This is a genomic window from Corynebacterium sp. (assembly GCF_030532715.1).
Classification (GTDB): Bacteria; Actinomycetota; Actinomycetes; order Mycobacteriales; family Mycobacteriaceae; genus Corynebacterium.
In genome coordinates this window covers 430,427-476,863 of record NZ_JAUNKO010000002.1, presented here as the reverse complement: position 1 = coordinate 476,863, position 46,437 = coordinate 430,427, and the positions used below count along the sequence as shown (strand labels likewise).

The following is a 46,437-nucleotide window of genomic DNA, read 5'->3' as shown; positions in this document are numbered from 1 at the left end:
TAGGGCGGAACATGCAGCCTGTAAGTTTGGTGTACTTAGTACCCCGTACGGGATTCGAACCCGTGCTACCGGCGTGAAAGGCCGGCGTCCTAGGCCGCTAGACGAACGGGGCTTGCGGCTGCTTGAATCAATTTACACGAATACCCGTAGACCAAGAAATCCCCAGTTCAAAGCACGTTCCCCGGCCCCACGCAACGGGTACCGCAGTGACTTCCAAAATAGTGAAATCCCTACACACTGTAGTGTGCAGGGATCACTTCATGTACCCCGTACGGGATTCGAACCCGTGCTACCGGCGTGAAAGGCCGGCGTCCTAGGCCGCTAGACGAACGGGGCTTGTTTAAGCTTGAACAGCTCAAACGCGATTCGCTTATGGACCCGAACAGTGAGTATAACAGGTGGAACTTTGTGCTCAAAGTCGTAGCTAACCTCGCGGAATACACACCACGAGTTTGCCTAGTTCCTGCGGGTTTTCAGCCTGGATGTTTACCGCCAGCAAACCGTTAAGGACATAGATATCGGTAATCCGTTGCCCGATAAAACTCAGGACGTCTTCCTGCTTCCTTACATCGTAGAGCTGGTACTGCCCCATCCCTGGGTGTGCTGAGTTATATAAGCTCAGCAATAGCATGTGCCCATCTTCAGAAACCGTATGCAGGTTGGAATTAAACTTACTGAATTGAAATGCCACCTTGCGCTCACCGACTCGAGCGAAATCATCTGGACCCTGAGGGTGCGGAGTGTACATCTGCTGGTACACCACCTCACCTTTGGCATTCACCACAACCGTGCCGTTTTCCGCAACTTCTCGGAACGCCTCATATGGGTACAGGGTGGTGTTGCCGCCCCAACCGTACGGATGGATGGTGTACCGTCCGGCCTTTTCGCGGTGTTCAATTTCCGTACCGTCGGCTCTGTACGCCGTTAGCTCCGCGGGTGGGTCGTCCGCTTTGGATTCCGGAACCGAACTGAGGTGGCGAATAAACCAGCCGTCGCTCATGAGGTGCACCCAGCCAGAGTCGCGACTTTGAGCGAGCAATGAACCATCGTTGGTGTCAATGGATGATATTTCGTTCACCACGCGGGTGTTTGTGCCAGACCATTCCGGATCGGCCGCAATCTCTTCGGACGTCAGTTCGCGTTGGCAAAAAGCTACGGCACCGTCGGAGATAAGCTGGCACGAGGTCTGATCTGGGAGGTCGTGATGCCAAACAGTGGCACCGTCGTGAACTCCAACAAGCTGATTCATTGACGCCTCAGCAACGCTAGAGTGCCCTATGTGCAGGATTGTGGTGTCGCCATGTTTTCCTAGGTAGCGCACCTGAGCTCGCGAGGCATGCATCGGCAACGATTGCACCTCCTCGCCGGTGCGCACATCAAGCCCTCGAATCACGGAATCTTTGTCAGACGAGCAGTACACGATGCCGTCTTCGGAGACGTCAGCACAATCGAACGCATCCACCTCATAGATTTTCGTTTTTGTTTTCGCATCGTAGCCGGCGAGGGTAAATCGTTCCGAGCCCGTCTGGCCATCATCAACGGTGAGGTTCACCGCCAGCACTGTGCGCGCGGCGTCGCTACCCAAAAACCGGCCGCTGCGTGCCGGTATTTCCAGCATGTCCGCGCCGTTGCTATAGCGATTGTCCAAAAAATTGCTGGTGGAGTTGGGTTTGGCCACGAAATTGCTGTAATCGTGGGTCAGGTCCGACCGTCCACCGTGTTTCAGGGTGAAATATAGTGCCGCCGCGATCCCCAAAACGCTAGCTATCGCCATGATAAGTACAACCACCCCAATTGCTATCCCATCCCGCCAAGTACGGTCTTTTGCCATGGCAGCCTGCCCTTCCACCAATAATATTTACACTCAAAATACTAGTGGGTGCCGTGGCCATATTCGCACAAAAAGCCGCCTCGGGGCATCCATGAACATGATGCTCCGAGGCGGCACGTAGTACCCCGTACGGGATTTGAACCCGTGCTACCGGCGTGAGAGGCCGGCGTCCTAGGCCGCTAGACGAACGGGGCTTGTGTGAGCGAATACGAAACTCGCCGCTGGCCTACCTGGACTCGAACCAAGAATGACGGTACCAGAAACCGTAGTGTTGCCAATTACACCATAGGCCATTGTTGCTTGCGGGTACCCCGCTGTGCAACGTGACATACTATAGCCGCGCCGGAGTGCTGGGCACAAATCCGCAGCTCAACGCGGCGTCGATAGGCGGTTAGGCGTAGGGGGTTGCAGCGCGGGCGGCGCGTAACCTCGTGAGGGTGGATTCTTTGCCCAGCAATTCCATGGATTCAAACAGGGGTGGCGAGATTGCTTGCCCGGTGACACCGACACGGAGGGCGCCGAAGGCCTTGCGGGGTTTGAGCTGGAGGTCTTCGATGAGCGCTTTGTGGAGCGCGGCCTCAATGCTCGCCGTTGTCCATTCGTCAACGTTTTCGAGCGCAGCGATGCCCGCTTCGAGCGGCTCAATCGCATCTTCTTTCAGGTTCTTGCGTGCGGACTTTTCGTCCAGCTCAAGGTCGGCGTCGGCGGTGATGAGGAAGCGCACCAAATCCCAGGCGTCGGCAAGTTTTTTAATGCGGGTTTGCACGAGTTCGGCAACCACGGCGAAATCAGTTGCCGGGTAATCGGCGGGGAACCCTTTGTATTCCTCGAGGTACGCCCGCAGCCGCGCACTGAAATCGGCCGGCTCGAGCAAGCGAATATGGTCGGCGTTAATGGCTTCCAGTTTCTTCTGATCGAAGCGCGCCGGGTTGCTGAGCACGTCGGCGATTTCAAAGTTCGAAACTAGTTCCGAAACGCTGAAAATGTCCTGATCCGCAGCCAGCGACCATCCCAGCAACGCCAGGTAATTCAGCATGCCCTCCGGGAGGATGCCGGCGTCGCGGTGATGGAACAGGTTCGACTGCGGGTCGCGCTTGGAAAGCTTCTTGTTCCCCTCCCCCATGACGAACGGTAAGTGCCCAAAAACGGGGGTTTGCTTTGCGACGCCGATCCGCTTCAGCGCCTCGTACAGGGCAAGCTGTCGGGGGGTCGACGGCAACAGATCCTCGCCGCGGAGCACGTGGGTAATGCCCATGAGCGCATCGTCAACCGGGTTGACCAGTGTGTAGAGCGGGGAACCGTCGGAACGGGCGACGACAAAGTCCGGTTGCGTCTGGGCCTTGAAGGAAATGTCGCCGCGTACCAGGTCGTGCCAACCGAAATCCTGATCGGGCATGCGCAACCGCCACACGGGCTTGCGCCCCTGCGCCTCAAATTCAGCGATTTGTTCGGCGCTCAGGTTGCGATCGTAGTTATCGTACCCGAGTTTCGGATCTCTACCTGCGGCTTTATGGCGCTGCTCAACTTCCTCGGCGGTGGAATACGCGGGGTACACCTCGCCGGCGGCCTTGAGCTTTTCCAGCACCTCGCGGTAAATGTCCATTCGCTGGCTCTGGCGATACGGTTCGTGCGGGCCGCCTGTGACCACCCCTTCGTCCCAATCCAAGCCGAGCCAGTTCAGCGAATCGATGATCGCCTGGTAGGACTCTTCGGAGTCGCGCGCGGCGTCAGTATCTTCGATGCGAAACACAAAAGTGCCCCCGGTGTGGCGGGCGTATGCCCAGTTAAACAGGGCGGTACGCACGAGGCCGACGTGGGGGGTACCCGTTGGCGATGGGCAGAAACGAACACGAACTTCAGACATGGTTTTTGAGTTTACCTTTTGGCTCCCCCGGCGGCCTGTTGCAGGGTAGGGGCTGGTGCCGCGCATGGCGTAGGATGGTCACTCATGTGTTCTCGCCCGTCGACTGCGCCTGATTTTTTGCTCTCGCGAGCACATGGCTCTGTTCGTACCCAAGGCAGCCTCGCCACGTTTACGGACCCCTGGGAGGCTGCGGACGCGTTGCGGCGCGGCACACACACCATGATCGTCGGCGCAATTCCGTTCGATTTAGAGGAGCGGTCGGCGCTGCACGTGCCCGCCCATATTGTGCGCACGAAGGGGCCACTAGAGCCGCCGGCGCATTATCGTTTGGAGCGTCGCATCCACGCCGAAGTGCTAAACGACGACCCGGTGCGCATCGTACACCGGGACCGCGTGCGCGCCGCGGTGGAAACGATTCGGCGCACGAGGCTGGACAAGGTGGTGTTGGCCCGGGCGGTGGATATTTCGTTTGTGGAGCCGGTGGATCCGCTGCTGATTGCGGCGCGACTTATTGATTACTCCCCGGACCGCAATGGGTTTTTCGCCGATCTTTCCCCCGCTGGGGGTCGTTTTTTGGGCCGGAGCTTGGTGGGTAGTTCACCGGAGGTGTTGATTCGTCGCACAGGCGACCGGGTGAGCACGTATCCCCTGGCCGGCTCCGCGCCACGCAGTACAGTGCGCGCGGATGATCGTGCGATTGCGAAGCAGCTGCAGGCCAGCGCCAAGGATCTCCACGAACACCAGTTCGTAGTGAAGCATATTGCGTCGGCGTTGCAACCGCTGTGCTCGGAACTATCCGTGCCGAAAAGCCCAGAGATCACCTCCACCGCCGAAATGTGGCACCTAGCCACTCCAATTTGTGGCACGCTGCGCGACCCGCACACCAGCGCGCTGGATATCGCGTTGCGTGTGCACCCCACGCCGGCAATCTGCGGAACACCCACCCCGATTGCCAAGGATTTGATCCTGCAAGTGGAATCTGATCGGGGATTCTATTCCGGCGCGGTCGGCTGGTGTGACGCCAACGGCAACGGCGAGTTCATGGTGGCCATCCGGTGCGCCGAAACTGACGGTGTACACGCCCGGGCGTGGGCTGGCGGCGGCCTTGTGGACAATTCAAACCCGGATACCGAACTCCGCGAGACCGACGCGAAGCTACGCACCATGATGCGCGCCCTCGGGCTCTAACGGCCTAGGAGACAAGGCCACAGACCGGACTCGGGGCTACACCCGGTATTTGGCGGCGAGCTTGGCAAATCCCGCATAGTACGCTTCCACCGCTGCGGCGTCGTCGCCAGCGCGCAACAACTCGTTGGTGGGCACCACCAACGTGCGATAAATGTTCAAGTACTCTTCGCGCGCGGTTGGTTGAGCGTTGATCCGTTCCACAATGAGCGGGGCCTTGCGGTAGTACTCCGTTACCTTGTCGCGCAGCTCAAGGTGCTCCGCTGCGAGGCGGTCACGGTGTGCGCGCAAGGTGGCCAGCTCGATGCCATCGTCTTGAAATTGTTCGCCGAGTGCAACCTCGCAAGCGGTGGTGAGGAAACAGCCCTTGCGCACCGGCTCTGGCTCCGGTTCGGGTTCCGGTTCGGGGTCCAATTTGCCGCTGCTAATAAATAACGCCCGGCTTTCCGCTTCTTTTCGGTCATTGTATACTTCCGGCTGGCCACCATCGGCTAATAAAACATACATTCGGCCGTTTTCTTCAGCGGTGATGACCCAAGGTCCACGATTATCGCCCGCCTGGGATTTCACTCCGATTAGCATCACGCTGTTCCTCCAAAGCCATACTCAAGCCGCGCCAATTGCAACAAATATGATTTGAGGGTACTTTTTTCCCACGCCCTTAGCAAGCATGTTTTCTGCCCGGCACAGGCGATGAACTGGGCTGGTCAAGACTAGGTTTCCGGCGACAAAGCCCCACAACCGCCGCACCACAAAACCCCCGAGACTTCAGACCTTTCAATAGTTATTACTATTTTCTTAGCTGAGCGTTTTCGGGGATTTCAACTGGGTGGGCGGGTTTTCCGCGGCGTCGATAAGGTTATGGTTCGACCAAACTCCGCACTACTTCTTTTAGGAAAATCTTCCCCATTTCTGTTACTGACAACACTTTTTTCTTTTTGCCAGTGCGCGCGGCAGCAACCTCCGCGGCGACCAAAAAACCATCGTGCTCCAAGCGACGAATGGTGCGGTACAAGCCACGCTCGGTGACGGTCCACCCGATGCGCCCGTTGAGCTCCGCGGCGACCTCCGCCACCGTGACCTGGCTACGTGCGGCCACGATCCCGAGGATCACCGGCGTGAGCATCGACTTTTTGTAGGTTTCCACCCACTGCTCGATTTTCGCCACCAGCCATTCCTCGGTTTCGTTCGGCCGTACATGTGTCACACTAATCCTCCCATCCGCGCCCGAGGATCGTGCCGATGATGTGTATCATCAACCCAATTCCCCAGAGCGCACCTATCTGCAATGTGAACCCAAACCACGGGGTCCCCAACAAGAGATTCGCCATGTCCATCGCGGTGCCGTTCGCGCCGGCACGCACGCCCTGCACAAGGGCGTGTATTTGGAACGAGCTCACCACCGCTACATAGCTGAAGGCGTGCGCGACCACCGTACCGAAGCGAATTCGGGCCAGTGCCCTGCGCTGCCAAATGAACCACGCCGCCATGCCGAGCGCAAGCACCACCATGAGAACCTGTACCAGCGGGCCAATACGGCCGCCGCCAAACGCAATAACCAGGTGAATGACCAGAAGGGAGCCGAGGACTCCCAGCACGTAGGGCACGAGCACCTTCCTGGCGTTCACCGTCTCCGGAATCGTTGTGTATGTGCTCATGCCTTAAGTGTACCAGTAGTACAGTACCTTTGGGAAGGATCTTTTTTGGACGTACGCTTGCCTTGACGCTACGGAAAGGTTTTACGGTCTCAACCATGGAACGGACAATCGGCGAAGTTGGAAAGCTATTCAACATCACAATGCGCACGCTGCGCTATTGGGATGAACTTGGGCTCGCCTGCCCCAGCTTCCGAGACTGGAATGACTACCGCCTCTACACCGAGGAAGACATCGAACGTATTGGCCAGGTCATTGCCTACCGCGCGGTGGGCTTCTCGCTCAGCGAAATTCAAACGCTTCTCGACGACCCCGATGCCGACTCCATCACGCACCTCCGCCGCCAGCGTGAGGTGCTGATCAACCGAAAAACGGGCCTGGAATCCATGATCCGAGCCCTCGACACACTGTTGGAGGACAGCATGCCAAAGAAACTCACCAACGAAGAAAAAGCCGAGATCTTGGGCGAGCTGTGGAACCCCAAGTGGGAGGAAGAAGCCTTCCAGCGTTGGGGCGACAGCCCAGAGTGGAAACAATCCGAGCAGATCAAAGCCCAAATGACCAAAGCCGACTGGGAACGAGTCAGCGCGGAAACCAACGCCCTTGAACAACGCTTAGCCGACGCGCTTGAACTCGGCGTAGAACCCGGATCCAAAGAAGCCAACGCACTTGCCGAGGAACACTTCGCCAGCATCGCTCAATGGTTCGAAATGAGCCATGACAAGCACGTGGTTCTCGCCCGCGGCTACACCGAGAATCCAAGCATGAAAGCACACTACGATAACCGCGCGGACGGCCTTGCCGAGTGGCTACGTGCCATTATCGAGGCGAACGCGCAAGCCAATGGCGTAGACGTGCACAACGCACAATGGATGTAATTGCGCACTAAGCCCAAAACGGTTGGGCTACCGCGCCGCGGCGAATAATCACCCGCACCAGCCATACGACAATCGCGGTACTGAGCACCACGGCGACCGCACTAGCCTCCACTCCGAGTGCGCCGCCGCTAAGTATCGCATTGCCGGATGGTTCGGACACCAGCCAACTTTCATAACCCATGATATTGGTGGTGCCACTACCAAACACCGGCCCACGTACAAAGTTCCACGCTACGTGCGCAGCAATAACCAGCCATAACGAGCGGAACAACACGTACAAAGCCCCAAACAAAAAGCCCGCCTCAAGAGTGATGGCCAGAAACTCCCACACCCCCACCCGCGGATTAGCTAGGTGCGCCACCCCAAACATAATTGAGCTCACCACCAACGCCGGCCAGGTGCCGAAAATCTGCTCAAGATAGCGGAACATCACGCCCCTGTTGAGGATCTCGTCGGCCACAGCTGGCGCCACGCTCACCACCATCAGCATGGCCCACGGCAAGCCCTGCCGCGCCCCCGTAAACTCGATGCCGCCGAAGAGATACACCAAACCGATGATGGCGCACATCAGCGCCGCGCCGATAGACGATCCGAACAATGTCATCACAATGGGCCGCCGCAATTCAAAGGGGCGTCTACGCTCCAGCCAGACGATCAACCCGTACCCCACGATCGCGGCAATGCGCACGCCCGCAACCATGAGCAACATCACCGGCACGTCCTCGGAGACAAAATACGTGGCCAAACCGAGCCCGGCGGTTGCCAACGCCGTGCAAACATAGATCAGCATCAAGGCTGGCAACCAGATGACTGCGGGATGGGTGATGTGCCACCGCCACGTTCGCATCCCGGCAAGTGTTTCGGGAGTGCGTTCTACTGAGTCCATGGGCCGACCGTCAGTAGCGCGCAACGTGGGGAGGGTAGACGATTTCATGCCCTCATAGTAGGGAACAACGAGGGCACGAACATAACGCTCAAAACCTAGCCCCACCTGGGATTATGCGTTGTGTGCAACCAGCCGGGACTGTGCGGGGACTTTGCGTCATTGATCAACAATGAGACGCAGTCCCCAAAGAGGGGGAACCGCCACCCGGTGATGCACAATCCGTACGCCCGCGGCGAGCAGCCTGACTCAATGCTGCTTCCGGCAATCGGCACCGCGGGAATGAACGAAGTTTCAGCCGCACTAGACGGGGCGCGGCTGGGCACGGCATTCGAAAAACTAGGCGCGTTCCACGGGGTTGCCAAGACGGCCGATGCCGGGAATCTCCACCTCAATAAAGTCACCCGGGTGCATCGCCTCGGTGCCAGCGGGCGAACCGGTAGACACCACATCACCCGGCATCAGCGTCATGGATGCAGTGATGAATTCGATAATCTCACCGATGTTCATGATCATCTGATTCGAATTGGAGTCCTGCTTGGTTTCCGTCACCCCGTTGTGGGTCAGGTGCGCCTTGATAGGCAGGTTCGTCGTATCAATGCAATCCAGGTCTGTTTCAATCCACGGGCCAAGCGGAGCGAAGGTATCAATGCCTTTCGCACGGGCCCACTGACCATCCGAAAATTGCAGGTCGCGGGAGGAAACGTCGTTAATAATGGTGTACCCGAGCACCACGGACTTCCAATCACTAGCCTTGACGTTTTTGCACGGCTTCGCAATCACCAAGGCGAGCTCGCCTTCGAACTCCACATTTGTGGCGAATTCCGGAATCTTAATGGCGGCGCCAGGGCCGATGACCGCCGTGGGCGGCTTCAAAAACAGGGTTGGGGGCAGCGATTCGGCGCTCTTTTTAAACACCTCCGCAACGTGGTCGGCGTAATTGCGTCCAATCGCCACAATTTTGCCGGGAAGCATCGGAGCAAGCAGGCGGACCTCATCCAGCGGCCATTCGCGTCCCGTGTATTCGGGTGCAGTAAATGGCGTCTCTGCAATTTCTCGGCATTTCAACGCTGCGTCATCGCCTTCGATGACGCAGAAACACATTCCTTCGGGGTGGGCAATTCGACCAAAACGCATGTGGCATATCCTACACACAGGTTAGGTAACGGTTTGCATTACACCTGCAAGGATTTGAGGGTGGTCCCCCGGAATGAGGCAGCCAGCGCGAGATAGAGTTCGGCGCAGGCAAGCGCATCAATCAGTGCATTGTGGCTGCGGTACGTTGGCAACCCGTAACGCTGCCTAATACGCGGCAAACGCAAGTCCTCCCCGCGCGGGTATGTGCCCATACGTTCCATATGGCGGCGCTCGATAGCAAAGGTATCCACCACCGGAACCACCAACTCCGCGCCGAAATGCCGCTGACAGGCGGCCGACAAAAACCCCGTCTCCATCGCCGCCCAATGCACCAGCATCACACGCCCTTGAAGCGCCTGTAATAAATCCGACACCGCTTCCTTGGCGTCAATCCCCTGTTCAATGTCGTCGTCGGTAAGGCGGTGAATCACTGCGGAATCCCCCACCTCACTGCCGCGCAACACGCGGTGTCCCGCGCCGCCAAGCTGAATCTCCCCGTGATCGATTGGCACCCAGCCAATAGACAATAGATCGTGCTCGCGCGGTTTCAAACCAGTCGTCTCTACATCCACGGCGAGCAGCGGCAATTCCGTAATCTTTGTCGCAGGTTTCGGCGGCGCCACCGCGTAAAACTCCTGCAACGCTCCCTGCGCCTTGCGGCTAGCCCGATCGCGGGCGGAAAACCCAAACACTAGATGTTCCTCACTGGGTACTTTGTGGCCAACGCGCTCTGCATACTCTTGATGATCTGGAACGCATCGCGCAAATGCTCGCGATCAAGCTTGCCGAGCTCCTTGGGGTCGATGTGATAGTTCGGCCGTTCGCCCTTACGCACCTGATTCGCCTGCTGCTGCAACGCGATCGTGTTGAGAAAATCGAACGCATCCCGCAAATCCTCGGCGCCGCGAGCGGAAACCGCACCGTGCCCGGCAGCCTGGGAAAGGCGCTCCCGTGTGCCCACTGCATGCACCCCGGACGCAAGCGCGAACAGCCGCGCCATTTGGACGATCGCCGCGGTGCCGCCCTTTTTCACGTCGAGTGTGTTTGCGTACTCGCCGCTGCGATCTACGACCAAACCACGGAAAAAGCCTAGCGGTGGTTCGCGGCGAGCCGCGAGGGTGGCTAGGTGTGCGTGCAACCTACCGGCATTGCGGGCTGTTTGCACCGCATTTCGAACCACCTGATCCGCAAGCTGCTTGTCACCGTAGATTCCCCGCATGTCAAAGAAGACTTGCGCATGCAGCAGTGCCTCCGGTTCGGGGGCGGTAATCCAGGTATGGAACGCGTTGTTCCACTGCGACACCGTCATCCGCCATTCCGGGTTGCTCGCCATCATGTCACCTGGGCACAGGACTTGGCCGGCGGCGTCGAGACCAGTGCACACACGTTTGGAAAGCTCGGCGAAATAGGAGCCGTGTTCGGCTTCGACGTAGGCGTCGGAAAGCACGAGCGCGTTGTCTTGGTCGGAGGCCAAGCCCATGCCGCGCCGCCCCTGGGAACCCAACACCACAAACGCATACGGTACGGGCGGCGGGCCGAGCTCAGCCTCGGCGAGGGTGATCAGCCGGCGGGCGAGGGCGTCGGCAGCCACGGTGAGCAAGTTGGTTACTTCCTCAGGGGAAGCGCCGCGCTCAATAAACCGCACCGCAACATCGTGCGCGGAATCGTACACCTGTTTAAGCTCTTCGGTGGTAGTACGGCGCGCCAAATCCGCAGTGAGGTAAATAGGATCGTGGCGCAATAGGCGCATAATGTCCGCCGAGGCGACGATACCCACAAGTTTGTCCGAATCCACCACGGGCAAATGATGAATCCCCATTTCGGCCATGATCAGCATCGCTTCGAACGCGAGCGTTTCGCTTTCCACCACCCGCGGCTGCGCCGTCATGATCTCAGTAACGGGCAGGGTAACGTCCATGGCGCCGGCAACCACGCGGCCGCGCATGTCACGGTCCGTAACAATGCCCTCTACGGAGTCGTTCGGCCCGGTAATCAGCAACGAGGACACATTATTGTCCTTCATAAACTGCGCCGCCTGCTGGATCGTTGCCGCCGGGGAGACGGTCGCCGGGGTGGTGATCATAAACTCCTTCAGCCGGGTGCGCAGCACGTCCGACGAAGACTGTTGGCGCAAACTGCTCGCCGCAGCGCTCATACGTGCGGATTGCCCCGAGAAGAATCGGGCGAGTTCTGGATGCTCCTGCGCCAGCGGCACGAACGCCTCCCGCGGCAATAACAACGCGAGGGTATCCTCCACCGCAACCATGGTGTAGTGGCAGGTTTCGTCCCCAATCAGCGTGGAGTAGCCAAACGAACGGCCCGCGTCGCGGCGATCCAACAGCACGCCCTCGGAATCGAGCACGTCCACCGCCCCGGAGCGAATGATGTAGGTGTAGTCATTCGTATCCCCAGCGGCGATAATCGTCTCCCCCCGGCGAATGTACTTCATGGTCATTTGCGCAGGCAGGCGATCAAGCACGTCAGATGGCAGTTGCGCGTACGGTGCGCTGGCCGCAAGAAAATCGCGGACCTCATCCAGTTCAACACTCATACCGCAAAACCCTACAGGGTGACTCGCCCCACATGAAGCGCTTTGTTGTTATTCGAGGCACGTACCCCACAACAAGATAGTAAGCCCTTACTACTAAACTATTTGCTTCAAATATCGAGGTTAGCTTAGGCTCCTAACATTAAGATCGATCAGTTCGCTACAACTTTTGGAGGAGCACGAACCCGATGCGCCGAACCGTCCGTTTATCACTTGCCGCCACGGCCGCCACACTGTTGCTGGCCCTACCCGCTTGTTCCACCGAGCAACCCACCACTGCCAGCCAGAGCTCCGGCGCCGCAAGTTCCGCTGACAGCAACGCCCAATTCCCAATCACAATCAAACATGCGTTGGGGGAAACGACGATCAAACAAAAACCGGAGCGAGTCGCTACCGTGGGCTGGTCCAACCACGAAGTGCCGCTCGCGTTCGGTGTGGTACCCGTGGGGATCTCCAAAGTGACGTGGGGAGACGACAACGGCGATGGCATCCTTCCGTGGGACGAGGAAAGAATCAAGGAGCTCGGCGGGGAAACGCCCGTGCTCTTCGACGAAACCGATGCCATCCCCTTCGAGCAAATTGCCGATACGAAGCCGGACGTGATCCTCGCCGCTTACTCCGGGTTAAGCCAAGAAGACTACGACCAGCTCTCGAAGATCGCGCCCGTGGTGGCCTACCCGAACAAACCATGGACCACCACAACCAGCGAACTCATTTCGCTCAATGCCACCGGTTTGGGCATGCAAGACAAGGCGGAAGAGTTCCAACAGGAGGTCGACGCTGCCGTCACTGCAGCGTTTGAGAAGCACCCCAACCTCAAGGGCAAAAAAGTACTGTTTTCCTCCTTCGGTTCGCAAAACGATAAGTCCAAGGTCGGCTTTTACACGCTCGAAGACCCGCGCGCGGGCGTGCTGAAAACGATCGGCTTCGGCGTGCCCAAGATTGTGGAAGAGGAAACTCCAAAGGCCGAAAACTTCTGGGTGGAGCGCTCCGCCGAAGAACCGGAAGCGTTCGAAGACGTAGACATTATTATTTCCTACGGTTCCAATGACGCCGCCACCAACGAACAAACCTTGAAGGAGCTACAGGCGGATCCGCTGCTGAGCAAGATTCCAGCGATTCGGGACGGCCACGTGGCGTTCCTCGGCGAAGGCCCCGTAGCCGCAGCGGCAGGCGGTTCGCCCGCGGGCCTCATCTGGGGTGCGGACAAGTACTTCGAAATCGTGAGCAAAGCAGCCGAGTAAGTCGCACCGATGCAGGCTTTCGTTCCCCAACGCCTCGCCGCCGTGGCCGCATTGCTTGGCGTCTTGGCACTTGCCATCGTCGCTTCCATAGCGTTCGGCGTTCGCTCGGTCCCGTTCGAGGATGCGGTGCTGGCGGTGCTCGGACATATGAGCAATAACGATCAGTCCGCGGCGGCTGCCCGCATTCCCCGCACCGTACTTGCCATTATTATTGGTGCCGCCTTAGCCGTCGCCGGCACCACGATGCAAGCAATCACCAGAAACCCGCTTGCGGATCCCGGAATTTTCGGCGTGCTGTCAGGTGCTTCGCTCGCCGTAGTCATTGGCCTGGCGTTTTTCGGACTCACGCACCCAATTCCCACGATGATCGTAGCAATCTGCGGTTCGGCGGTAGCGGCGGCGACGGTCTATTTGATTGGTTCGCTGGGCCGTGGCGGCGCTACCCCATTGAAGCTCGCCCTCGCTGGCGCAGCCACATCGGCCGCCATGAGTTCGCTCATCAGCGCGATTGTCCTGCCGAGGGCGCGCGTGATGGACACCTACCGCTTCTGGCAAATTGGCGGCGTCGGCGGCGCAGAATGGACCCCGATCGCTCTCGCGGGACCCTTCCTCATCGTCGGCGGCGCAACCTGCCTGCTCAGCGCCAGCAAGTTGAACACGCTTGCGCTTGGCGACGACGTTGCCACCGGCCTCGGCACAAACGTCGCCGTCGCCCGCCTCGTGTCCTCCTTTGGCGCCGTCGTTTTGTGCGGCACCGCCACCGCCCTCGCCGGACCGATTGCGTTTGTCGGCCTCATCGTCCCGCACGTTTGCCGGCTCGTGGTAGGAACAGATCATCGGTGGCTCCTACCAATCAGCGCACTGTCCGGAGCCAGCCTTCTCCTCATCGCGGACACGCTCGGCCGCGTAATAACCCGCCCCAGCGAGATTGCGGTAGGCATCATCATGCCGCTCATTGGGGCACCAGTGTTCATTTGGATTGTTCGCCGATACAAGGTGCGTGACTTGTGACCACCAACCTCATTGCTTTTCGACGCCGCCGCCGCAACCGCCTCACCATCATCACCGCACTCCTCGCGGCGCTGCTCACAAGTATGTTTTTCTTCGCCCTTATAGTGGGGGAAACCTGGTACAGCTTTGGCGAAGTCATGGCAGTGATAGCCGGGGACACAGTACCCGGGGCATCGTTTAGCGTCGGCGAAATTAGGCTACCTCGAGCAAGTTTGGCGATCGTTGCGGGCGCGGCATTCGGAGTTTCCGGCATCACGTTTCAAACAATGTTGCGGAATCAATTGGCGTCGCCGGATATCATCGGAATCTCGTCCGGCGCCAGCGCTGCGGGCGTGGTCGCGGTGGTGTTTTTCCACTACTCCCAGACCGCGACGTCGATAGCCTCACTGGTGGCGTCACTTGTGGTAGCGGGCGTGGTGTATCTGCTATCGCTGCACGGCGGGTTCACCGGGACACGGCTCATCCTCATCGGCATCGGGGTGGCGGCGATGCTCAACGCGGTGGTCACATACTCGCTCTCGCGCGCAGCCGCATGGGATTTGCCGACGGCCACCCGATGGCTCAGCGGCTCACTCAACAGTGCGACCTGGGAGCGGGCGGTGCCAACGAGTGTCGTGGTCTTGGTGCTGGTGCCGCTGATGGTGCTCCTCAGCCACCAGCTCAACCTGCTGCGCCTCGGCGACGAACTGGCCACCGGGCTCGGATTGCGGGTACCGCGCGTCCGCATCACCGCAATCATTACAGCCGTAGCACTCATTGCCGTAGCCACGGCTGCGTGCGGGCCAATCGCGTTCGTGGCGTTTATGGCTGGGCCGATCACCATGCGGATCGTCGGCCCAAGCGCGCCACTGATCCTGCCGACGGCGCTCGTGGGCGCGCTCCTCACCCTTACCGCGGACCTGCTTGGCCAATACCTGTTCGGTACGCGCTACCCCGTGGGCGTGATCACCGGCGCACTTGGCGCCCCCTACTTGATATTCCTGTTGATTCGGACCAGCCGTTAGGAAGAACTCCCCACCGTGACACTCACACACCAACTTCGCGCCGAAAACGTCACCCTTGGGTACGGCGAACGCACCATCGCTTCAAACCTTTCCGTGCGCATCACCCCAGGCGCGATCACCTCCATCGTCGGACCCAATGGGTGCGGCAAATCCACCCTCCTCCGAGCGCTTTCCCGCCTACTCGCCCCACAGACTGGGCAGGTGCTGCTCGACGATAAACCCCTCACTGGCTATCCCGCGAAACAACTCGCCCGAACGCTCGGACTGCTTCCGCAAAGCCCGGTGGCGCCCGACGGCATTGCGGTTGCGGATCTCGTCGGGCGGGGTCGCACTCCACATCAAGGGCTGTTCGGCAGGTGGTCGCAACAGGATTATGAAATTGTCAACGAATCCCTGGCCGCCACTGGCACCCTCGAACTGGCCGAACGCAGCATCGATGAGCTGTCGGGCGGGCAGCGGCAACGCGTGTGGATCGCCATGGCACTCGCACAACGCACCGACATCCTCCTGTTGGACGAACCCACCACCTTCCTGGACGTGGCAAATCAACTGGAAGTGCTCGACCTGCTTACGGAAATCAACGCTGAACGAGGCACCACCATCGTGATGGTGCTGCACGACCTCAACCTCGCCGCACGCTACTCGCAGCAATTGATCGCCATGGTCTCGGGTTCCATCTACACCACCGGCACGCCCGCCGAGGTGATTACCCCCGCCACCATGAACGACGTATTTGGCATCGAAGCGCACATCATGCCGGACCCCGTATCGGGCGCGCCGATGGTAATGCCGAAAGGCCGCCATCACGTTATCTGAGAAACCTTGGCAGTAACGTTGAATGAACGTGCAGTCAGGCTGAATCCATGATGTAAATTCTCAGCAATTCCGGCCCGCTGAAAGGATAATCGAACTCACGTCCAAAGCTGCCAAGAGTGCAGTGTAGCTTCAAAAATTACTTCGAATACCAGGCGGCACCAAAAACCATTCTCGGCGCGAAACTGCCACAATACAGCAATGTAACGCTTGGATAAAGGTATGGAATCAATGGTCCTTTGAGCAGCGTTTTTAAAGGAGCTTTCAAGGGAAAAACTCTTTCACCAAACACGGTTGCGGACTACAATTCGAGGGTATCAGCCTCACGTTTTGTTGCAGCCTTTTGAGGAGGAGACGTGAAAATTGTCGATCTTTCCCCGACCCAGGAAATCGTAGAATATACCAACTGGTCCGGAATCTTCCATGCATACGGGGCTGCAACGGACACCCCCGAGCATTTGCAAGCGCTTCTCGGCACGGACGAACGAGCCATTGCGGTCGCCATCGACCACCTGTTCACCGCTACCACGCACCAGGGCGACTACTACCCCGCCGCCGAACCCGCGGTATCGTTCGTAATCGCCGCACTTGACGAGCTCAACCCCGAAGAAATCTTCTACGAGCAGCTGCGCAGCGACCTCCTTGGCTGGCTAAAGTTCGCGGGCGATAGTTTTTACGGCCCCGCCCACGTCGCGGAGGACGTAATCACCCAATTGTTGGGCCTGAGCTACACATCCCCCACCGACTACGTGGAATTGACGGAAGTATATGTGGCATGGGCGACCACGCCCCATACGAAACAATTTCGCCGTAAAATTCGCAACCGATTGGTCGCCGAGCTCGACACCTGGTTGGGCAGCATTATCCGCTGGCCACTCATCCACGGGCTAGGCAGGTTAGGGCACAGCGTGACCCGCTATCTCAACGACCCCGACCCGATCGTACAAGCATTCGCCGCGATGCATACCCGCAACAAGAAGGGGACGCGAAAGCTCAACCGCGCGTTGACAAGTATTACTACCTGGGATCCGCACTATCCCGCCGAGGTGCTGCGCCCCCTCGTGTGCGAATTGCTCAACCGCGCGAAAAGCATCGATGAGATTTTGCCCGCCGCGGTCGCGGTAATGCGCCACGGCAATTTCCGCGACCAGGAGTACTTGGAATTACTGGCGTTTGCGCTCAAGCACCAGCAGCCGATCGGCAGTTCACAGCGGGTGCTGTTGAAAGCACTTGTGGAAAACGATACTGCGTGGCGCCGCACCACCAGCGACGCACTAACCTACCGCCTCGAATCATTGGCGCTGCCGAGCACTCGTGAGCAATTGCGCGAGTATCTCGCTGCGGAGCCACAACGAAAAACGCTTACCAGTACTGCCTAACGCAGCGCGGCGGCGATGCGGTCCCCCACTTCGGCAGTGCGAACGGGACCGGCCGTCCGTGCGGCCACGTCGGCGGCGACCACTTCTTCAATTCGCACCGCGTTGTGCTCGTCGCCCACATGGCGAAGCATCATCGCCGCCGACAGAATCGCAGCCGTGGGGTCGGCAATGCCCTGGCCCGCAATGTCCGGCGCCGATCCGTGCACCGGCTCGAACATGGACGGATTGGTGCCGGTGGCATCGATATTGCCGGATGCCGCCAGCCCGATTCCCCCGGTAATCGCGCCCGCAAGGTCGGTCAAAATATCGCCGAACAGGTTATCCGTAACGATTACGTCGTACCGGCCGGGGTCGGTCACCATATAGATCGTGGCGGCGTCGATATGGTTGTATTCCACGGTCACGTCAGGATATTCACGCGCCACATCTGCGACCGTACGTTCCCACAGCCCGCCGGCATTGACCAGTACGTTCGTTTTGTGCACAAGGGTAAGTTTGCGGCGACGCTGCTGCGCACGCTCGAACGCGTCGCGGACTACACGCTCCACCCCATACCGAGTGTTTTGGCTGACCTCGGAGGCAACTTCGTGCGGGGTGCCTTGGCGCAGAGTGCCGCCGTTACCGCAGTAAAGGCCTTCGGTGCCCTCCCGCACCACCACAAAGTCGATCTCGCCCGGATTCGCTAGCGGCGAGGTGGCGGTGGGATAAAGCCTGGCGGGGCGCAGATTCACGTGATGATCCAATGCGAACCGCATTTTAAGGAGCAGGCCGCGTTCCAGCACGCCGGGGGGCACCTCGCCCGGCGCCCCAATCGCACCCAACAAGATCGCATCATGTTCGCGCAAGGATTCCAGGTCTGCGTCGGTGAGCAATTCGCCGTTGCGGAGGTAGCGTCGGGCGCCGAGATCGTATTCGGTGGTTTCGATGTCGTCACGCACGGCGTGCAAAACTTTGAGCGCCTCGACGGTTACCTCGGGGCCGATGCCGTCGCCACCAATCACAGCCAGTTTCATAATGTGGGAATCCTCTCTCACTACACGGATTTAGCCAGTGTATCACCCCCGGTGAAGACGCAACAGATCGCGCACCTGTGCGCCCGCACCCGTTACCCCTTTACGGATGGCTTCGTCCAACTGGGCATCACTCAATCCAGCACGCGCTTCGACCGAATACTTGGAAACCGCCCACCATTGCTCCTCGAGCATCACCACACACACCGCCGGAAAACCAACCCGGTTGAGCTGATTGCAATAGTGCAGCAGGCTCGCGGGATCGGCATCGGGAACCCGCGCAGACACCTGCACGGAAAACATCTCCCCCACCTCAATATCCACGGGCGTACCATCCATGGCCAGGCACAACGCCCCGGTTTCCTCATCTTCCGGCAACTCCGGCTGGCCCTTGCCCGCAAACCAGCGCTTAATCCGGTCATAGGTAACGGGATCCGCATCCGCCTCCCAGTCCACGCCAGCACCATCGGTGTCCACGCCCATCGCGCGGGAAAACTCCGCAATACCCCGCGTCAGCGTATCGACGGCCGCCCGCGCCTGACCCGCCGTCATCTCACCCGCATCAGGAAAATACCAGTGTGCGAACAAAGAATCGTTTTTGGTGTAAAACACTGGGGCGGGGTGCTGGGCGTGAAATCCGGTCGCTTGGGCGAGCACCCGAAGCTGCTCCGCCTCGGAAAGCGCCTCCGGCCATTGATAGCCAAACGTTCCGCCGCTATACGTCAGCGGCACTCCCGCAGCCGCGAGCGCACTTTGCACAATCTGATCACTCACCTCTACCAAACTACCGGTAGAGCTCGTTCAATCGACCGCGATGGTACAACAAAGGTTGTTTGCCCAAGTCACGGCCGCAATCCTCCACCGCGATGGTGATGATCCGATGGTCGCCGCCACCGTGCACGGCATAGACGATGCCGGCGAACCAGGCGGCCGCGGCGTCGATAAACGCAAGGTTAAACATGCCGCGGCGCACCGCCACATCGGCGAACCTATCCACCCCGTGCCGAGCGAACTGAACTGCGATCTGCAATTGGTCGCGGGCAAGCACGCTCACCCCCACGGGTCGCCCCGGACGCAGGTGCGGAATGCTCTGCGAGCGGTTATCAATGCACACCATGACCAGCGCAGGATCCAGCGAGAGCGAGGCAAACGAGCTCACTGTCAACCCTAAATCCTGCCCGGCCACTCGGGTGGTTACCACCGTCACCCCAGACGGAAACGAACCCACGCTATCGCGCAGTTGTTCACCTGAAATCGTCATTGTTTGCTCCGTCTGGGAAACCGGACCGAATACTAGTCGAGGTCAAGCTGGAACGCGGTTGCTTGAATCGAATCGGCAATCTGAGCAACCAGCGGCTCCGGAACCTCGGAATCCACCCGTAGGATCAACGTCGCACCCTCACCCTCGAAATCTTGGGAAAGTGCCGCAGCCACAATGTTGATGCCAGCGGAGCCAAGCATGGTGCCCACCTTGCCCAACGCGCCGGGGGCATCTTGGTACTGCAGGAACAGGTTGCGGCCTTCCGCACGCATGTCCAAACCGCGACCATTGATGCGAACGATCTTATCAACGCGATCCAAGCCGGTCAGGGCGCCCACCACGCTGGCGGAACTCCCGTCACCCGAAATCACCTTCACCTCCACCACGGAGCGGTGGCTCACGGATTGCGGGGCGGTGGAAGTCTTCACCGTCACCCCGCGCTCCTCGGCGATGCGAGGCGCATTCACAAACGTCACAGTCTCATCCAGCACTGCAGAGAACAGCCCGCGCATCGCGGACAAGCCGAGCGCGCTCACGTCTTCGGTGGACAGTTCGCCGCGCGCCTCCACCTCGATGCGGGCCGGGAAGCCATCGAGCAAATGACCAGCAACCAAGCCGAGTTTGCGCACCAGTTCGAGCCAGAGCGCAACTTCTTCACCAATGGAACCGCCGGAAACATTCACGGCGTCCGCAACGAACTCGCCAGCCAATGCCTTCAGCACGGAATCCGCAACATCGGTGCCGGCGCGGTCCTGAGCCTCTACGGTGGACGCACCCAAGTGCGGGGTCACCACGACCTCCGGGCGGCCAAACAGCGGAGAGTCAATGCACGGCTCGGTAGCGTACACGTCAAAACCCGCGCCTCGGATATGGCCCGCATCGATGGCATCGGCAAGCGCCTGCTCATCGACTAGCCCACCACGCGCGGCGTTGATAATGATCTGCCCTCGCTTCGCCTTGGCAAGCAACTCCGCATCGAACATGCCGGCGGTTTCCTTGGTTTTTGGCAGGTGGATGGTGACGAAGTCGGAGCGCTGCATCAGCTCCTCCAAATCCACCAACTCCACGCCAAGCTGCGCCGCCCGCGCCGGGTTTGCATACGGGTCATACGCCAAGATCGTGGTTTCAAACGCCGCAAGCCGCTGGGCGAACAATTGGCCGATGTGGCCGAAGCCCACAACGCCGACGGTCTTGCCGAAGATTTCCACACCGCTGAAAGAGGAGCGTTTCCACTCGCCTTCGCGCAAGGTTTGATCAGCCGCTGGGATCTGACGGGCCGTTGCCAGCAGCAACGAAATCGCATGCTCGCAAGCCGAGTGAATGTTCGATGTCGGGGCGTTGGCCACCATGACGCCGCGGGCCGTCGCCGTAGCGATATCAACGTTGTCCAAGCCGACGCCTGCGCGCCCGACGATCTTCAGGTTGGGCGCCGCCTCGAGCACTTCCGCGTCAACGGTGGTGGCGGATCGAACAAGGAGAGCATCTGCTTCTGCAACGGCGGCAAGCAGTTCGGGGCGGTTGGGGCCGTCCACCCAACGCACCTCCACGGAATCTCCGAGCGCATCCACGGTGGATTGCGCGAGCTTATCTGCGATGAGGACTACCGGTCGAGCGTTTTTGCTCACGGATCTGGGCTCCTTCAAGGAAGTGATGTCCGCCCAGGTGTGCGGCACGACCGCGTCGAACACCCGAGCAGGTCCACGCCGGCTCATTGGCGTGCGACTGCGAATAGTCTAAGGCTTTGGTAACACCGCACCGCCAATCGGGGGTGCGGCGCCGCGACCCGTCAGTTCCCTTTCGCGAACGCGTCGGGGCCTTCCTCGCCGCCTGCCAAATCTGATTCATCCACATCGCGCTCCGCCTGCACCCCCATGGCTTCCTCCACCATGGCCAACAGCCTGCGCCGGCGGTCCGTCAAAAACTCCGTGGCACGGGCCTGGTGCAGCAACTCCGAATCCAGCAAGTGCGAGGCAAGCATGGCATCAAACTCCGCGTCCTCCATCAGGGACTTATTCTGCACCCGCCCGAGGTAACGCGCCGGCGAGGCCTCGCTGAGCATCACCTCGGTACGGCGGCCCATCGGCGTATGGTTCAGCACGCTTTCGGCCAGCACGGGGTCAACGTCCCAGCCGCGCGGGAAGATCCGGCCGAAACTCGCGCCCAGCTCCTCAAAACTCTCCTGATCGAAAGTTTGTCCAGTACGCCAGTCGCGGGCCCCGCGGCCCATGATCAGAGCGTAAATGCCGCGGTACACGCCCGCATTTGGCGCGGCGCTGAGCAGGCGAGATTCCATAAACCGCGCCTTATCCACCGTGGCGGGCAACGGAGCGTGCTCGTCCCGCACCCACGCGGTGACCTGGTCCACGTCGCGGGCGGCACGCACGTCCACCGCCGGCGAGCCGTACAACTCGCCAAACACACCCGACCAGAACCAGCGGTTCAACCGGTCACCCGCACCATGTTCACTAAGCTCCACGTCTTGTAGAAGCGCCAAAATCACCGCCAGCGGGACTATTTGCGCCCCGTACGGCACCAAGTCCGGGGATAAAATACACCGCTGGTACAAGAACTGCGCGGCCAGCTCGAACGCGTCGCGCATGATTTCGGCGGCCGGGATATACGCGTCCAAATCGAGATCAAGGATGTCCTCACGCTGGCCGTGGGCGCGCCCACGATGATGCGTGACATACAAGGCCACCGCGGTGAGAAACTCGGTCGGCCCGATCTGAGCCAATACCGGATGCTTGCTCAGCGTCTGCTGGATCTTCCCCCAGTGCTCGCCGAGCTTAAAGTCCGAATCCTGGGTAGCAAACACCGCGGTCAAAAGTTCGAATACATCCATTTGCACGCCGGCGGAATTCGCCTTGGCAAAAATGGAACCCACGCCACCACGGGCGGTTTCCCGATCCAAACGGATAACCGGAACGGAGTAACCGCTCAGCGGTTTCATCACGCGGTTATAGAACCGCTTCACGGTCTCTCGATCCCCGCCAGGCGCATCCACAAGATCGAACAGCATGTCGGTGCCTTCATTGAACAGCAACACGGACACCGGCACCACCCCGGCAGCCACTGCCGAGGCGTGATCGTAAATACCGTCCGGGATGTGCGGGCCAAAGTGAGACCGCACCTTACCGGTCTCATCCACCGAAAAGACGGCCTCATCAGGCATGATGTCGGCGCTGACGGCACGAGCGACGTCGACAAAAAACTTGCGGCGAATACGTTTTTGACGGGGATCTTTCGTGCGCACCTCGCCATCGCCCGCGAGCGATTGATACAGCGTGGTCAGGCGCTGCTGCCCATCCAGCAGCAGCAACCCGGGATCCACCCCGCGATCGGGCGCCCCGGCAAGCGGCTGCGGGCGGAAACGCATCGGCTCGTTGCGGGTATCCAGGGCCATGAAACAGCCCACCGGATAACCTCGCAACACCGTAACAAGAAGCGAACGAATCCGATCCACGTCCCACGAGTAATCCCGCTGAAAGTCCGGGAGTTGCAGGTCACCGCGATCAATTCGACCAAACAAGTCAATCAAGTCATAGCTTGGGGTGCTGAACGACATATGCCAAAGCCTACCCGCTAGTGCCGAATCACTTCGTGGTCGAAGTGCGCAGCCGACTCCAGTTGAATCGTGGAGTGCCCGACCCCCAAGTCACCCAGCACCGCACTCGCCGCGTCCAACAGGGCACATTGCTGCTCCGCCGGCACTTCCGTGACCACGTGGCAGGTCACCAACACGTCCTGACCTGTGACACTCCACACATGCAGATCATGGACGTCCACCACCCCCTCCAGCGCCTCCAAACGCGCCGAAAGTTCTTGCGGATCCACGGTTGGCGGCACGCCCTCCAACAACACGTGCAACGCCGCGCGGAACAGTTTCCACGCCCGCGGCACAATAATGAACGCGATGAACAGCGATGCGATTGTGTCCGCGGCGGTAAACCCAGTCACCCGGATCACCACGCCCGCCACGATAACGGCGACGGAACCCAGCATGTCTGTAAGCACGTGCAAATACGCACCCCGCACGTTCAGGTTGTCATGGCTACGGCGCACCAACACCAACGCGGAAATGCCATTCACCACTAAACCAATCACCGCCACCACGAGCATCAGACCAGTTTCCACAGGTTCGGCACGCCCCAGCCGCAGCAGCGCCTCCACGCCAATCCATACCGCGATCACCCCCACTGTGCCCGCATTGAGCGCCGCCGCAAGCACCTCCGCCCGACGATAACCATAGGTGGCGCTTTTCGACGCCGAGCGCCGCCCAACCAGCAGCGCCACCAGCGCCACCACCAACCCCGCGGAATCCGAAAACATGTGCGCCGCGTCCGCAAGCAGTGCGAGAGAACCAGACACGATGCCGGCAACAAACTCCGCAAAGAACACCGTACCCGTGAGGGCAATCACCGCGACGAGCGCACGCATCGAACTCGGGACGTGCGAATGCGCAGAGTGATCGTGCGAGTGGTGGTCGTGGTCATGGTGGTCGTGAACATGATGATCGTGGCTGTGCGTCATGGCGACGAAACTACCGTAGATTTTCATTAAAGGCAATTTATTGAAAATGAATGCCGGGAAGGTGACCCTTATTCAGCGCGCTCCACACCCCCGGGAATAAACCTTTCGGAAGCTTGTTGAACCACACAGAAGGGCCTTTCCGTAGCAAAGGCTTCATTTTTCACCCGATTGTTGACATGACACCAATCTCGCACAGCGAGTAGGTACACAAGCGCGAAGGAGTTGCCCCGATGCAATTTGGAATCTTTACCATCGGAGACGTCACCACCGACCCAACGACCGGCCGCACCCCTTCCGAAGGGGAGCGCATTGATGCAATGACGCGCATGGCGCTCAAGGCGGAAGAGGTCGGGCTGGACGTCTTCGCTACCGGCGAGCACCACAATCCCCCGTTCGTCCCTTCGTCACCCACCACCCACCTGGGCTATATTGCGGCGAAGACCGACAACTTGCTGCTTTCCACCTCCACCACGCTGATCACCACCAATGATCCCGTGAAAATCGCCGAGGACTACGCGTTTTTGCAGCATCTTTCCGGCGGCCGAGTGGACCTGATGATGGGTCGCGGTAACACGGGGCCGGTGTACCCATGGTTCGGCAAGGATATCCGCCAGGGTATTCCGCTGGCCGTCGAAAACTACCACCTATTGCGGCGGCTGTGGCGCGAAGACGTGGTGAATTGGGAGGGTAAGTTCCGCACCCCGCTGCAGGGATACACCTCAACGCCAGCACCGCTGGACGGCGTAGCCCCGTTTGTCTGGCACGGTTCCATCCGCTCAACAGAGATTGCAGAGCAGGCGGCGTTCTACGGCGACGGGTTCTTCCACAACAATATTTTCTGGAACAAGGAGCACACCGCACGAATGGTCAACCTCTACCGCAAGCGCTTCGAACACTACGGTCATGGGCGCGCGGACCAAGCCATCGTGGGCTTGGGCGGGCACGTATTTATCGCGGACTCCGAAACGGAGGCGAAAAACACCTTCCGCCCATACTTCGACAATGCCCCCGTGTACGGCCATGGACCCTCGCTCGAAGAGTTCTCCACGTACACCCCGCTCACCGTCGGCACCGCCGAACAAGTAATCGAGCGTACGCTGCAATTTGCGGATTGGGTGGGCGACTACCAACGTCAACTCTTCCTCGTCGATCATGCTGGCTTGCCCACAGAAGTAGTCCTTGACCAAATCGAGCGCCTCGGCCGCGACGTGGTGCCCGAATTACGGCGTCGGTTCGAGGAACGCCGGCCAGCGCATGTGCCCAGCAACCCGCCCTCGCACGCCGACCTCGCCGCCAACCCCGACCACCCGCACCATAAGGTAAAGCCCAATGCGTAACCTCGTTGTACTCACCGCCGGCCTGTCCAACCCGTCCAGCACACGCAACCTCAGCGACCAGCTAGCCAACGCCACCGTCGCCGCCATCACCGCGCGCGGGGAATCCGTGCACGTCACCACCATCGAACTGCGCGACCTCGCCGTAGACATGGCGCAGGCGATGACCTCCGCCGGTGGCGTCACCACCCCCGCGCTTGCCGACGCCCAGCAAGCCATCGCCGCCGCCGACGGCATTGTCGCCGTCACCCCGGTGTTTACCGCAAGCTACTCCGGGCTATTCAAAATGTTTTTCGACCTTTTGGATACCCAGGTGCTGGACGGCAAACCCACCCTCATCGGCGCTACCGCCGGCACGGCACGGCACTCGCTGGTGCTGGACCATGCCATTCGCCCCCTCCTCGGCTACCTGCGGGCAGCAATCGTGCCCACTGGCGTCTTCGCCGCCACCGAAGACTTCGGCGGGGAACACGCGCAGCAACTCAGCGATCGGATTCGCCGCAGCGCCCAGGAACTCGCCACGCTCATGCTCGCGCAACACGCCACCGTTGGCGGCCTCGCGCCAGCAATGGGAGCTACTCCCCCGGCCGCACCGCCCGCTGACGCGGCTGAGACGCTCACAGAATTCGAGCAGTTACTGTTGCAACACGGAGGGTAAGCCCCCGGCCCGGATTGCGCGCCAACACCACACGCCCAAGCTCCGTTTTGGAGTTTGGGCGTTGTTCGTGTGCATCCGCGCTGGCTGACGGCTTTTTTAGCAAAAGTTTCGGCGGCGAGTTTACGTTAAAATTGCTTATTTTGACAGGTTGTTTCCCGCACGGAAAATGAACGAACTGAGGTCACGGCGGCGAAATAATGGCCCTTACTTTCATTAAGTTACTTTTCGTTATGAAATGTGGGGCGAAAACCGCTTGCCGAAATTCAACGGCTTGGCATGATCGGAACAAAGAACTTCGCGCCAGTGTGAACCACACAACACTCTTGGCGAATTTATGCAGGTCAGACAGGGAGATAGATGAAGACAATCAAGGATCCGCGCCTTCGGAACGTGAACCCTTTGATTTTCTTTAAGGCATCCTTGCAGATTTGACACCCTTCGAAATATCGAAATTGGTCTGACCAATAAGCCCGACGAAATTCACGCGGACTTGAAGCAACTTCTGCACCATTACACCCAAGTACGTTTACCGTTCGCGGTCACGTGCTCGACTCGCCGCGTCGAATAATACCAAATTCCGAGCGGGCAGCATTACGAAAAAGTCAAGCAATAAACATCATATGTCTGCACATCGATCTATATTGACAGGAAGAACATGGATGTAGAAAAACCAAAAGTTAACTTCCACGAGTACGTGGTGTACCAGATCTATCCAAAGTCTTTTTGTGACACCAAAGGTGATGGCGTCGGGGATCTGCGAGGCATCATCGAAAAAATCCCATACATCGCCTCCCTCGGCGTTGACCTGGTGTGGTTTAACCCGTTTTTCGTCTCCCCGCAGCGGGACAATGGTTACGACGTCGCGGACTACTACACCATCCAACCCGCAATGGGAACGATGGACGATTTCGATGAAATGGTGAGCAAACTCGCCGAGCATGGCATCGGAGTCATGCTCGATATGGTGCTTAACCACACCTCGACCGCGCACGAATGGTTCCAAAAGGCCCTTGCCGGCGACGAAAAATATCGGGACTTTTATATCATCCGCCCAGCCAACGAGGACGGTTCCGCACCAACGAACTGGGAATCGAAGTTCGGCGGCAGTGCATGGGAATTGTTCGGCGACACCGGAGACTACTACCTCCACCTTTTTGATGTCACCCAGGCGGACTTAAACTGGCGCAACCCGGAAGTTCGGGCAGAGATGGCCAACATTGTGAACTTCTGGATGGATCGAGGGGTGTTTGGGTTCCGGTTCGACGTGATCAACCTCATTGGCAAAGAGGCTGAGTTGCGATCATCGGCCCCCGGCGAAGACCCACGCTACATGTACACCGATGGCAAAGATGTGGACCGTTACCTGCAAGAATTAGCGGCGGCGAGCTTCGGCACAGATCCCCGGTCAGTGACCGTCGGTGAAATGTCCTCCACCACGATTGAGCGTTGCGTGGGCTACTCCAATCCGGACAACAACGAATTGGACATGGTGTTTAACTTCCACCATTTAAAGGTGGATTACCTCGACGGCAAAAAGTGGACGAACGTGCGTTTCCAACCACGCGACCTTAAACGAGTGCTCAATGAGTGGACGTTGGGGATGCAAGAAGGCAATGGCTGGATGGCAGTCTTCTTAAACAACCACGACCAGCCCCGCGCACTTGATCGGTTCGGAGATCCGGAGAACTTCCGCGTCGAATCAGCAACCATGCTTGCGCACATGACGCACCTGCTCCGCGGCACCCCATACGTGTACATGGGTGAAGAAATCGGAATGACGGATCCCGAATACACCTCGATCAGTGACTACGTGGATATTGAATCTACAAACGCATACATCAACCTCCTAGAAGAAGGGGTTGACGCAGCGGAAGCGTTCGCCATTGTGCGTTCAAAATCACGGGATAATTCCCGCACGCCGATGCAATGGGACGACTCCATTCACGCAGGTTTCACCCATGGCATTCCGTGGCTTTCGGCGACAAACCAGGACCGAATCAATGTGGCTGCCGAGGAAGCCTCGGGCCGTATCTTGCCGTACTACCGCAAGCTAATCCAGCTGCGGAAACAGTATGCGGTGATCGCGGATGGCCGCTACGAGCCATACCAATTGGACCACGAGCAGGTATACGCGTTTTTCCGCACACTCGACGACGTGGAACTGCTCGTGATTGTGAATTTGAGCGGCGACCACGTGGAATTCACCATTCCTGACAGGTTTGTTGCAGGCGATGTCCTGATCGAGAACTACTCGACGGACGTTTCCAGCAGCACATTACAACTTAATCCGTATCACGCCACTGCTATTTTCTCGAAGGAGTAGGCTCCCTTATGACCCCTCCCAGAAACGTTGGTGTAGTCGCACCAATCTCGGGCAATATTATTGATATTGCCGACGTCCCTGATGAAGTATTCGCCAAAAAGGCCGTCGGCGACGGCTTCGGCATCAGTTCTCCACCAAGTGGCGATGTAGTCTCGCCCGTGACCGGCACCGTGTCAATGGTGGCGAAAACGCTGCACGCTGTGGGCTTCAAAACAGAATCAGGCCTCCAATTCCTGGTTCACCTTGGTATTGACACCGTGGAATTGGAAGGCAAACCCTTTACCATTTCCGTGGCCAAGGGCGACAAAGTTGAGGCCGGCCAAAAGATTGGCACCATGGACGTTGATGCCATCACTGCCGCCGGGAAAAGCACCACCACTGTCGTAGCGGTTACCAACACCAAGAAAAAGCTGGAAGAAATCCAGGTCACCTACGGTCCGGCAACCGCGGGCGACGAAGTGTGTACTGCGGTGGCAAAGGAGCCTCCGGCGCCCAAGCCACAAGACGATGCCGCTGCAGCGGCAAACCTGCCTGCTACGACTGCTGGCTCAGCGGTGGCGACGACGAATGCGCGCCCGGCGGAACTCACCGGTTTTGATGCCCTCGCCTGGGACATCATTGAAAACATCGGCGGCAAGGACAATATTCGCAATGTAACGCACTGCATCACGCGCGTGCGTTTCTACCTCAAGGATGAGTCCCGCGCGAACGACGCCGTGGTCGCGGACTTGGATGGTGTCATCGACGTCGTGAAGGCGGGCGGGCAGTACCAGGTCGTTATTGGCCCCGCTGTTGAGGATGTCTACAATGCCATCGTCAAGCAGATCGGCGACACTGGCGGTGACTCCGCGGAAGCAATCGAGGAACCTCGGCCCACCACGGCGATCGGCTGGCTGAAGTTCGGGTTCAGTTCGCTGATCGGTGTAATCACGGGGTCGATGATCCCGATCATCGGTTTGCTCGCCGCATCCGGCATCATCAAGGGTATTTTGTCGCTGCTACTCACGTTCGACGTGATTCATAAAGAATCGAATACCTTTATGATCATCGACGCGATGAGCGACTCGGTGTTCTTCTTCCTGCCAATCTTTGTGGGCTTCACGGCAGCGAAACGCCTCGGCGCAGACCCAATTATCGTGGCAATTATTGGCGGTGTGCTCACGTATCCGTCAATTGTCACCTATGTGAAGGACGAGGCAGACAAGTTACTCGCGGGTGAATCGACCCACACGGTGGTACTTGGCATGCCGCTCAACGCTGATTTCTTCGGGCTGCCCTACCACTTGGCAAACTACAGCTACTCCATCTTCCCGATCATTGTGGCCGCGTGGTTAGCGTCTGTCATTGAACCGTGGTTGAAGAAGGTCATCCCCGCCACCATCCGCATGATTTTCATGCCGTTGATCGAAGTGGTCATTGTCTCAGTGGTGATTCTGTTGGTGTTGGGTCCGATCGTGATGTTCATCTCCACCGGCATCGCCAGCATTATTCAAGGCTTGTACGACCTCTCCCCCACGATCTCCGGTGTGATCATCGGTGGCTTCTACCAATCGCTGGTGATTTTCGGTTTGCACTGGGCCGTGATTCCGCTGGTAGCGCAGGATATCGCCAGCAACGGCAACTCGTACCTCAACGCAATTATTTCCGCGACGATGGTCGCCCAAGGTGGCGCGGTGTTGGCCGTGTTCGTCAAGTCTAAGGTGCTCAAAATCAAGGAATTGTCGGGTTCCGCAGCCTTGGCAGCATTCTGCGGCATTACCGAACCTGCCATGTACGGTATCAACCTCAAGTATGGTCGCGTATTCATCATGGCCTCGATCGGCGGTGCCGCTGGCGGCTTACTCACCGGCTTGTTCAACGTGAACATGTGGGGCTTTACCGGCTCGCTGATCGGCTTTACGTCCTTTGTCAACCCGGACGGCTTGGACTTCAGCTTCTGGGGCTTCTGGATCGCCTCCATTACAGCCATCGTTGTCTCCTTCACGCTCACCTACCTCTTCGGCTTCACCGATGCCGACGTTGAGGGTGGCCGCGAAGTGAAGAAGGTACGGCTGGGTCGCCGCGAACCCGTGCACAAGTAACGCACACGTAAGCCCCCGCACCAACCTTGCACGAGCAGGTGGTTGCGGGGGCTTTGGCGTTAGGCGAACTACGCGGTGGCGTCCAGCGGGTTCTTCACCCAAGACATCAGATCACGCAGCTTGGCGCCAGTGGTCTCAATCGGATGGGCCGCGATGTCGGCGCGGATACCTTCGAGCTCCTTGTTGCCGCCTTCAACGTTGGCCAACAGACGCTTCACAAAAGTGCCGTCCTGGATGTCGCCCAAGACTTTCTCCATGCGCTTTTTGGTGTCGGCGTCGATGATTTGCGGGCCTGCGATGTAGCCCCCGAATTCCGCGGTGTCGGACACGGAGTAGTTCATGTTGCCGATGCCGCCCTCCCAGATGAGGTCGACGATGAGCTTCATTTCGTGCAGCACCTCGAAGTAGGCAAGCTCGGGCGCGTAGCCGGCCTCGGTGAGCACTTCAAAACCAGCCATCATCAGGTATTCCAAGCCACCGCACAGCACGGCTTGCTCACCGAACAGGTCGGTCTCGGTCTCCTCTTTGAAGGTGGTGGGGATGACGCCAGCGCGGGCCCCGCCGATAGCTGCGGCGTAGGACAAGGCGAGCTCCTTGCCGTCACCCTTGGGGTCTTGGGCAACGGCGATGAGGCACGGCACACCCTTGCCATCGACAAATTGGCGACGCACCAGGTGGCCCGGGCCCTTCGGCGCCACCATGCCCACCGTAATATTGGCGGCCGGCTTGATGAGTTCGAAATGAATGTTCAGGCCGTGGCCGAAGAACAGTGCGTCCCCGTCCTTGAGGTTGGGCTCGATGTCCTCGGCGAAGATTTTCGCCTGGGAGGTGTCGGGGGCGAGCAGCATGATCAAGTCTGCCCATGCGGCTGCCTCGGCGTTGGTCTTGACTTCGAAGCCGGCTTCGCGGGCTTTGTCTGCGGACTTGGAGCCTTCACGCAGGCCGATGACAACCTCGACACCAGATTCGCGGAGGCATTGCGCGTGGGCATGCCCCTGGGATCCATAACCGATGATGGCGACCTTGCGGCCCTGGATGATGGAAAGATCTGCGTCTGCGTCGTACAGCAGTTCAATAGCCATGAAGAATCGTGTACCTTTCGGTGCGTGGTGGCATTAACACCACCAATGTATCACATTGTGGGAATCTGTGCCCACTTGTTGGGATTGGGGTTAGAGGCGGTTCGGCGCCATGGTCTTCGGGCCACGATTAAGCGCAATCTGGCCGGATTCAATCAACTCACGAATACCAAACGGCTCCAACACATTCAGCAGCGCCTTCAACTTTCCGGGGCTGCCAGTCGCCTCAATGACCACGGAATCCGGCGCGACGTCGATAACACGTGCGCGGAAGATGTTCGCGGCGTCGACAACCTGCGGGCGGTTCGTCGCATCAGCGGAAACCTTCACCAGCATCAGTGCGCGCGCCACGGTCTGCTCCTCAGGCAGGCGCACCACCTTCAACACTGGCACAAGTTTGTTCAACTGCTTGGTAATTTGTTCGATATTCAGTTCGTCCGCGTCAACCACGATGGTAATGCGGTTAACACCCTCAACGCCGGTGGTCGCGGACGTAATGGAAATCATGCTGAACGCACGGCGGGTAAACATGCCGGCCACGCGGGAGATGATGCCTTCAATATCCTGCACCAGCACGCTCAACATGTGGCGGGTGACGTCAGTCTCGGACATTAGATCATCTCCTTCGGAGCGTACTGCGAATCCACGGCCAAATCGATGGCGGCTGGATTTTCGCCCGCCGAATCCTCATCAAACAAGGGGCGCAAACCGCGGGCGTATTGAATATCGGAATTGGAACTGCCGGCGGAAACCATCGGCCAAACCTGCGCGTCCTCGCCCACGATGAAATCGATCACCACCGGGCGATCATTGATCTCGCGCGCCTTGCGGATCGTAGGAATCACCTCTTCCTCCTTGGTCACGCGGAACGCCGCGCACCCGAGGGATTCCGCAAGGGTGACAAAATCCGGAAGGTAGCTGTCCTCCTCGCGCAGCTTCGTGTTGGAGTACCTCCCCTCGTAGAACAGGGTTTGCCACTGGCGCACCATGCCCAAATTGCCGTTGTTAATCACAGCAACCTTCACGGGGAATCCTTCCACCGCGCACGTAACCAGCTCCTGGTTGGTCATCTGGAAGCAACCGTCACCATCAACGGCCCACACTTCCGTCTCCGGGCAGGCGGCTTTCGCGCCCATCGCCGCCGGCACCGCGTAGCCCATGGTGCCCAAGCCGCCGGAATTCAGCCAAGTGCGCGGCTTCTGAAAATCAATAAACTGAGCGGACCACATTTGGTGCTGCCCCACGCCGGCACAATAAATAGCGTCCGGACCAACTTCTTCGGACAGGGCGTTAATCACAAACTGGGGCGAAAGCTTGCCATCCTCCTGCGGATCCCAGCCGCGCGGGAACCGCTCCTTCAAACTATCCAGGTATGCTCGCCACGCCGCCACAGCCGGCAGGTCATAGCCCTTTTCGGCGTACACTTCCCGCAACGCCACCAGCACCTCGCGGGCATCACCCACGATCGGCACATCAGCTTTCCGGATCTTCCCGATCTCCGCGGGATCAATATCAGCGTGAATAATCTTGGCCACCGGGGCAAACGACTTCACGTCGCCGGTCACGCGATCATCAAAACGCGCACCAATGGTGATCAGCAAGTCACTGCGCTGCATGGCTGCAACGGCGGACACGGAACCGTGCATGCCGGGCATACCCGCGTGCAGCGGATGGGAATCCGGGAACGCGCCCAGGGCCATGAGGGTGGTCACCACGGGGATGTTCAAATATTCGGCCAGCGCCAAAAGTTCCGCAGAGGCATTCGCCTTGATCACGCCGCCGCCGATATAAAACACGGGGCGCTTGGCTTTCGCGATCAACCGCACCGCCTCTTCGATCTGACGGTTATGCGGCGTGGACACAGGCCGGTAACCCGGCAAATACATCTTCGGCGGCCACACGAAATCCATCGGAGCGTTTTGAATATCCTTCGGGATATCCACCAACACCGCACCCGGCCGGCCGGTGGCAGCGAGGTGGAACGCCTCCGCGATCGCCGCGGGAATCTCGTTGGGGTCAGTCACCATGAAATTGTGTTTTGTGATCGGCATGGTAATACCCCGGATATCGGCCTCTTGGAAGGCGTCCGTGCCCAACAGGGTGTGCCCCACCTGGCCGGTAATCGCGACCAACGGAACCGAATCTAGGTTCGCATCGGCGATGGGGGTGACCAAGTTCGTTGCGCCGGGGCCGGAGGTGGCAATGCACACGCCGACCTTGCCGGAGGCTTGGGCGTAGCCGGTGGCGGCGTGGCCTGCGCCCTGCTCGTGCCGCACAAGCACGTGCCGGAGCTTGGTGGAAGCATAAATCGGGTCATACAACGGCAACACTGCACCGCCGGGCAAGCCGAACACTACGTCCGTACCTAATTCCTCCAAGGAACGAACAATGGCTTGGGCACCGGTAATTCGTTCCGGCTTGGTCGTCTTTCGACGCTCCCGCACGGAAGCGGCGGACGCGACCGAAGCGGGCGTGGGTTGGGATCGAGGTGCCACGTTCACGACGTCAGGCTCCTTATAGTTCACGCGGTTTAACATTCACACTTGTCAGGGCACACCAGGATGAGCGCCTAATATTTTCCCACCTCAAGGGGGTGGCGAGGTGAGAAAATATTGAAAGCCCCCGGCACGAACACCGAGTGAGCGGTATTCGCCGAGGGCGCTTGACGTTGTACGACAATTACAGCCGCTACGGCAAGCGCCGGTGGCTAATAATTACGAGTCGAAGGTACGTCATGAGATTGCATAATACACACCGTGGTCAATTGGTCCTAGTCACTACCCCCCTTTTAGGATAGACCTCCCACGATATGAGACAGCGAAACGTTCGCACAGCGTACCGGACATGCGCTACCTACCGCGCAAACCCCGCCGGGACAGCACTTGGCACACGTTAGCTATGACCCGTAACACTTACCCCCGCATACCTCAGGAACAGCTCACAAAAGTCTGCTGAAAAATTCACACCCAATGGAAAAATATGCAGGTAGTGAGAGTTTTCCTCGATTGCTCCCAGCGTTTCAAAGCCCTGCCCGCCGCTACCCCCATTGTTTCTGTGGAAGCGCTAGCCTTGTCCCATGCCCTTTGCTTACATCCTGTATTCAGCCTGGCGCTGGCTTTTGGACCCCGGGATTACCCTAGCAATCCTCTTAACAATCGCTGTCCTCATTCCACGCATCGGACGATTCGCCATTAGATTTTTCACACGGCGCGTTGACTTGGATGAACAGGATTCCAAGACCCGCCTGGCGTTGGTGGGCACGGCGGTATACGTCGCACAGCTCGTGGCATATTTCTTCCTCATCGTTGCCGCTTTAAACGAATTGGGCGTGCCACTCGCAGGTGCGGCGATTCCCGCCACGGTGATTTCAGCGGCGCTCGGTTTGGGCGCCCAGAGCATTATCGCGGACTTCCTCGCCGGCTTTTTCATCCTTTCGGAAAAGCAATTCGGTGTCGGCGACTGGGTGGCCTTCAAAGGCTCCGGGTTAGACATCGAGGGAGACGTCATCCAGATCACCATGCGCGCCACAAAGGTACGCACCCTGCAGGGCGAGACGGTGATCGTACCCAATGGCGCTGCCCGCATATGTGTGAACCATTCCAATATTTGGGCGCGCGCGGTGGTGGTCATCCCAGTGCCGCTGTTGAGTTCCTCATCAGTGCATGAAGCCATCGCCCGCTCCGAACAGGCGACGCGCCGCGCATTGTCGCGGCCGGACATCATCCACGATGTCACCGGCGACCTCGACGTGCATCCCGCGGTAGACATCACCCAACCCACCACGGTGGGCATGCCGTGGATGGTGAACATGCGCTTTATTGTGCAGGTCAACCCGGCCCGCCAATGGGCGGTGGAACGCGCCATCCGCACCTCCATCCTGGAGGAATTCTGGGAGGAGTACGGTTCCGCCACCACCACCTCCGGCGCGGTGCGCAACCATTTGGAACGGGAGGCGCCACTGGTAATCGAGCGGGCCTACACCAAGGATCCGCTCATCGACGTACCGTTGTCGGACACCACGGTGACCATGGAGGCGCAAAAAGACATCACCGAACCCAGCCGCAGCGACATTTCCCTCGAGCACCCGGAGGACATGCCGGTGGACGAGCAGGAAATGCAGGAACCGGACAAGGTGTTCCGCACGGTGACCTACCCGTCGCGCTTTGCCCGCTTCGTGTCCTTCGGGGGCCGGGTGCGCCCCTCCACCACAGGGTTGTTTGCCCTGCTGTTTGCGCTGTTTATTGCCAAGGGGTTCACGGTGGAAACCGATCAAGAGTGGGAGACTTCCGGCAGCTGGCTGGCCCCCACCGCATCCACCACGACCACGTCTGCACCGAAGCAGACCACGTCGACAGCACCCACCCAGGAACACACCACCGAAGCGACGGACAGCGTCGTCGACTCGGCGACATCGTCCGTGGTTACCTCGCAGACGGCGACGCAGCAGCAGTCGTCAACGTCGGTGGCCACGCAAGCCCCCGAGGCGTCGACAAGCGCGCAGCTGCCAGAACAACCGCAGCAGCAGCAAGCCCCGGTCACCCAAGAACCAAGCACGCCGCAGGAGGAGCAACCGGCGCCGCAAACCTCGGCCGCGCAGCCTGAACAATAGGCCGCCACCCCGCACCCCTACAATAGGCCACATGAGTTCGAAGTCGCAGACGTTCCGTCCGGAGCGAACCCACCTGCTGGCCGCAGGGGTGCTTTTCCTTATCTGCCTGCTGGTACTCGGCGCGAAACCCGAGTACTTGTTCTGGCTACCGGTGCTTCCACTGGTGTTTGTGCTGTGGGTGCTGCGCACCAGCACCACGGTGGACGACCACGGAATACATGTGCGCTACGCCTTTGCAAAGCCACGCTCTATTTCCTGGGATTCGTTCGCCGGCATCGGGTTTGAAAAGGCCCGCTGTTACGCGCGCACGGTGGATGGGGAAAGCATTACCCTTCCTGCAGTGTCGTTTAACTCATTACCCAACCTTTCGCTGGCGTCGCGCGGCCGCATCCCCGACGCGCTGACCGCTGGGCGTGAAGCCACCCATGACAAAGTGGTGGTGATTCACCGCGACGGCAGGCAAGTCCTTCAACCCCGCGAGGACACCCCCGCCGAAACCACCGACTGACAAGCCCAAACCAATCCTGTTTTTGAAAGCGCCAAACCCATGATCCCTCTTCGTTCCAAGGTCACCACGGTGGGCCGCAATGCCGCAGGCGCCCGCGCGTTGTGGCGCGCAACCGGCATGACCGACAATGATTTCGGCAAGCCGATCATCGCCATCGCCAATTCGTTTACACAGTTCGTGCCCGGGCACGTGCACCTCCGCGACGTGGGCAAAATCGTCGCACAGGCGGTTGAGGCCGCGGGCGGCGTGGCGAAGGAATTTAACACCATCGCCGTGGATGACGGCATTGCCATGGGGCACGGCGGCATGCTGTACTCCCTACCCAGCCGCGAAATCATTGCCGATTCCGTGGAATATATGGTCAACGCGCACACCGCCGACGCCATCGTATGCATTTCCAATTGCGACAAAATCACCCCCGGCATGCTCAACGCGGCGCTGCGGTTAAACATCCCCGTGGTGTTCGTCTCCGGCGGGCCGATGGAGGCCGGCAAAGCGGTCGTCGTGGACGGCGTCGCACACGCGCCGACTGACCTGGTCACCGCGATTTCCGCGTCCGCGTCGGAGGCGGTTTCCGACGCTGGGCTCGACTCCGTGGAGCGGTCCGCCTGCCCCACCTGCGGCTCCTGCTCCGGCATGTTTACCGCCAATTCCATGAACTGCCTCACTGAGGCGCTGGGGCTATCGCTACCGGGTAATGGTTCCACCCTGGCCACCCACACCGCCCGCCGCGCATTGTTTGAGCGCGCCGGTTCCCTCATAGTGGAATTGTGCCGCCGCTACTATGGCGAAGGCGACGAGTCCGTGCTGCCGCGCAATATTGCCACGCGCGCCGCGTTTGATAACGCCATGGCCCTCGACATGGCGATGGGCGGTTCCACCAACACAGTGCTGCACATTCTCGCCGCCGCGCAGGAAGGCGAGGTGGACTTCACCCTCGAGGATATCGACGCCCTGTCCCGCAAGGTTGGTTGCCTGTCCAAGGTGTCCCCCAACTCCGACTACCACATGGAGGATGTGCACCGAGCGGGCGGCATTCCCGCCATCCTCGGCGAGTTGTACCGCGGCGGCCTGCTACACACCGACGTGCACGCCGTGCACTCAAACACCTTGGAACAATGGTTGGCGGATTGGGACATTCGCAGCGGAACCGCAACCGACGAGGCGGTGGAATTGTTCCACGCGGCCCCCGGCGGCGCGCGCACCACGGAAGCGTTCTCCACGAGCAACCGGTGGGACGCGCTGGATACCGACGCCGCGGGCGGCTGCATCCGCGACGTCGCCCACGCTTACACCACCGACGGCGGGCTCGCCGTATTGCGCGGAAACCTCGCCCAAGACGGCGCCATCATTAAAGCCGCTGGCATTGATGAAGCCTATTGGGAGTTCACCGGCCCCGCGCGGGTAGTGGAGAGCCAAGAAGAAGCCGTCTCCGTGATTCTCACCCGTAAAATCCAACCGGGTGAGGTGCTGGTGGTGCGCTACGAAGGCCCCTCCGGCGGGCCCGGCATGCAGGAAATGCTGCACCCGACGGCGTTTTTGAAGGGCGCCGGGTTGGGCACCAAATGCGCGCTGGTCACCGACGGCCGATTCTCCGGCGGCTCCTCCGGACTGTCCATCGGGCACGTCTCCCCCGAGGCGGCACACGGCGGCGTCATCGGCTTGATCGAAGACGGCGACGTAATCACCATAAACGTGCACACCCGCGAGCTTTCCGTCGCGCTCGACGAGGACGAGCTTGCCGCCCGCCGCGAACGCATGGAGGCGCGCGACAACCCGTGGCAACCGCGCGAGCGCGACCGGTTAGTCTCGAAGGCGCTGCGGGCCTACGCGGCGATGGCGACCTCCGCGGACAAAGGCGCGGTGCGCAAAATCTAGGCTAGTTGAACGGGTTGACCCCGGCGCCAAACCACCACAAGGCGCCGGCGCCCGCGACGCTGAGCACCACGAACACCCAGGAGCTAATGAGGGGGCGGCGCGCCCACGAGCGGCCGAAATCGAGGGAAATGCGGCCCGGGCCGGTAAATTGCAGCCCGACGGCCAGCACTACCAGCAAAATGGCCAACCACACGTTATCGCCAAGGCGCAACGGATCGAAAGCCTCACCGTCAGTGTCCATGACGTGGAGGGCCTCAAAGGTGGTACCCACCGTGGCCAGCGCCGCCGCCAGCGGGGTGACCAACCCTAGTAGCAAAAACACCCCGGCGGTGAGCAGCATGGCGGGGATCGCCACCGCAAGAATGCCAGGTTGCAGATAATTCGCGTACTCCGCCTCCAGACCGGCGAGTCCGGTGTCCCCGCCGAGCTGGAAAAACGTTTTCACAGAGGCCAGCACCAGCAGTGCCCCGAAGAAGAAGCGAATGATAAAAATTCCGAAGTCGATGGTGCCGCGGCGGGCATCCACCGCGGCGGCCTCCACCGACGCCGCAGGCGCTGCCGTTGGGTCCGACACGGCAACGGGCGCGGAGGTTTCCTGCTGGCTGGCAGCCCCCAGGTACGGCTCCTCCGCTTGGTTCGGCTGGTACGGCGGCAGGGCGGTCGTGTGCTCGGCGGTGGAACGATAACCCACTGGTTGATCTGGAACATCCTGCGGCTGCTCCCCCGGCTCCCGCAAACTAAACGGGGACTGTTGTGCCCGGCCGGGCGAGTCAAACATTACGGTCGGCTCCCCGCTGGGATTATCCACGCGCGCATTGTCCCCGCCGCGACCGTCTTGGTCCCGGGTGGGGATGCGAGTGGGTTCCGCCGATTGTGGCTCAAACACGGTGGTGGGGGCGTCCGAGGGGTGCGGGGGCACGGTTGATGATTTCACACCACTGGAAGGGGCGACAGGAACGTCGACGTGGTCATCGAAATCCTCCTGCGGGCTAAAGGTAACGGTCGGCTCCTGCTCCGAAAATGGTGTCGGTTTTGCCTCGCCCGACTCGGCTTGCGCCTGGGGTGCCGACGCCGGGATTTGCTGGGGTGCCACCCGGCCCGCCCGAGCATAAACGTCGCCTTCTTTGCGCGCGGTAGGAACGCCTACGTCCTCATTCGCGGAATTTTCAGGTTCACGAGTGTTGTCGCTCATACCTGTCAGGGTATGCGAGTTCGCACTGTTCGTGGGTGAGATTTCTGTTCGGCGTGGCGTAAACACGCAGGAAATCAGCCCAGCGCCGCCCCCGCAGCCTCCACCACCGCATCCGAAAGTCGCATAAGCAGGGGTGATTCCAGACGCCAGTGTTGCCAAAACAATTCCACATCGGACACACGGTCATCTAAGAGGACTAGCTCACCTGATTCCAATAATGGCCGCGATTGAATATCCGGCACCAGGGCCCATCCGAGGCCCGCGCGGGCCGCTTCCAAGAATCCCTCCGATGACGGAATCTGCGAAATCCGGCGTTGGGACGGGAGTTCGGATACCCGACCGAACAAATCCTGACCCTGGATTTTATCGTGGCGCCCATAGCGCAACACGGGCATGGCCGCCCAATCCAACGCCCCACCGTTGGTGTATTCGTCGCGCAAGTGGGGCGCCGCCACCGCTCGATAACGCATCACGCCAAGCGGTTCGACATCGCACCCAGACACCGGCTTGGATTCCCGGGTAACCGCACCGAGGCAATCCCCACGCCGCAGCAGCTGCAACGACTGTGACTCGTCCTCTACCCACAGGCGCAACGACGCCCCACCCCAACCAGCAACCACCCCAAACACCGGCCGAAACCACGTGGCCAAGGAATCTGCATTGATCGCGATGCTCAGCGGCACGCGGGCGATCCGGCCCCGCATTTGCGCGTCGGTTTCCGCTTGCAGCAGTGCCATTCTGCGCGCCGCTTGGGCCAACACTTCACCCGCCTCCGTTGCCGAGGCTGGCACGGTGCGACGCACCAACACCCGGCCGACTTGCGCCTCCAATGCTTTAATCCGTTGGCTGACTGCGGAGGGGGTTACCAAGAGCACATCGGCTGCGGCTTCGAAGCTGCCTTCATCAAGGACGGCGAGCAGCGTAGCCAGGTGTTTCAAGTTCATGTAAGCAATTCTAACGCAAGTTCAATTCAATTAATTTTTCTTAACCCTAGGTGGTGTTCGACAATGCTGCCATGAGCATCATGATCAACGGTTTCTTCGTGGGCTTGTCCCTCATCATCGCCATCGGACCGCAAAACGCTTTCCTGCTGCGCCAGGGGATCGCACGCGTCGGCGTCACCGCTGCCATCATCACATGCTTACTTTCTGACATCCTGCTCATCCTTGGCGGCACCGCGGGCGTTGGCGTGATCGTAGGGCATGCACCCATCGTCCTCACCGCGCTGAAATGGTTCGGGTTCTGCTACCTGCTCTACTTTGCCTACACCTGCTTCCGCGACGCTTGGCGGCCCACCACCACACTCGGGGCACAACCCGACGCGGAGACCGCCCCACCCGCAGCAACGTCAGATACCAGCGAACACCAACCTGCCCCCGGCGCAACCGGCAGCAGCGTGGCGGTCGTGCACCGCACCCGCAGCGTACCGGCCACGAAACGCCACACCTGGGTGCAACCCGCACTGGCGGCCGCGGCCATGACCTGGCTCAACCCCGCCGCCTACCTCGACGCACTCGTTATGCTCGGCAACCTGGCCAACCAACATGGCGAAGTTGGACGCTGGTGGTTCGCTGGCGGCGCCATCGCCGCCAGCGCCGCATGGTTCCCAACCTTGGGCTACAGCGCAGCAAAACTGGCCAAGCCGCTGTCCAACCCACGCATCAACAGCATCGTCAACGCCGCCATTGGGGTGATCATGGTGCTCATCGCCTGCCGGCTCATCCTGCACTAAAGCGTCCACAATCCGCCACAGCGGTGTGGCGGCACCACGCCAACGATCAGCCGCACTTCTCGGCGATCAGCTTGTTCACCAAGGCGGGGTCCGCCTTGCCGCGCGTGGCCTTCATAACAGCACCAACGATCGCGCCAACAACCTTTTTGTTCCCGGCCCGGTACTTCTCCACAATGTCCGGATTGGCGGCCAACGCCTCATCCACGGCGCGTTCAATCGCACCATCATCACGCACCACTTCGAGGCCGCGGGAGGCCACCACCTCATCGACGTCGCCTTCGCCGGCAAGCACACCGTCAACAGCCTGGCGGGCCAACTTGTTGGTCAGCTTACCTTCATGTACCAACGCCACCACGCGAGCCACCTGAGCAGGCGTAATCTTCAAGTCAACCAACTCCACGCCCGCCTGGTTCGCCTGCTGCGCCAAGTAAGACACCCACCACGAACGCGCCTCCCCCGCAGTCGTGCCAGCCTCCACGGTTTGAATGATCAATTCCAAGGCACCCGCGTTGACAAGGTCACGCATCTCCGCATCGGACAATCCCCACTCCTGCTGTATGCGGGCCTTACGGATCCAGGGCAGCTCCGGCAGCGTCGCGCGGATTTCCTCCACCCACTCCCGCGGCGCAATCACCGGCGGCAGGTCAGGATCATTGAAGTAACGGTAATCCTCTGCGGTTTCCTTCACACGGCCAGCCGTAGTCGTGCCGTCGGTTTCCTGATAGTGGCGGGTCTCCTGAATAATTTCCCCACCGGTTTCCAGCACCTGGGCCTGGCGCTGCATTTCAAAACGCACCGCCTGCTCCACGGAACGCAACGAGTTAATGTTCTTCGTTTCCGTGCGCGTGCCGTACTCAGTCGCCCCCTTGCGCCGCAACGACACGTTGGAATCCACCCGCATGGAACCCTGATCCATGCGGGCATCAGAAACACCCAGCGCCTTAACCAAATCGCGCAGCGCACTCACGTAGGCGCGCGCAACCTCAGGCGCCCGCTCCCCAGCGCCCTCGATCGGTTTGGTCACAATCTCAATCAGTGGCACACCAGCGCGGTTGCAGTCCACGAGGGAACTATGCGCACCGTGGATGCGGCCATCGGCGCCACCCAAGTGGGTGAGCTTGCCGGTGTCCTCCTCCATGTGCGCTCGCTCAATGTCCACGCGCCACACTGTGCCATCATCAAGCACAACATCAAGGTGGCCGTCATAGGCGATAGGCTCGTCGTACTGGGAAATCTGATAGTTTTTCGGCTGATCCGGATAGAAGTAATTCTTCCGGGCAAAGCGCGAAGACTCCGCAATGGAGCAATTCAACGCCAAGCCGATTTTAATCGCCCATTCCACACCCTTCGCATTGACTACCGGCAGCGCACCCGGCAGGCCAAGGCTTACCGGATCGACGTTTGAGTTCGGCTCCGCACCGAAATGCGCCGAACTGGCAGAAAACATTTTCGTTTCTGTGGCCAGCTCAACGTGCACTTCCATGCCCATTACTGGGTCGAACTTTTCTAGGACCTCGTCATAATCCATCAGGTCAACAAACGCTGCAGTCATACCGACAAACTATACCGACTGCCTGCGGCGAAGCTACCTTCAGCCCCACCCAATCGAACCCGGCTTCAGGCACGCCACAAGACCGGCGAACGCCGGCCTGAAGCGTCACAATAACTGCTGGTTAAGCGGCGTCGTTATCCCACTTCTTGCGCGCAGCTACGTACGAAACGATACCCACGAGGGTGAACAGCAGCAGCAACAGCCACCACACATTCGCACCATTCTTATTGGTGTTGGTCGCAGCCTTATCAGCCTTGGTTTCCGCAACACCGGTGGCGTTCTTGAAATCCGGTGCCTGTGCAGACTGCCCAGTGTTTGCCAACGCCAACCGGAACTTCGCGGGAGTGTTCTGCCCTTCCGGCGCGGTGTGACGCAACGCCACCAGCTGCTCACCAGCGAGGAAGCCATTTGCGGCGGGACCTTCGGTGGCCAAGTTCGACCACTGGATCGGCTGTGTCGCAATACCGGCATTGGTCGCCTCGTTCGCGTTCAACGCAACGTTGCCCTTATCGCCCTGGTGCAATTCAATCGGGTTGTACAGCGGGCCGAACACCTTCCAGCCAACATTGTGGCCTTCCGCGCCGGTCGGCTCGGCCTGCATTTGCATCTGCAGGCGCTGGCCGTCCTCCACCGGAACCTTGAACCAATACGTTTCGCCCGGCGCGAGCTCGACGTCGTAGGTGCCTTCCTTCACGCTCGGAGCGGCAGCCATATCCATATCGGTGGGCAGCTTACCGCTGGCCTCACCAACGGTAATTTCCTCGATGGCGGGCTCCTCGGCCGGCTTGGTCATCTTATCTTCCGCAACCTGCGGCACACCCCACAACGACACATCCACGGGAAGTTCCTGGTCACCAACGAGATCACCGGAACGCTGAAGCGACAGGGTGTACTTGCCGGGCTTGCACACACCGTTCTTTTCAATCACCGGGGACAGCAGCGACGCGGACTGGGTGAAGGAGAAATCATTGTCCACCTTCGCCTCAGTGGCGGTAGCCACGCAGGTCTTGCCATCCGCGCTGGTCAACGTCGGGGTGAGGGTGATGGTGCTGCCACCAGCAACCGTGTTTTCCTTCGGGGCAGGCACGAGGAAACCGGCGTTGAGCTGCTGACCCTCCTCAAGGTCCACCGTCCAGCTCAGCTCCTGGTCCTTTGCCTCGCCGCCTTCTTGCGTCACTGCCGGAATCGTACCTTTATATACCTCCGGCGCGGGCTTTTCACCGTCAAGCCCACCCAGCGCTACCGTTGCACCGTTTTCCGCAGTCTCGCCGGAGGTCGGTTCGCTGGCCGCACCAGTGCTTTCAGTGGTGGAGGATTCACTTTCCGAGGTCGTAGCATCCGTCGACGATTCCGAGGTAGTGGTTTCCGTGCTGGTGGACTTGCCATCCTCAGCGGCGTCACCGCCATTGCCGGTCTTCGCCGACAGGGTTTGCAGCAAGCTATCGGCGTCGCTGGCGTCCGCGTAGACGCCGCCACCGACCTGGGCCACCTCTTGCAACTGGTTACGGGCTTCCTCATTGACGTTGAAACCAACCACGTTGATCACAATGTCATCGCCGGAGCGCTCACGGATTTCCCGGGCCACATCCGCAACCTGCGGCGGCGCACAGGTATCAATACCGTCACTGACCAGCACGATTTCACGCTTGCCGGAACCATCCAGTTCCTTTTCCGCAGCCAACAACGCCGGGCCGATCGGAGTGTAGCCACTCGCGACCAAACCATCGATCTGAGAGGTGATATCGCCACGGGCACCACCCAGCTTCACCAGCGTGTGCACGTCCTGGCAGCCAGCTTCCTTTTCCGCATCGCTGTTGCCGGTGCCAATACCGTAGGTCAGCAGCGCGACCTTCTGCTCTTCCGGCAGCTGCTCCACCAATTTCTTAGTGGCTTCTTTTGCGGCATCCATGCGGACCTGTCCGGAAGCATCTGGAGCCCACATAGAACCAGAAGCATCCAAGATAAGCGCCGTATCGGGATACTTTTCCTCAGCTTGTGCAGTATCGACCGCCCACACAACCGGGGTACCGGCTCCGAGCAGCACACACGCTCCTAACGCCGCAATCGGGCCAGAGCGTTTAGCAGTACTGCCTGACTTCAACAGATGTTGCCAAAACGTAGTTCGCGTATTCATACCATCCATTAGAAACAAATAGATCCGAGATCCGCTACTAAAATCCAATATTCTTAGGATTAACTCAGGAATTTGCCGCGCCAATATGACAAATTCAGGGGTACTTCTCGCCCCAATGCCAGAAATCTGGAAAACCAAAGAACACTACCTTTTCCCGCCCAACAAATTCAGTGCCGCACAATAAGTTTAAGATTCAGACATTTGTGTCAAATACTTTTGTGGACGACTTTTCGAACCGCGGGAGGCCTGCCGCCGAGTGCGCGCATTCGCCACCCCACCGCGGACGCAACCCCAGTGCACAGCGTTTCTCAGCCACACTCACATGAAAGGCAGCAAAGAAACTGACCGGAACACGCCCCCAACGTCGCACGGGAACATTACAGCGGAAACAACCAACCATTCCCCGACGAAACTCTGCCACTTTGCCGCGCTTTAGCACACAGAAACTCGCGGCTGCAAATCTGACGGAAAACCCGACGAATTCCACACAACAAGTTAAAGCCACAATGAGGAATGCGAAGAATCGGAAGTCGTTCCTGTGGGAAACACGCAATCATTCTCAGCAAATATTGGTGGCCAACACGTCTGCTGCACATATACCCCCACCACCGCGACGCGACGCGCCCAGCCCAAAATGCCCCCGCACTCCCCACTGGCGTCCGCGCACATCCGATCGAACACCGAGTGGGCCCCGCGTGCCACTACGGGGCCCACTCGACACAACTGGTCTATCGACGCCGCGACCGGTACCGCACCGTCTCCAACTCCTGGTAGCCGGGAGCATCCCCGGTTACACAACGATCCCACGCCTGGGCAAACAACTTCGCCAGCGGCACCAACGCCGGAGCGCCGGTAACAATCGGCCGCACTGCGGAATCCTGCCACAACAAATACAGCGGCGCCTTCCACACCTCGACAGGTTTCGAGCCCGATATACCGCGCAGCCAACCACCCGGCAAAAACCTGCTACGGCCAGCACCCGATCGCGTGGCCTGCTCGATCAACCCGCGTGCCACCAGCTCCTCAGAGGCGCGATCAATGTCCTTCTTCCGCCAACCATTCCACAACCGAATGTTTGCATCAGTTGGACGCATCAACGCCAACAGCTGCAGGTAGTAGCGCGC

The 46,437-nt window shown here is 59.7% G+C and carries 38 protein-coding genes and 4 tRNA genes (1 of these 42 running past the window's edge); 15 read left to right on the top strand and 27 right to left on the bottom strand.

The genetic code is table 11. The annotated features are described in order from the left end of the window. Positions 1 to 39: 39 nt before the first annotated feature. The 6 genes from Q4D83_RS05250 to gltX form a co-directional block, all read right to left on the bottom strand. Positions 40 to 112, bottom strand: a tRNA-Glu gene (locus tag Q4D83_RS05250). Positions 113 to 263: 151 nt separating this feature from the next. Next, positions 264 to 336, bottom strand: a tRNA-Glu gene (locus Q4D83_RS05245). 88 nt (positions 337 to 424) lie between these two features. Then, positions 425 to 1,831: a hypothetical protein gene (locus Q4D83_RS05240; protein WP_303173574.1), complete on the bottom strand. Its 1,407-nt coding sequence runs from the start codon at positions 1,829 to 1,831 to the stop codon at positions 425 to 427. Positions 1,832 to 1,952: 121 nt separating this feature from the next. Then, positions 1,953 to 2,025, bottom strand: a tRNA-Glu gene (locus tag Q4D83_RS05235). 27 nt (positions 2,026 to 2,052) lie between these two features. Beyond that, positions 2,053 to 2,124: transfer RNA gene (locus Q4D83_RS05230), tRNA-Gln, on the bottom strand. A gap of 98 nt (positions 2,125 to 2,222) precedes the next feature. Next, entirely contained in the window at positions 2,223 to 3,695 is a 1,473-nt protein-coding gene (gene gltX, locus Q4D83_RS05225) for a glutamate--tRNA ligase (RefSeq protein ID WP_303173572.1), read from the bottom strand. An 84-nt stretch (positions 3,696 to 3,779) separates the two neighbouring features. Here gltX and Q4D83_RS05220 point away from each other — a divergent pair, with 84 nt between their 5' ends. Next, positions 3,780 to 4,883, top strand: coding sequence for an isochorismate synthase MenF (locus tag Q4D83_RS05220; RefSeq protein ID WP_303173570.1), 1,104 nt, complete (start codon positions 3,780 to 3,782; stop codon positions 4,881 to 4,883). A 36-nt stretch (positions 4,884 to 4,919) separates the two neighbouring features. Here the strand turns inward: Q4D83_RS05220 and Q4D83_RS05215 are convergent, their stop codons facing one another. The 3 genes from Q4D83_RS05215 to Q4D83_RS05205 all read right to left on the bottom strand — a co-directional run bounded on the left by Q4D83_RS05215 (position 4,920) and on the right by Q4D83_RS05205 (position 6,538). Further along, positions 4,920 to 5,462, bottom strand: a complete 543-nt coding sequence (locus Q4D83_RS05215) for a hypothetical protein (RefSeq protein ID WP_303173569.1) — start codon at positions 5,460 to 5,462, stop codon at positions 4,920 to 4,922. Between the two features lie 277 nt (positions 5,463 to 5,739). Beyond that, entirely contained in the window at positions 5,740 to 6,087 is a 348-nt protein-coding gene (locus tag Q4D83_RS05210; RefSeq protein WP_303173567.1) for a PadR family transcriptional regulator, read from the bottom strand. 1 nt (position 6,088) lies between these two features. Next, positions 6,089 to 6,538, bottom strand: a complete 450-nt coding sequence (locus Q4D83_RS05205; RefSeq protein ID WP_303173566.1) for a hypothetical protein — start codon at positions 6,536 to 6,538, stop codon at positions 6,089 to 6,091. 95 nt (positions 6,539 to 6,633) lie between these two features. On the opposite strand from Q4D83_RS05205, the gene Q4D83_RS05200 reads away from it, so the two are divergent. Then, a complete protein-coding gene (locus Q4D83_RS05200) occupies positions 6,634 to 7,413 on the top strand; it encodes a MerR family transcriptional regulator (RefSeq protein WP_303173564.1) in 780 nt (259 codons plus the stop codon). 7 nt (positions 7,414 to 7,420) lie between these two features. On the opposite strand, the gene Q4D83_RS05195 is transcribed toward Q4D83_RS05200, so the two are convergent. From Q4D83_RS05195 to Q4D83_RS05180, 4 genes are all read right to left on the bottom strand, one after another. Continuing rightward, the gene (locus Q4D83_RS05195) at positions 7,421 to 8,347 is read right to left on the bottom strand and encodes a CPBP family intramembrane glutamic endopeptidase (protein WP_303173563.1); all 927 of its coding nucleotides are present in this window, start codon (positions 8,345 to 8,347) and stop codon (positions 7,421 to 7,423) included. Between the two features lie 288 nt (positions 8,348 to 8,635). Then, complete coding sequence (locus Q4D83_RS05190) at positions 8,636 to 9,433, bottom strand: fumarylacetoacetate hydrolase family protein (protein WP_303173562.1); 798 nt, start codon at positions 9,431 to 9,433, stop codon at positions 8,636 to 8,638. 38 nt (positions 9,434 to 9,471) lie between these two features. Further along, positions 9,472 to 10,125, bottom strand: a complete 654-nt coding sequence (locus tag Q4D83_RS05185) for an exonuclease domain-containing protein (protein ID WP_303173560.1) — start codon at positions 10,123 to 10,125, stop codon at positions 9,472 to 9,474. Continuing rightward, entirely contained in the window at positions 10,125 to 11,984 is a 1,860-nt protein-coding gene (locus tag Q4D83_RS05180; protein ID WP_303173558.1) for a DUF294 nucleotidyltransferase-like domain-containing protein, read from the bottom strand. The genes Q4D83_RS05185 and Q4D83_RS05180 overlap by 1 nt, the downstream gene beginning before the upstream one ends. Positions 11,985 to 12,169: 185 nt before the next feature. Here Q4D83_RS05180 and Q4D83_RS05175 point away from each other — a divergent pair, with 185 nt between their 5' ends. The 5 genes from Q4D83_RS05175 (at position 12,170) to Q4D83_RS05155 (ending at position 17,432) form a co-directional block, all read left to right on the top strand. Then, the gene (locus Q4D83_RS05175) at positions 12,170 to 13,225 is read left to right on the top strand and encodes an iron-siderophore ABC transporter substrate-binding protein (protein ID WP_303173557.1); all 1,056 of its coding nucleotides are present in this window, start codon (positions 12,170 to 12,172) and stop codon (positions 13,223 to 13,225) included. Between the two features lie 9 nt (positions 13,226 to 13,234). Next, positions 13,235 to 14,236, top strand: coding sequence for an iron ABC transporter permease (locus tag Q4D83_RS05170; RefSeq protein ID WP_303173556.1), 1,002 nt, complete (start codon positions 13,235 to 13,237; stop codon positions 14,234 to 14,236). Next, on the top strand, positions 14,233 to 15,240 hold the full coding sequence (locus Q4D83_RS05165) for an iron chelate uptake ABC transporter family permease subunit (RefSeq protein ID WP_303173554.1): 1,008 nt from the start codon (positions 14,233 to 14,235) through the stop codon (positions 15,238 to 15,240). The genes Q4D83_RS05170 and Q4D83_RS05165 overlap by 4 nt, the downstream gene beginning before the upstream one ends. 15 nt (positions 15,241 to 15,255) lie before the next feature. Continuing rightward, positions 15,256 to 16,056 (top strand): ABC transporter ATP-binding protein, encoded by an 801-nt coding sequence (locus Q4D83_RS05160; protein ID WP_303173553.1) that lies wholly within the window; start codon positions 15,256 to 15,258, stop codon positions 16,054 to 16,056. Positions 16,057 to 16,409: 353 nt separating this feature from the next. Then, complete coding sequence (locus Q4D83_RS05155; protein ID WP_303173552.1) at positions 16,410 to 17,432, top strand: hypothetical protein; 1,023 nt, start codon at positions 16,410 to 16,412, stop codon at positions 17,430 to 17,432. On the opposite strand, the gene Q4D83_RS05150 is transcribed toward Q4D83_RS05155, so the two are convergent. The 6 genes from Q4D83_RS05150 to Q4D83_RS05125 all read right to left on the bottom strand — a co-directional run bounded on the left by Q4D83_RS05150 (position 17,429) and on the right by Q4D83_RS05125 (position 24,233). Next, positions 17,429 to 18,445, bottom strand: a complete 1,017-nt coding sequence (locus tag Q4D83_RS05150; RefSeq protein WP_303173550.1) for a 3-isopropylmalate dehydrogenase — start codon at positions 18,443 to 18,445, stop codon at positions 17,429 to 17,431. The genes Q4D83_RS05155 and Q4D83_RS05150 overlap by 4 nt on opposite strands. A gap of 42 nt (positions 18,446 to 18,487) precedes the next feature. Then, on the bottom strand, positions 18,488 to 19,216 hold the full coding sequence (locus Q4D83_RS05145; RefSeq protein ID WP_303173548.1) for a YbjN domain-containing protein: 729 nt from the start codon (positions 19,214 to 19,216) through the stop codon (positions 18,488 to 18,490). Positions 19,217 to 19,226: 10 nt separating this feature from the next. Further along, the gene (locus tag Q4D83_RS05140; RefSeq protein WP_303173547.1) at positions 19,227 to 19,703 is read right to left on the bottom strand and encodes a flavin reductase family protein; all 477 of its coding nucleotides are present in this window, start codon (positions 19,701 to 19,703) and stop codon (positions 19,227 to 19,229) included. A 32-nt stretch (positions 19,704 to 19,735) separates the two neighbouring features. Next, positions 19,736 to 21,328, bottom strand: a complete 1,593-nt coding sequence (gene serA / locus Q4D83_RS05135; RefSeq protein ID WP_303173545.1) for a phosphoglycerate dehydrogenase — start codon at positions 21,326 to 21,328, stop codon at positions 19,736 to 19,738. 161 nt (positions 21,329 to 21,489) lie between these two features. Continuing rightward, positions 21,490 to 23,268, bottom strand: a complete 1,779-nt coding sequence (locus Q4D83_RS05130; RefSeq protein ID WP_303173543.1) for a DUF262 domain-containing protein — start codon at positions 23,266 to 23,268, stop codon at positions 21,490 to 21,492. A 17-nt stretch (positions 23,269 to 23,285) separates the two neighbouring features. Continuing rightward, positions 23,286 to 24,233 carry a cation diffusion facilitator family transporter gene (locus Q4D83_RS05125; RefSeq protein ID WP_303173603.1) on the bottom strand — a complete coding sequence of 316 codons (948 nt, stop codon included), beginning with the start codon at positions 24,231 to 24,233 and terminating at the stop codon, positions 23,286 to 23,288. Between the two features lie 230 nt (positions 24,234 to 24,463). On the opposite strand from Q4D83_RS05125, the gene Q4D83_RS05120 reads away from it, so the two are divergent. The 4 genes from Q4D83_RS05120 (at position 24,464) to Q4D83_RS05105 (ending at position 30,629) form a co-directional block, all read left to right on the top strand. Beyond that, entirely contained in the window at positions 24,464 to 25,570 is a 1,107-nt protein-coding gene (locus Q4D83_RS05120) for a CE1758 family FMN-dependent luciferase-like monooxygenase (RefSeq protein ID WP_303173541.1), read from the top strand. After that, positions 25,563 to 26,225, top strand: a complete 663-nt coding sequence (locus tag Q4D83_RS05115) for an FMN reductase (RefSeq protein ID WP_303173539.1) — start codon at positions 25,563 to 25,565, stop codon at positions 26,223 to 26,225. Before Q4D83_RS05120 ends, Q4D83_RS05115 begins: the two co-directional genes overlap by 8 nt. Before the next feature lie 655 nt (positions 26,226 to 26,880). Further along, a complete protein-coding gene (treC, locus tag Q4D83_RS05110; RefSeq protein WP_303173538.1) occupies positions 26,881 to 28,548 on the top strand; it encodes an alpha,alpha-phosphotrehalase in 1,668 nt (555 codons plus the stop codon). Positions 28,549 to 28,556: 8 nt separating this feature from the next. Continuing rightward, on the top strand, positions 28,557 to 30,629 hold the full coding sequence (locus Q4D83_RS05105; protein ID WP_303173537.1) for a PTS glucose transporter subunit IIABC: 2,073 nt from the start codon (positions 28,557 to 28,559) through the stop codon (positions 30,627 to 30,629). Positions 30,630 to 30,697: 68 nt separating this feature from the next. On the opposite strand, the gene ilvC is transcribed toward Q4D83_RS05105, so the two are convergent. The 3 genes from ilvC to Q4D83_RS05090 form a co-directional block, all read right to left on the bottom strand. Continuing rightward, on the bottom strand, positions 30,698 to 31,711 hold the full coding sequence (ilvC, locus tag Q4D83_RS05100; protein WP_303173536.1) for a ketol-acid reductoisomerase: 1,014 nt from the start codon (positions 31,709 to 31,711) through the stop codon (positions 30,698 to 30,700). Positions 31,712 to 31,801: 90 nt separating this feature from the next. Beyond that, entirely contained in the window at positions 31,802 to 32,320 is a 519-nt protein-coding gene (gene ilvN, locus Q4D83_RS05095; RefSeq protein WP_303173534.1) for an acetolactate synthase small subunit, read from the bottom strand. After that, positions 32,320 to 34,245, bottom strand: coding sequence for an acetolactate synthase large subunit (locus Q4D83_RS05090; RefSeq protein WP_303173532.1), 1,926 nt, complete (start codon positions 34,243 to 34,245; stop codon positions 32,320 to 32,322). The genes ilvN and Q4D83_RS05090 overlap by 1 nt, the downstream gene beginning before the upstream one ends. Positions 34,246 to 34,784: 539 nt before the next feature. On the opposite strand from Q4D83_RS05090, the gene Q4D83_RS05085 reads away from it, so the two are divergent. Genes Q4D83_RS05085 through ilvD form a run of 3 tightly spaced genes read left to right on the top strand, consistent with a single transcriptional unit; the run spans position 34,785 to position 38,703 of the window. Further along, the gene (locus tag Q4D83_RS05085) at positions 34,785 to 36,317 is read left to right on the top strand and encodes a mechanosensitive ion channel domain-containing protein (RefSeq protein WP_303173530.1); all 1,533 of its coding nucleotides are present in this window, start codon (positions 34,785 to 34,787) and stop codon (positions 36,315 to 36,317) included. 31 nt (positions 36,318 to 36,348) lie between these two features. Next, the gene (locus tag Q4D83_RS05080) at positions 36,349 to 36,825 is read left to right on the top strand and encodes a PH domain-containing protein (RefSeq protein ID WP_303173528.1); all 477 of its coding nucleotides are present in this window, start codon (positions 36,349 to 36,351) and stop codon (positions 36,823 to 36,825) included. Positions 36,826 to 36,864: 39 nt separating this feature from the next. After that, positions 36,865 to 38,703 carry a dihydroxy-acid dehydratase gene (gene ilvD / locus Q4D83_RS05075; protein ID WP_303173526.1) on the top strand — a complete coding sequence of 613 codons (1,839 nt, stop codon included), beginning with the start codon at positions 36,865 to 36,867 and terminating at the stop codon, positions 38,701 to 38,703. A 1-nt stretch (position 38,704) separates the two neighbouring features. On the opposite strand, the gene Q4D83_RS05070 is transcribed toward ilvD, so the two are convergent. Then, on the bottom strand, positions 38,705 to 39,895 hold the full coding sequence (locus Q4D83_RS05070; protein ID WP_303173525.1) for a DoxX family membrane protein: 1,191 nt from the start codon (positions 39,893 to 39,895) through the stop codon (positions 38,705 to 38,707). A 74-nt stretch (positions 39,896 to 39,969) separates the two neighbouring features. Continuing rightward, on the bottom strand, positions 39,970 to 40,839 hold the full coding sequence (locus tag Q4D83_RS05065) for a LysR family transcriptional regulator ArgP (RefSeq protein WP_303173523.1): 870 nt from the start codon (positions 40,837 to 40,839) through the stop codon (positions 39,970 to 39,972). Between the two features lie 71 nt (positions 40,840 to 40,910). On the opposite strand from Q4D83_RS05065, the gene Q4D83_RS05060 reads away from it, so the two are divergent. Further along, the gene (locus tag Q4D83_RS05060; RefSeq protein WP_303173522.1) at positions 40,911 to 41,627 is read left to right on the top strand and encodes a LysE/ArgO family amino acid transporter; all 717 of its coding nucleotides are present in this window, start codon (positions 40,911 to 40,913) and stop codon (positions 41,625 to 41,627) included. Positions 41,628 to 41,673: 46 nt separating this feature from the next. Here Q4D83_RS05060 and gatB read toward each other — a convergent pair whose 3' ends face one another. The 3 genes from gatB to Q4D83_RS05045 all read right to left on the bottom strand — a co-directional run. Further along, entirely contained in the window at positions 41,674 to 43,179 is a 1,506-nt protein-coding gene (gatB, locus tag Q4D83_RS05055; protein ID WP_303173520.1) for an Asp-tRNA(Asn)/Glu-tRNA(Gln) amidotransferase subunit GatB, read from the bottom strand. Positions 43,180 to 43,300: 121 nt separating this feature from the next. After that, positions 43,301 to 45,223, bottom strand: a complete 1,923-nt coding sequence (locus tag Q4D83_RS05050) for a VWA domain-containing protein (RefSeq protein ID WP_303173519.1) — start codon at positions 45,221 to 45,223, stop codon at positions 43,301 to 43,303. Between the two features lie 818 nt (positions 45,224 to 46,041). Further along, a protein-coding gene (locus Q4D83_RS05045) for a hypothetical protein (protein ID WP_303173518.1) crosses the window boundary here: on the bottom strand, positions 46,042 to 46,437 show its final stretch. Its footprint extends 4,113 nt past the window's final position; only the last 396 of its 4,509 coding nucleotides appear in the window; the start codon falls outside the window, past its right edge; it ends in the stop codon at positions 46,042 to 46,044.

Bases quoted from the DNA above. Each gene is read 5' to 3' on its own strand.
- Q4D83_RS05190 (WP_303173562.1), bottom strand. From the start codon at position 9,433: ATGCGTTTTGGTCGAATTGCCCACCCCGAAGGAATGTGTTTCTGCGTC.
- ilvC (WP_303173536.1), bottom strand. From the start codon at position 31,711: ATGGCTATTGAACTGCTGTACGACGCAGACGCAGATCTTTCCATCATC.
- Q4D83_RS05120 (WP_303173541.1), top strand. From the start codon at position 24,464: ATGCAATTTGGAATCTTTACCATCGGAGACGTCACCACCGACCCAACG.
- Q4D83_RS05215 (WP_303173569.1), bottom strand. From the start codon at position 5,462: ATGCTAATCGGAGTGAAATCCCAGGCGGGCGATAATCGTGGACCTTGG.
- Q4D83_RS05070 (WP_303173525.1), bottom strand. From the start codon at position 39,895: ATGAGCGACAACACTCGTGAACCTGAAAATTCCGCGAATGAGGACGTA.
- Q4D83_RS05180 (WP_303173558.1), bottom strand. From the start codon at position 11,984: ATGAGTGTTGAACTGGATGAGGTCCGCGATTTTCTTGCGGCCAGCGCA.
- Q4D83_RS05105 (WP_303173537.1), top strand. From the start codon at position 28,557: ATGACCCCTCCCAGAAACGTTGGTGTAGTCGCACCAATCTCGGGCAAT.
- Q4D83_RS05240 (WP_303173574.1), bottom strand. From the start codon at position 1,831: ATGGCAAAAGACCGTACTTGGCGGGATGGGATAGCAATTGGGGTGGTT.
- Q4D83_RS05085 (WP_303173530.1), top strand. From the start codon at position 34,785: ATGCCCTTTGCTTACATCCTGTATTCAGCCTGGCGCTGGCTTTTGGAC.
- treC (WP_303173538.1), top strand. From the start codon at position 26,881: ATGGATGTAGAAAAACCAAAAGTTAACTTCCACGAGTACGTGGTGTAC.
- Q4D83_RS05175 (WP_303173557.1), top strand. From the start codon at position 12,170: ATGCGCCGAACCGTCCGTTTATCACTTGCCGCCACGGCCGCCACACTG.
- Q4D83_RS05065 (WP_303173523.1), bottom strand. From the start codon at position 40,839: ATGAACTTGAAACACCTGGCTACGCTGCTCGCCGTCCTTGATGAAGGC.
- Q4D83_RS05200 (WP_303173564.1), top strand. From the start codon at position 6,634: ATGGAACGGACAATCGGCGAAGTTGGAAAGCTATTCAACATCACAATG.
- Q4D83_RS05090 (WP_303173532.1), bottom strand. From the start codon at position 34,245: ATGTTAAACCGCGTGAACTATAAGGAGCCTGACGTCGTGAACGTGGCA.
- gatB (WP_303173520.1), bottom strand. From the start codon at position 43,179: ATGACTGCAGCGTTTGTTGACCTGATGGATTATGACGAGGTCCTAGAA.
- Q4D83_RS05140 (WP_303173547.1), bottom strand. From the start codon at position 19,703: ATGACGATTTCAGGTGAACAACTGCGCGATAGCGTGGGTTCGTTTCCG.
- Q4D83_RS05060 (WP_303173522.1), top strand. From the start codon at position 40,911: ATGAGCATCATGATCAACGGTTTCTTCGTGGGCTTGTCCCTCATCATC.
- Q4D83_RS05220 (WP_303173570.1), top strand. From the start codon at position 3,780: ATGTGTTCTCGCCCGTCGACTGCGCCTGATTTTTTGCTCTCGCGAGCA.
- Q4D83_RS05170 (WP_303173556.1), top strand. From the start codon at position 13,235: ATGCAGGCTTTCGTTCCCCAACGCCTCGCCGCCGTGGCCGCATTGCTT.
- gltX (WP_303173572.1), bottom strand. From the start codon at position 3,695: ATGTCTGAAGTTCGTGTTCGTTTCTGCCCATCGCCAACGGGTACCCCC.
- Q4D83_RS05125 (WP_303173603.1), bottom strand. From the start codon at position 24,233: ATGACGCACAGCCACGATCATCATGTTCACGACCACCATGACCACGAC.
- Q4D83_RS05150 (WP_303173550.1), bottom strand. From the start codon at position 18,445: ATGAAACTGGCTGTGATTGGTGGCGACGGCATCGGCCCCGAGGTAACC.
- Q4D83_RS05205 (WP_303173566.1), bottom strand. From the start codon at position 6,538: ATGAGCACATACACAACGATTCCGGAGACGGTGAACGCCAGGAAGGTG.
- Q4D83_RS05115 (WP_303173539.1), top strand. From the start codon at position 25,563: ATGCGTAACCTCGTTGTACTCACCGCCGGCCTGTCCAACCCGTCCAGC.
- Q4D83_RS05130 (WP_303173543.1), bottom strand. From the start codon at position 23,268: ATGTCGTTCAGCACCCCAAGCTATGACTTGATTGACTTGTTTGGTCGA.
- ilvD (WP_303173526.1), top strand. From the start codon at position 36,865: ATGATCCCTCTTCGTTCCAAGGTCACCACGGTGGGCCGCAATGCCGCA.
- ilvN (WP_303173534.1), bottom strand. From the start codon at position 32,320: ATGTCCGAGACTGACGTCACCCGCCACATGTTGAGCGTGCTGGTGCAG.
- Q4D83_RS05195 (WP_303173563.1), bottom strand. From the start codon at position 8,347: ATGAAATCGTCTACCCTCCCCACGTTGCGCGCTACTGACGGTCGGCCC.
- Q4D83_RS05080 (WP_303173528.1), top strand. From the start codon at position 36,349: ATGAGTTCGAAGTCGCAGACGTTCCGTCCGGAGCGAACCCACCTGCTG.